This is a genomic window from Gilliamella sp. Pas-s27 (assembly GCF_009795865.1).
Lineage (GTDB): Bacteria > Pseudomonadota > Gammaproteobacteria > Enterobacterales > Orbaceae > Gilliamella.
Genome location: NZ_WTEW01000013.1, coordinates 1 through 57,671, shown reverse-complemented (window position 1 = coordinate 57,671; position 57,671 = coordinate 1). Strand labels below are relative to the sequence as shown.

The following is a 57,671-nucleotide window of genomic DNA, read 5'->3' as shown; positions in this document are numbered from 1 at the left end:
GCAATCAGACGATAAAACAGTCATAGATACTACTCAAAAAGAAGTGGCTGAAACGCGTGATCAAAACCTTAATCAGGACATTGACCAAGCTGGTGATGATGCGTCATCCATTTCGACGATACTTTACTGGTTACCATCAAAAATTCATGTTGATTCGTTAAAGTTTTATTCACAAAATAACGAGCAATTTAACGTAAAAATTGATATCACCAAACAACAAGATGTAATACAGTTGGTCATGTCAACTAATAGCCAATATGTTGCAAAACTGTCGGCTAATTTACAATTTAATACGACAGTTAATACAACTGTTAATACAACTGTTAATACAACTGTTAATACAACAGAGCCACGTATTGATATACAAAATGGACTTTTTACCACAACGGTAAACCAATTTGGTATTGAAAATGGGCAACTAATTTTACCTTTCAGTGGTTGGATTAACCGTAAACGGTTAAGTTTATCCAGTTTAGATAATGCCTCTATTAGTTTAGCTAAAGCGAATTTTTCTGATGATCTTATCTTAGCTAATTCATCTGGGAATTTAACCTTTCAAGTTGAATCGGCCATTCCATTTGACAACAATCAATTATCTGCCACAACACAGCTTGTTATTAATAAACTCAATGGTATTTATAAAACCAGCGAAATAAAATCTGCGACAGGTAATATTAATTTTGTTGTGAAGAATAATCAGTTTACTATTTCGAGTCCAGCGTTGAATATACAAGAAGTCAACATGGGGTTATCTCTTGAAAAGATCAAATTAGCTGGGGACTATTTTGCTTCAATTAATGCCCCCGATAAAGGAATCATTAGCTGGACTAAAGCCCAAGCGAGTATTTTTTCTGGTCTTATTTTTCTTGATAAAAGCAAGTTGAATTTGGCGAAATTACCTCAACAATTAAATTTAAAGATAAAACAGATACAATTAAAAGATATCTTTACTCAATATCCAGCAGAAGGGTTAGCTGGCAGTGGCGCGATCGATGGTAACTTACCGATTACATTATTGGCTAACAAGAAAAAAGGTGGCACAATCATCGAGCCGGTTATAAAAAAAGGTCAATTAACTACCACTCAAGATGGATATTTACAATTTGAAAACTCAGCGCTTAAAAGTTACGTACAAAGTAACCCAAACATGAAAATACTCGCTGATATTATTAAAAATTTTCATTATACTAAACTATCAGGAACTGTCGATTATGCCAATGACATTGCCAAACTAGGATTAAATATTCAAGGAAGCAATTTAGATGTTGAAAATGGCAAAGCAGTTAATTTAAATATCAATCTTGAAGAAAATATCACTAAATTACTTATGAGTTTACAGCTATCTGATCAAGTTAGTGAACCTATTCGTAAACGTATTGAAGCACATTTAAAAAGGAAATCTTCAAAATAAGAGGTTATTTTATGGTACGAAATGTTATGGTAATGATGGTATTAGTAGGAACGTTACTTGGATGTTCACCTACTGTCAAAGTTCAAGCACCGAGCGAACCGATTAATATCAATTTGAATGTTAAAATAGACCATGAAATTAATATTAAGGTTGATAAAGCGTTAGATAATATCATCAATAAATCAGGATTATATTAGATTGATCGGTTTGATTGTGTAACACAAAATACTCGGTATTAAAAATTTTTGTTATTCATATTTAAATTAATAAAATATGATGTACTTATTAAGGAGTTTATTATGACTGTCTCTAAAAAAGCAATAATAGCATTATTATCAACTGTTTTATCCTTTTCTGCATTTGCATTAAATCTAGAACAAGCGATGGGTTCATTAAGCCAAGCTAAAGCGCAAGGTATTGTTGGTGAACAAGCTGATGGCTATTTAGGTGTAGTAAAAAACGAAGGTAATGCTACCGAAATTGCACAGCTTATTAATCAGGCCCGTAAAGAACAGTATCAAAAAGTATCAGTCGAAAGTAATGTTCCTTTAAGTGAAGTAGAAAAAAAAGCAGGCATTAAAGCGCAAGAAAAGACCCCAACAGGGCAATATATCAAGCGACAAGGTCAATGGTTAAAAAAATAATTAACGCTTTTATTGTGTATTAATAATGTGTATGCTGTTTGTTTAAATATTTATTCATAATATTTTTTAGATTGAATAAAAATAAAAAATGGTATGAAATTTTTATCTAATTAGTTTTTACTTGTAACAGTATCGCTTATGCGATTTAAAATGGAGAAAATCAATGTGTTCGATTTTAGGTATTCTTGATATTAAATCAGATCCAGAACAACTACGAACAAAAGCATTAGAGCTATCATGCCTACAACGTCATCGTGGTCCTGATTGGTCTGGTATTTTTGCTTCTGATAAAGCTATTCTTGCTCATGAACGTTTATCAATTGTAGATGTTAATACAGGATCTCAGCCGCTTTATAATAAAGATAAAACATTAGTTTTAGCAGTAAATGGCGAAATTTATAATCATCAAGAACTCCGAAATCAGTACAAAGATCGTTATGAATTTCAAACAGGATCTGACTGTGAAGTGATTCTAGCTTTATATCAAGAAAAGGGTATAGACTGTCTTGATGAATTACAAGGTATGTTTGCATTTATCCTTTATGATATCAACAAAGGTACCTATTTTATTGGTCGTGACCATATTGGTATTATTCCAATGTATACTGGTCATGATGAAAACGGCACATTTTATGTTGCATCTGAAATGAAAGCTTTAGTCCCTGTTTGTAAAACAATTGAGGCATTCCCTCCTGGGTGTTACCTATCTAGTACTGAAGGTGAAATCAAAACCTACTACAAACGTGACTGGATGGATTATGACAACGTTAAAGATAACAAAACTGATATCAATGAGCTTCGCGTTGCGTTAGAAGAGTCAGTAAAAAGTCATTTAATGTCTGACGTGCCTTATGGCGTTTTATTATCCGGTGGCCTTGATTCTTCGGTTATTTCAGCCATTACTAAAAAATTCTCAGCGCGCCGTGTTGAAGATCATGAAAAATCAGAAGCATGGTGGCCACAGTTGCATTCGTTTGCTGTCGGTTTAAAAGGTGCACCTGATCTTAAAGCTGCACAAGCGGTCGCCGATCATCTAGGTACAGTTCATCACGAAATTAACTTTACCATTCAAGAAGGTATTGATGCAATTCGTGATGTGATTTATTTCATTGAAACTTATGATGTCACCACCATCAGGGCTTCAACACCAATGTATTTAATGGCTCGTAAGATTAAAGCGATGGGTATTAAAATGGTGCTTTCTGGTGAGGGTGCTGACGAAGTGTTTGGTGGCTACCTCTATTTCCACAAAGCCCCAAATGCCAAGGAATTCCATGAAGAAACTGTACGCAAATTAGCAGCGTTACATATGTATGATTGTGCGCGTGCAAATAAAGCGATGGCGGCATGGGGTGTGGAAGCTCGAGTTCCATTCCTTGATAAAAAATTCCTAGATGTTGCTATGCGTATTAATCCAAAAGATAAAATGTGTGGCAGCAATGGTAAAATGGAAAAGCATATTGTTCGTGAAGCATTTGAATCTTACTTACCTGCATCAGTTGTTTGGCGTCAAAAAGAGCAATTTTCTGATGGTGTGGGTTACAGTTGGATTGATACATTAAAAGAGATTGCGGAAAGTAAAATTACCGACCAACAATTAGAAAACGCCAAATTCCGCTTCCCATACAATACGCCAACTTCAAAAGAAGCCTATATGTATCGTGAAATTTTTGACGAATTATTCCCTGTCGAAAGTGCTGCACATTGTGTTCCAGGTGGTCCAACTGTTGCTTGTTCTACCGCTAAAGCAATTGAATGGGATGAATCGTTCAAAAACCTAAATGACCCATCTGGACGTGCGGCAGTAGGTGTGCATAATGATGCTTATAAAAAATAATTGGCTTATTGCCTAATAAAAAACGGGGATTAACCCCGTTTTTTATTATTAAAAATTCAGTTAGGTAAATTAATTAATGCGAAGCGCCTTTAGGTGCACCAATTGGTAAAATAGTACGTCCGTATTGTTCATTAAGTACTTCTGCCATGGCAAGATAAATAGCACTTGCGCCACAAATAATACCTTCAAAACCAGCGATATGGATAATACCATGGTTACCAGAAATATTACCAATAGCTAATAAAGCAAATAACACTGTCAAACTAGCAAAAACAAATTGTAAAGCACGATTTCCTTTTAGCGTACCAATAAACATAAAGCTAGTAAAAATACCCCATAAGGCAAGGAAAATACCAACAAAAGTCGCATCAGTTGGTGCTGTTGCCGGTGAAGTTGGTAAATACCAAATACCCACTAACGCAATCCAAAAGAAACCATAAGAGGTAAATGCTGTTGTACCAAAGGTATTGCCTTTTCTAAACTCTAGAATACCTGCAATCACTTGAGCAAGACCACCATAAAAAATACCCATTGATGCAATCGCCGTCATAACCGGGAAAAATCCTGCATTATGAATATTTAATAAAATTGTTGTCATACCAAATCCCATCAAACCAAGAGGGCCTGGATTTGCAAGTTTTGCTTGTTCCATAAAGATCCTATAAATTAATTTTGATAATGAAAAAGAGCGGCAATGATAAGTGTTGAAAAGGCTATAATCAAGATTTAAGAAAATTATTTTTTTGTTCCCCTTGATATTAACAATAACGTTCCCATTTATGTGAAAACAAAAACATTTCTTGTGGAATTTAAGGGCTTGAAAATTAATATTTAAGACCTATATATAAGAAATAAAATACAGGTTTTGAGGAGAATAGATTATGGGTAAAATTATTGGTATTGATTTAGGTACAACAAATTCATGTGTTGCTGTAATGGACAACGGTCAAGCAAAAGTATTAGAAAACGCAGAGGGTGATCGTACAACTCCTTCCATCATTGCTTACACACAAGATGGTGAAATCTTAGTTGGTCAACCAGCAAAACGTCAAGCAGTAACCAATCCACAAAATACATTATTTGCGATTAAACGTTTAATTGGACGTCGTTATGAAGACGCTGAAGTACAACGTGATGTTGGTATTATGCCGTATAAAATTGTAAAAGCAGACAACGGCGATGCATGGGTTGATGTTAAAGGACAAAAAATTGCTCCACCACAAATCTCAGCTGAAGTTTTAAAGAAAATGAAAAAAACAGCAGAGGATTACCTTGGCGAAGCAGTAACTGAAGCGGTTATTACTGTTCCTGCTTACTTTAACGATGCACAACGTCAAGCAACAAAAGATGCTGGTCGTATTGCGGGTTTAGAAGTTAAACGTATTATCAACGAACCAACAGCTGCAGCACTTGCTTATGGTTTAGATAAAGATGTGGGTAATCGCACTATTGCTGTGTATGACCTTGGTGGTGGTACATTTGATATTTCTATTATCGAAATAGATGATGTTGATGGCGAAAAAACATTTGAAGTACTCGCAACAAATGGTGATACTCACTTAGGTGGTGAAGATTTTGATTCACGCTTAATCAATTATTTAGTTGACGAATTTAAACGTGAACAAAACTTTGATTTGAAAAATGATCCACTTGCAATGCAACGCTTAAAAGAAGCAGCTGAAAAGGCGAAAATCGAATTATCATCAGCACAACAAACTGATATTAATTTACCTTATATCACTGCCGATGCTAGTGGTCCAAAACATCTTAATATTAAAGTGACTCGCGCTAAACTGGAATCTTTAGTTGAAGATTTAGTAAAACGCTCAATGGACCCAGTTAAAACTGCATTACAAGATGCTGGACTTTCTGTATCTGATATCAAAGATGTTATCTTAGTTGGTGGTCAAACTCGTATGCCAATGGTACAAAAAGCCGTTGCTGACTTCTTTGGTAAAGAACCACGTAAAGATGTAAACCCAGACGAAGCCGTTGCCGTTGGTGCAGCTGTACAAGGTGGTGTGCTCGGTGGTGATGTAAAAGATGTTTTATTACTTGATGTAACCCCATTATCATTAGGTATTGAAACCATGGGTGGCGTTATGACAGCCTTAATTGAGAAAAACACAACTATCCCGACAAAACATAGTCAAGTGTTCTCAACAGCTGAAGACAACCAATCAGCGGTAACGATCCACGTATTACAAGGTGAACGTAAACGTGCCAGTGATAACAAATCGCTAGGTCAATTCAACCTAGATGGCATTCAAGCAGCACCTCGTGGTATGCCACAAATTGAAGTGACTTTCGATATTGACGCTGATGGTATCTTACATGTATCAGCGAAAGACAAAAACACGGGTCGTGAACAAAATATTACTATTAAGGCTTCATCAGGTTTAAGTGAAGAAGAAATTCAAAAAATGGTTAATGATGCGGAAGCTAACGCTGATGCAGACCGTAAGTTTGAAGAACTAGCTCAAATTCGTAACCAAGCAGACCACCTTGTTCACTCAACTCGTAAACAAGTGACTGAAGCAGGTGATCAGTTATCAGCTGACGACAAAAAAGCCATTGAAGATGCAGTAAGTGCTTTAGAGGTTGCCGCTCGTGGTGAAGACAAAGCCGAAATTGAAGCAAAAATTAATGCGTTAATGGAAGCGTCTAAAAAATTGCTTGAATTAGCACAACAACAAGCTCAAGCAAGCCAAGGTGCGGGTCAATCTGCAGGTGGAAACACAGCAGCAGAAGATGACGTTGTTGATGCTGACTTCAAAGAAGTTGATGAAGATAAAAAATAATCATTAATTAATATGTTTTTTAATGCGTTATTTCAACAAATGTTAAACATATAACACATTAAACGGGCACGAGGTCACCTCAAGCCCGTTTAGTTGTTTATGAAAAGAGATAAAAATAAAGGTTAATTATGGCGAAGAAAGATTATTATGAGACATTAGGCGTAAGCAAAAATGCCAGTGAAAGTGAGATAAAAAAAGCCTATAAGCGCCTAGCAATGAAATATCACCCTGACAAAAATCAGGATAATAAAGCCGAAGCCGAAGCAAAATTTAAAGAAGTCAAAGAAGCTTATGAAATTCTAACTGATCCACAAAAGAAAGCGGCTTATGATCAATATGGCCACGCCGCTTTTGAACAAGGTCATGGTGCGGGTGCCGGTGGATTTGGAGGTTTTGGCGGATTTGGTGGTGGTTCTGCCTTTGATGATATATTCAGTGATTTCTTTGGCGGTGGTCGTGGTGGCCGACAATCATCATCTCGAGGTGCAGATTTACAATACAATATCACACTAACACTAGAAGAAGCCGCATCAGGTGTTGAAAAAGAAATCAAGGTCCCAACTTGGGTAACGTGTAATACTTGCCATGGTCAAGGCACAGAAAAGGCTTCTGATGTTGTAACGTGTAACACTTGCCATGGCTCTGGTGCTGTTCAAATGCGACAAGGTTTTTTTGCAGTACAACAAGAGTGCCCAACTTGTCATGGACGTGGTAAAGTTGTAAAAAATCCATGTAAAAAATGTCATGGTGAAGGAAGAGTCGAAAAAACTAAAACACTTTCTGTCACGATTCCTGCCGGTGTTGATACAGGTAACCGTATTCGACTTTCTGGTGAGGGCGAAGCTGGCTTAAATGGTGCGCCAGCAGGTGATTTATATGTACAAGTACAAGTGAAATCACATGCTATTTTTGAACGTGATGGCACGAATTTACATTGCGAAATTCCAATTAACATCGTATTGGCATCGCTTGGCGGTGAAGTGGAAGTGCCAACCTTAAATGGTAAAGTTAGCTTGACTATTCCAGCAGAAACCCAAACAGGTAAAATGTTCCGCTTAAGAGGAAAAGGTATTAAATCAGTACGAAATAGTGCCGTTGGGGATCTTTATTGCCATATTGTGGTTGAAACGCCAGTGAACTTAACCAATAAACAAAAAGAGTTACTCAAAGAGCTAGGCGAAAGTTTCAAAGCCGATAAAAATGCTAAACACAGCCCCAAGGAAAAAAGCTTTTTTGACAAAGTGAAAAAGTTTTTTGGTTAACTTGATATAGCTATAGTGCGGTTGAACAGGAAAATAAATTGTTCAACTGCATACCCGCTAAACATTAAAATTCTTCTCTCTGTCACACTAAATTAAATTCTTTTAGCTAATAAAAAATTTCTATAAAAATTGGTCAGGAAAGGTGTTGATTTTATTGAAGTTTTTGTTTTTATTAAAATCAAATAGTTCTATAAAATATAGCAAGACGCTGATATTTTACAAATCATAAAAGCCACAAATAGTCTCCCTTGATAACAAACATTTAAATAACCAATACATCATTAGTTTTATTGAACTTAAAAGTTGAATGATATTTATTATCATTTTTGACTGTGTTACTATTTTTAGCTTGATAATTATTGATCAATGGGGGTTGCATGTATTTTAATTTTAGTCGTATAAAATCTTTACTCATAGTCTTATTCTTAACAACCATGAGTATTAATTGTTTTGCTAAGGATGATATTACTTTTGCCAATTCACGCGATATTCGTGATTTAAATCCTCACCTTTATTCTGGCGAAATGTGGGCACAAAATATGATTTTTGAGTCACTTATTCATTATAATGAAGATGGTACCTTTTCACCTTGGCTGGCTGAAAGCTGGGCCATTACTAACAACGGTAAAACGTATACGTTTAAGTTAAGAAAAGATGTCACTTTTAGTGATGGTGCTAAATTTGATGCCCATAGCGCAAAGCTAAACTGGGATGCCGTGCTGTCAAATAAAGTACGCCATACTTGGCTTGAAATGGTACGCCTAATTACCGAAATCAAAGCCGTAGATGATTATACTTTACAAGTTAACCTATCAGAACCTTACTACCCATTCTTGATTGAAATTGCCGTTACAAGACCAATGCGCTTTATTTCACCAAATTCTATGATTGATGGTGAAACTAAAAATGGTGTTAAATCTTATATTGGTACAGGTCCTTATATTTTAGGCGATCATAAAAAAGATCAGTATGCTATTTTTAATGAAAACCCTAACTACTGGGGCACAAAACCACAAATTAAAAAGGTCACAATGAAAGTGATTACTGATGGTCAAAGTCGTTTGATGGCGCTTGAAAAAGGTGAAATTGATCTCATTTACGGAAAAAACGTAGTTGATGCCGATTCATTTGAACGATTTACTAAAATGGATAAGTTTCAGACATTAATGTCGAAACCAATTTCGAGCCGAATCATATTAATGAATACAACAAGACCACAACTTAAAGATGCCAATGTGCGCCGAGCCATTGAGCATATCATCAGTAAAAAAGATATTTCAGAAGGTATTTTTAATGGCAGTGAAGCGCCAGCCGATACCTTAATGGCAACCAATATTCCTTATGCTAATATCGGGTTAAAACCTTATGAGTATGATACCAACTTAGCAGCACAATTACTTGATAAAGCGGGTTGGGTTAAAGTGGATGGTGAGCATTATCGTCAAAAAGAAGGGAAACCGTTCGAAATTACTCTTTACTATGATAGCAACACAGCCTCGCAAAAAACCATTGCTCAATACATGCAAAATGAATTTGAAGAAATGGGGTTAAAAATGAATATTCACGGTGAAGAAGAGCAAGGGTATCGCGATCGTCAAAAAGCTGCTGATTTCGACATGGTTTTTGATCTTTCTTGGGGGACACCTTATGATCCGCAGTCTTTTTTATCTGCAATGAAATTGCCTGTCTGGGGTGACTATATGGCGCAACAAGGCTTAGCAGAAAAGGCTAAAATTGATGCAAGTATTAGCAAAGCACTTATTTCCACCGATGAACAAGAGCGACAAGCGCTTTATCATTATGTATTTGAAACGCTCCATAACGAAGCGGTATACATTCCTTTAACTTACGAACGTAATCGTGCAATTGCAATAAAATCATTAAAAGGCATTGAATTTGCGCCGTCACAATATGATATTCCATTTGATAAAATGCATTTTTAATTGGCTAATTTGGTTTATCAAGCAATAAAAAATCTAATGATGATACTAACTCTTATTGGTATCATCATTTATTCAATTTTCACTAGCTCCAATTTATCATTTTAATCATGATGATTTTTAAGATGTTTTTTTGTTAGAGCAATCAAATGATATTTATTATCATTTGTGTTTATGCTACTATTTTAGCTTTGATAATGATAATTAATGGATTTTGTATGCATTTTAATTTTAGCTGTATAAAACGTTTATTCATTGCTTTGCTTTTAACAACCATGAGTCTTAACTGTTTTGCTAAAGATGATATTACTTTTGCAAACTTTCGTGATATTCGTGATTTGAATCCACACCTTTATGGTGGCGAAATGTGGGCGCAAAATATGCTTTATGAGTCGCTGGTTCATTACAACGAGGATGGTACCTTTTCGCCTTGGCTGGCTGAAAGCTGGACTATTACTAACAACGGCAAAACGTATACGTTTAAGTTAAGAAAAGATGTCACTTTTAGTGATGGTGCTAAATTTGATGCCCATAGCGCAAAGCTAAACTGGGATGCCGTGCTGTCAAATAAAGTACGCCATACTTGGCTTGAAATGGTACGCCTAATTACCGAAATCAAAGCTGTAGATGATTATACTTTACAAGTTAACCTATCAGAACCTTATTACCCATTCTTGATTGAAATTGCCGTTACAAGACCAATGCGCTTTATTTCACCAAATTCTATGATTGATGGCGAAACTAAAAATGGCGTTAAATCTTATATTGGTACAGGTCCTTATATTTTAGGCGATCATAAAAAAGATCAGTATGCTATTTTTAATGAAAACCCTAACTACTGGGGCACAAAACCGCAAATTAAAAAAGTCACAATGAAAGTGATCGCTGATAACCAAAGCCGTTTGATGGCGCTTGAAAAAGGTGAAATTGATCTTATTTACGGTAAAAATATGGTCGATGCTGATTCGTATGAACGATTTGCTAAAATGGATAAGTTTCAAACATTAATGTCAAAACCTGTTTCAAGCCGAATGGTTTTGATGAATACAACAAGACCACAACTTAACGATGCCAATGTGCGCCGAGCTATTGAGCATATCATCAGTAAAAAAGATGTTTCTGAAGGTATTTTTAATGGTAGTGAAGCGCCAGCCGATACCTTAATGGCAACCAATATTCCTTATGCCAATATTGGACTAAAACCCTATCAGTACGACACAAAATTAGCAGCACAACTACTTGATAAAGCGGGTTGGGTTAAAGTGGATGGTGAGCAATATCGTCAAAAAGAAGGTAAACCGTTCGAAATCACCCTTTACTATGATAGCAACACAGCTTCGCAAAAAACCATTGCTCAATATATGCAAGATGAATTTGAACAAGTTGGTTTAAAATTGAATATTCACGGTGAAGAAGAGCAAGGGTATCGCGATCGCCAAAAAGCCGGTGATTTTGATATGGTTTTTGATATTTCGTGGGGGATGCCTTATGATCCGCAGTCTTTCTTATCTGGCATGAAGTTGCCTGTTTATGGTGATTATATTGCTCAGCAAGGCTTAGCAGAAAAGGCTAAAATTGATGCAAGTATTAGCAAAGCGCTTATTTCGACGGATGAACAAGAGCGACAAGCGCTTTATCGTTATGTACTGGAAACGCTTCATAACGAAGCGGTATACATTCCTTTAACTTATGAACGTAACCGCGCGATTGCTATTAAGTCACTAAAAGGCATTGAATTTGCGCCGTCGCAATTTGATATTCCATTCGATAAAATGCACTATTAATTTGTTGATTTTATTATTTAATAATAATGTTAAATTATATTTTCAAACGTCTAATTATGATGATACCGATTCTTATCGGTATCTCATTTATCGCATTTTTACTGATTAATTTAGCACCTTCAGATCCTGCCGAAGTTGCATTACGCCTAAACGAAATTATGCCAACGCCTGAAGCCATTGAAAGTATGCGCCAAGAGCTTGGTTTAAATGAACCTTTTTGGTATCGTTATTTTAACTGGCTGTATAACGTCTTTCATCTCGATTTTGGTCGCTCATTTACTCATCGAGACAGATTTGTTTGGGATGAGATGATCCGCAGTTTAAAACCAACACTTATTTTAGCTACATCGTCCTTTGTTTTTACCCTTATTATTAGTTTAGTTTTTGGCATACTCTGCGCCATTTTTGCTAATTCTGCGTTTGATCGGATTTTGCGTATCATTATCTTCTTAGGTACAGCGATGCCAAGCTATTGGCTTGGGTTATTATTTATTTGGTTATTTGCCAATTATCTTGATCTATTGCCAACTAATGGTTATGGTTCTTGGCAAAACTTAGTTTTACCTACAATGACATTATCGTTTGTATATATTTCTACTTACATTCGCTTTATTCGTAATAACATGATTGAAAACATGCATAATTATTTTATTTTTTATGCTCGTAGTCGTGGGTTAAAAGAACGCACAATTATTTTAAAACATGTGTTAGTCAATTCATTACAAACCACCATCACCGCATTAGGTATGACCATTCCGCAATTAATTGCGGGTTCGTTTGTTGTTGAGTATATATTTTCTTGGCCAGGGCTTGGGCGGTTGTGTATTTCTGCAATAATGAATCGAGATTACCCTGTTATTCAAGCTTATATCTTATTGATGGCTATTTTATTTGTTGTTTGTAATTTTATTGTGGATGTTTTACACCTATTACTTGATCCACGATTAAAAGAGAGTGGTAGCCTTTCATGAACCAACTTAAGCAACTGTTCAAAAATAAAATAGCATTATGCTGTTTAACGATTATTGGTGTGATTATTGTTTTAGGTATTTTAGCCCCTTATATTGCTCCATTTGATCCAAATAAAGTTCGCATTGTGCGCAAATATGCATCGGTTTCTGCTCAGCATTGGTTTGGTTGTGATCATTTAGGTCGGGATATCTTTTCTCGGTTACTTTATGGCATTCGCTCAACGCTATTTTTGTCGATATTGACCATGGCAATAACAATTGTTATTGGAACGATCATTGGGCTTATTTCAGGCTATAAAAGAGGTAAACTTGATGAATGTATTATGCGCCTTTGCGATATCATGCTTTCTTTTCCAAGTCAGGTAATGATACTAGCCATTGTCGGCGTGCTTGGGGTGGGTATTGAAAACGTAATTATTGCTAATATTGTTGTCAAATGGGCTTGGTATAGCCGAATGATTCGTAGTTCTGTAATCAAGTATAGCCGTAAAAACTATATTCTTTTCTCACGCACAATTGGTGCTCCTCATTTTTTTATTATTCGGCGCCACTTGCTACCGAATATAATGTCTGAACTTGTTGTGCTTGCTACACTCGATACAGGGTGGGTCATTTTAAACATTTCGGCACTTTCTTTTATTGGATTAGGTGTACAAGCACCCACCGCAGAATGGGGATTGATGTTAAGCGAAGCCAAAAACGTAATGATTCAGCACCCGATGCAAATGGTCTTTCCGGGGATGGCTATTTTGATTGTGGTTGCTGCATTTAATATGCTAGGGGATTGTTTGCGAGATATTTTAGATCCAAAGGAAAAAACAGCATGAGTGACACATTGCTTACAGTTAACAATCTCACCGTAACACTAGATAACTGCAAGCCACTATTAAATAATATTTCATTTCATCTAAAGCATCATCAATGTTTAGGTATTGTTGGTGAAAGTGGTAGTGGCAAAAGCTTAACATGCAAAGCGATTATGGGGTTGTTAGAACCTTATTTTTCAGTTCAAGGGCAAATCCTGTTTTCACCCCAAAAAACACGACTTAAGTTACAACAAAATGGCGATTTGTTAAAACAAAACAACGAAACATTACGTTTCATTCGTGGTAATGTGATTTCGGTCATTTTACAGCACCCAATGAGTGCTTTTGATCCGCTTTACTGTGTTGGTAAACAAGTTGTTGAAACGCTATTGGCTCATCAACCAACCACTAAAAATCAAGCCGTAACTAAAACGCTTAATATGCTAACAGATATCGGTCTTGATAATCCTAAACAAATTTATAATCGATACCCTCACCAGTTAAGTGGTGGTATGCTACAACGAATAATGATTGGTATTGCTCTGATGCTTGAACCCGAGCTAATTATTGCCGATGAACCAACAACTGCATTAGATTCAATTAGCCAATTTCATATTCTAAAAATATTTGAACAAATTAAACAACAATCCAAAACATCCATGATATTTATCTCACATGATTTAGGCGTTATTCACCATATAGCCGATCACATTTTGGTAATGAACAAAGGGACCATTGTGGAACAAGGAAGTCGAGATCATATTTTTTATCATTCTAAAAATGATTATACTCAATATTTAATTAATGCTCGTAAGCAATTATTAGCCAAATTTAATTGTGTTGTTCAACCCAATTATATGACACCTAATTCGGAGACAATCTAAATGCCACCGTTATTACAACTTGAGCATGTAAAAAAATCGTTTTTACAACCCAATCAAGGCTTACTTGGTCGCAAAAAAATATCGGTAATTAATGATGTCTCGTTTTCATTATATCAAGGTCAGTGTTTGGGGATTATTGGGGAAAGTGGCAGTGGTAAAAGTACCCTAGGTAAACTGATTTTAGGGCTTGAAAAGCCAGATAGTGGAAACATTTACTTTAATGGATTTGATACATCTCAACGCATTTGGCGAAAATCATCAATGCGGCGTGATATTAGTGCCGTATTTCAAGACTATAATGCATCAGTTAACCCTTATTTTACTACCGCTGAAATTATTGCTGAACCTATTGATATTTATGAAAAAATATCAACCAAAGAACGTCAAAAACGAATTGATGCACTGTTAGAACAAGTCGGGTTAGATCACTCTTTTTATCACCGCTTTCCTCATGAAATGAGTGGCGGTCAATTGCAACGGATTTGTATTGCACGGGCGATTGCTTGCTCACCTAAATTTATTCTATTTGACGAAGCAGTCAGTTCGTTAGATATATCAGTACAAACTCAAATTTTATCTTTACTTGCCGATTTACAAAAACAGCTAAACCTGACCACGATTTTTATCACTCATGATTTAACGACCATCACTTATTTGTGCGATAAGGTAATCTTTTTTTATCAAGGACAAATTGTTGAGCAGGTAGATAATATTTCTCAATTAAGCCAAATCAATCACCCTTATTCTAAACAACTTCTTGAATCTATTTTAGGATTTTAGATTATGACCTCATCTTCAAATTCAAACAAACAATACCATTTTAAAGACTACCTTGCGCTAGTTATCCCCTTTATTATTTCAACAATCACAACGCCATTGCTTGGCGTGGTTGATACTGCTTTAGTTGGTCACTTACCTAATCCTGCCTTTATTGCGGGTATTGCTGTGGGCACCGTGATTTTTAATACTATTTATTGGCTATTTGGCTTTTTACGAGTCAGCACCACAGGGTTTTCAGCGCAAGCATTAGATGATCCTATTTTATTAAGATCCTCGCTTATTCGTCCGCTTTTTATTGCCATTTTATTAGGTATTGTTTTTATTATTTTTCAAAGCCTAATATTTAATACCGCCATGCAACTTATAAAACCAAATGAAGAAGTAAAACACCACGCCCACACCTATTTTACTATTCTAATTTGGGGGGCACCTTTTGTTTTAATCAATTATGTTTTAGTGGGTTGGTTAATGGGCATGGCAAAAATAAAAGCGGTTTTGTTTTTGCAAGTATTAATCAATTTACTTAACATTGTTATGGCTGCCACGTTTGTTTGGGGTTTTCATTTTGATATTCAAGGTGTCGCTTTTGCTACGCTTAGTGCACAAATCATCTGTACACTATTGGGCATTTGGTTTATTTATGCCTATCTACCCAAAACCGAGCAAAAAACAGATTTCAAAGCCATATTATCTTGGCAATCTTTAAAAGGGGTAATTTTAGTTAATACCAATTTAATGATTCGAACTATCTGTTTACTTATTGTTACCAACCATTTTATCTCGATTGGCTCTCGTTTTAATACTGAAGTATTAGCCGCTAATGCGGTTTTATTTCAAATCCACTATTTAATGGCTTACTTATTTGATGGTTTTGCCAATGCATCGAGTGTTTTTAGTGGTAAAGCTAAAGGAACAAAAGACATCACGTTATACAATCAAACACTACGTTGGTCATTGCTATCATGCCTTATTTGTCCTGTTGTTTTGATAGCGATTTGGTTGGGATTTGATTCAATGATTATTCGGTTGCTCACTAATCAAACCGACATTATTAACCTATGTACTGAATATCAATACTGGCTTATTGTATTCCCTATTGTGGTTGCTGGCGGGCTTATTTATTATGGCGTATTTTCGGGAATTAGCTATACATCGTCTATTCGTGACTCAATGATTTTAGCGCTATTGCTATGGTTCATTGCACAATATCTATTTGTACCCATTTGGGGCAATCATGGGTTATGGCTCTCTTATATTTTATTTAGCGCAGGGAGAACACTCTTTTTAGTCATCTGGATTAAAAAATCCAAAAATAATATTATGTTTTAAAGTCATCTAACAAATACGCAATAGGTTTAGCTATTGCGTATGTTAATATCAAATTAAGTGTAAGTAACAAAACTTAAAGACACAAATGCCATCTATTTTTGTTTTTTATTAATAATATTTTTCGTCAAAAATTGGTCAGGAAAGGTATTGATTTTATTTAAGTTTTTTTTGGCGATTTTTCCGAAAACGCCATAAAAAAGCCAGCTTTTGCTGGGCTTTTTTATTTAAATCAACTAATTAGATTTTAGTTGTGAATGTACGAGCAATAACGTCGCGTTGTTGTTCAGCAGTTAGTGAGTTAAAACGTACTGCATATCCAGAAACACGAATAGTTAATTGTGGGTATTTTTCTGGATGTTGAACAGCGTCTTCTAAAGTTTCACGACGAAGAACGTTAACGTTTAAATGTTGACCACCTTCAACTTTAATAGTTGGTGCAACGTCTAATGGTACTTCACGATATTCGAATTGACCAAGTTCTGCAGTTGGGATAATTTGGTCTTCTTTATAAACTGATTTAGCTGCAACACAACGAGCTTCTTTAGTTGTGTCATCTAATAACCAAAAAGAGTTAAGAAGTGCAACGTTGTTTGCTTTAGTAATTTGGATACCTGTAATCATTTTAAATCCTCCTAACGGGCTTTATTGCCCTAAAATAACTAAGGTTAATATAGCACTTTAAAAATTTGATTAAAGTCAAAAAAAGCTATTGATTCGATAAGTAATACCTTTAGTTTTAATTTTTGCTTTTGTTGGGTTATTATGTCTTAAGCTAAATTAGCTTTTGCTAAGCAATATAGGCATTATCAATAAGTGGTATAAAATATGACGACAAATTTAACTTGGCATGATGTTATCGGGGGTGAAAAAGAAAAGCCCTATTTTCAACAAATAATGCAATTTGTGGCTTCAGAGCGAGCCAATGGCAAAGTTATTTATCCTCCTCAGCATGATGTTTTTAATGCGTTTCGTTTTACGCCATTTGATAATATTAAAGTGGTTATTATTGGTCAGGATCCGTATCATGGTCCTAATCAGGCTCATGGTTTATCTTTTTCTGTGTTACCGGGTGTTAAACCACCACCATCGTTATTGAATATTTATAAAGAGCTATCAACAGATATTGATGGTTTTGAGATGCCTTCTCATGGTTATTTAGCTTCTTGGGCGACTCAAGGTGTGTTGTTGTTAAATAATGTACTAACGGTTGAAGCAGGGCAAGCGCATTCTCACGCTAAAATTGGTTGGGAAACCTTTACCGATCATGTTATTGCGACAATTGATCAGTATCTTGAAGGCGTTGTTTTTTTGTTGTGGGGATCGCCTGCACAAAAAAAAGGGCAATTTATTAATCGGCAAAAACATCATGTTTTGACCTCTGTGCATCCGTCACCGTTGTCTGCACATCGGGGCTTTTTGGGTTGTAAGCACTTTTCTAAAGCAAATGATATTATTGTGCAACAAGGTAAAACACCCATTGATTGGCAACCAAAACTACCGGAAGATCATAAATGAGTGGGAATAAAAAACGTCGAACAAGTTTGCAAGAGATCGCTAATTTAATTGGGATTAGTAAAATGACGGTAAGTCGTTTTTTGCGTGATCCCAATTTGGTGTCTAAACCTCTTCAATTACAAATTTCAGCTGCGATTGATGAGCTTGGTTATATTCCTAATAAAGCACCTGATATGTTGTCTAATGCAAAAAGTAATGCCATCGGGGTTGTGTTTCCTTCTTTAACTAATCAAGTTTTTGCCGATATTTTAAAAGGTATTGAAATGGTGACTGATGCTAGCGGATATCAAACCATGATTACCCATACTGGATACAGCGCAGAAAAAGAAGAGTCCCGTTTGCGTTCGTTGCTTTCATATAATATTGATGGATTGATTTTAACCGAAAGAACACATACCCCTGCAACATTAAAAATGATCGAAATGGCTGGCGTGCCAGTGGTTGAGATTATGGACAGTGTTTCACCTTGTATTGATATGGCTGTCGGATTTGATAATTTTACTGCAACCAAGAATATGATTGATAAAATGATAGATAAAGGTCGCCGAAATATTGTCTATTTTAGTGCAAGACAAGATCAGCGTAGTCTTATTCGTCAACAAGGTTATGAAAAGGCTATGCAAGAAGCTGGATTGACACCTCGTACACTAGCCACGCGCGAAGCTTCGTCTTATGAGTTGGGGGCTCGATTTTTGCGTCAAATTTTGAAAGAGTTTCCTTGTGTTGATGGTATTTTTAGTACTAATGATGATTTGGCTTTAGGTGTGTTGCTTGAGTGTCAGCGAATGGGGATTGAGATCCCTAAGCAGATTGCGATTGTGGGGTTTCATGGGCATGAAATTGGCCAATATATGAATCCCAAATTAGCTTCTATCCATACACCAAGAATTGAGATGGGGAAAATTGCCGCAGAACTGTTATTAAAACGAATTAATGGTGAAAAAGTAGAGCAAAAAGTGATTGATTTGCAGGTTGAGTATTTAGATGGAGAAAGTATTTAAAAGGTAGGAGATAATGTTGATAATGATTTAACCTTACCATGTTTAGTGATAAGGTTATTAGTAAATTATAACCCTTTAGGGTTTTCACCGTATTGGTTACTGCCAGGTGTTGAATCCAGTAAGCAGAATACAAATATAATAATACCGCCAACGTATGGAATAAATTGTAACAAAATCCACCAACCTGATTTACTTATATCATGTAAGCGGCGTACAGTGACAGCTAAATTAGGAAGGAGTAATGCCAACGTTAAGATAGCGGTTATAGCGAAGGGACTTCCGATCATTTGATCAATGAATATTGCAATAGTAGTTAAAATAACACTGAATAAAACGAACATCCAATATTCTTTACGACGAGCTCGACCGTTAAAATTTACATAATTTTTTGTAACGCAATCAATAAACCAATTCATTCCTATATTCCTTATTTAAATTAATTACTGAAGTAAATTATTGGGATGGTTATTCTAATGAAAAAAAAACAAAAATAAAACTTATTTTTATTGTTAAATTTTTATTTTTTTAACAATATTTACATTGCCGATAAACCTGTTGATTTCAGGTTTTTATAAAGTGATAACTATGCTAGAACCACCGTTCAGTGGTTATTTATACCAACTAACAGATTATAGAAAATAACACTGAGATTCCCCCCATGAAAATAGTTGAAGTTAAACATCCCCTCGTTCGTCATAAAATTGGTTTAATGCGTGAATAAGATATTAGCACTAAAAAGACTTTTGCCAGTGAAGCTGGTAGCTTGGTGACTAGGCTAATTAACAAACTACATCCCTTTAGGGTTTTCGCCATATTGGTTAGAGCCCGGAGTTGAATCGGTACACATAAGTTTTAATAGCGTATAAGGTGTTGCAGTCCAAAAGTACCGACCCGGTTTATCAACATCATGCAAACGGCGTACTGTAACTGCGAAATGAGGAACAAATAAAGTCAACACCAAGCTCAAAGTTAAAACGAGGTTATTTTTCATCATATTATCAATAATTATCATCAAAATAATTAGAACAATATAGATCGAAGAGAATATCCAATATTCTTTACGGCAAGCGCGCCCATTAAAATTTGCATAATTTATTGTAATACAATCAATAAAACCAATTCATTCCCTATCCCTTTTTATTTAATAACTGACAACGATTCTAATGAAAATAAAACGAAAATTAAACTGATTTTTATTGTTGATATTTTTACTAATATTTACACTGTCGATAAACCTGTTGATTTCATGTTTTCATAAAGTGGGTATCTATGCTAGAATTACCGCTCAGTGGTTATTTATACCAACTAACAGATTATAGAAAATAACACTGAGGTTCCCCCCATGAAAATAGTTGAAGTTAAACATCCCCTCGTCCGTCATAAAATTGGTCTAATGCGTGAACACGATATTAGCACCAAAGACTTCCGCGATCTTGCCAGTGAAGTTGGCAGTTTATTAACGTATGAAGCCACAGCGGATCTTCCTACCGAAAAAGTCACCATAAATGGTTGGTGTGGACCTGTTGAAGTTGAACAAATTAAAGGTAAAAAAATTACGGTTGTGCCTATTTTGCGTGCGGGTTTAGGTATGATGGATGGTGTGCTTGAGCATATTCCAAGTGCGCGTATTAGTGTTGTGGGGTTTTATCGTAACGAAGAAACGCTTGAACCAGTTCCTTATTTCCAAAAACTAACCTCGGATATTGAAGAGCGAATGGCTTTAGTTGTTGATCCAATGTTAGCAACTGGTGGGTCAATGGTGGCAACCATTGATTTGCTTAAAAAAGCAGGTTGTAAAAATATTAAGGTATTAGTGTTAGTGGCTGCGCCAGAAGGTATCAAGGTATTAGAAAAAGCGCATCCTGACGTTGAACTTTATACCGCATCGATTGATGAAAGATTGAACGAAAAAGGTTATATATTGCCAGGACTTGGCGATGCAGGAGACAAAATCTTCGGCACAAAATAAAATCTCAATTTTTAGACCGGTTTATCCGGTTTTTTTATGCTTGTAAATCAAGCAAGTTAGATAACAAACTTAGTTAAGTAAGAGAGGCGAGATGTGAACAACGTCACAACAGATAAAACAAAAAATATAACATCACAGCATAAGCATTCATGGCAAGATATTTTTACCGGCGCACAGATGTTATTTGTCGCCTTTGGGGCTTTGGTATTAGTTCCCCTTTTAACAAAATTAAACCCGAATGTTGCTCTTTTTACTGCTGGTGTTGGTACGTTGTTATTTCAACTGACAACTAAAGGTAAAGTTCCTGTATTTTTAGCGTCATCATTTGCTTTTATTGCCCCTATCTCATTTGGTGTTGCTCAATGGGGCGTTCCTGCCACTTTAGGCGGTTTAGTGGCTGCGGGTTTTGTTTTTATGTTTTTTGCTTTTTTAGTAAAAATCAATGGTAGCCATATTATTGACCGTATATTACCACCAGTTGTAACTGGTCCAATTATTATGGTTATTGGTTTATCACTTGCACCTGTTGCGGTAGGAATGGCAATGGGTAAAGATATTAAGGTGCCAGTCGAAAATTATCAATTAATTATAATATCCATGAGTTCATTATTAACGACTTTAATTGTGGCAATTTGGGCAAAAGGGTTTTTAAAATTATTACCTATTATTGCGGGTATTGTAGTTGGATATACGCTCTCTTGTGTGTTTGGTATTGTCAATTTCCAGCCAATTATTGACGCACCATGGTTTAAAGTACCCGATTTCACGTTTCCTGAGTTTCATTGGCAAGCAATTTTATATATGATTCCAATTGTTATTGCACCAACCATTGAGCATGTAGGTGATATTATGGCGATTGGTTCGGTAACGGGTAAAGATTATACTCGTGATCCCGGTTTGCAACGCACATTATTAGGTGATGGATTTGCAACTTCGGTTGCCGGCCTTTTTGGTGGACCACCTTGTATTACTTATGCTGAAGTAATTGGCGCTGTAACCTTAACCCGAAATTTTAAAACTCGCGTAATGACATGGGCAGCGGTTTGGGCTATTTTAATGTCTTTTGTTGGTAAGATTGGTGCATTTTTAAGTTCAATTCCAACGGTGGTTATGGGCGGTATTATGGTGTTGCTATTTGGCTCTATTGCATCAGTAGGTATTAATATTTTAATCAAACATAAAGTCGATCTGTCTGTATCACGTAATATGTGTATTGTTTCACTAGTTTTGGTGTTTGGTATTGGTGGTATGATTTTTGACTTTGGATCATATGCATTACAAGGTATAAGCTTGTGTGGAATTTTAGCCATTGTATTAAACCTGATCTTACCTCATCAAGAAAAGTCGACTAATACTCATTAAATTCCTTATATATCGTTGGTTATTTTTATAGCCAACGATATTGATAATATCACTGTATTAACCTGTCACTTTTTGGCTTTGCCATTTGTTTAGGGTAAGTCAGTTTTCTGTATTTTTAATTGAATGGTAGTTATGCCTGTTTTAACAAATAACTGCTGTAAATTAATAATAAATCACGAAACGGTACAGACTCCTGAATATTTTTTACAAGAACATGATCTAAAAAATAATTAGTTGTTTGTTAAAACAATTTCAGGAAAGTATGTGTTTGAGTATAAAAACACACTTATCAAAAAATAAGTGTGTTTTTAGTGATAAGCGGTTTTATTTGATTGGACGCATGGTTGGGAATAAAATAACGTCACGAATCGTGTGACTATTAGTAAATAGCATCACAGTACGGTCAATACCGATCCCAAGCCCTGCCGTTGGCGGTAAGCCGTGTTCAAGTGCGGTGATGTAATCTTCATCATAGAACATCGCTTCATCATCTCCGGCATCTTTTTGTGATACTTGATCGGCAAAGCGTTGAGCTTGATCTTCGGCATCGTTAAGTTCTGAGAATCCATTGCCAATTTCACGACCACCAATAAAGAACTCGAATCGGTCTGTTACAAATGGGTTTTCGTCGTTACGGCGAGCAAGCGGTGATACTTCTGCTGGGTATTCGGTAATAAAAGTTGGTTGAATTAAGTTTGATTCAGCCACTTCTTCAAAAATTTCAGTCACAACACGACCAAGTCCCCAACCTTTTTCAATTTTAATGCCAATTGACTGTGCAATAGCACAAGCTTTATCAAAATCATCTAAGTCTGCATTATTGGTTTCTGGACGGTAATGGCAAATAGCCTCACGCATGGTCATTTTGACAAAAGGTTTACCAAAATCAAAAGTATGATCGCCATATTGCACAACCGCATCGCCTGTTACTGCAATTGCTAAACGACGGAATAATGCTTCTGTTAATACGATCAGATCTTTGTAATCAGCATAAGCCATGTACATTTCCATCATGGTAAATTCTGGGTTATGCCTTGGCGATACACCTTCGTTACGGAAGTTACGGTTGATCTCAAATACTCGCTCAAAACCACCTACGACTAAACGTTTTAAGTAAAGTTCAGGTGCAATACGCATATACATGTCTAAATCAAGCGCATTGTGATGTGTAATAAATGGTTTAGCTGATGCACCACCCGGAATTACCTGCATCATTGGCGTTTCAACTTCCATAAAGTGGTTTTCAATCATAAAGTTACGAATTTCGCTGACTACTTTTGAACGTGCTTTAAACGTTTCTCTTGATTCTTGATTGGTGATAAGATCTAAGTAACGTTGACGATAACGCATCTCTTGATCAGCAAGTCCATGAAACTTATCTGGTAATGGGCGAAGTGCTTTGGTCAGTAAACGAATTTCTTCACAGTGAATAGAAAGCTCACCTGTTTTAGTTTTAAATAGGTAACCTTTAGCACCAACAATGTCCCCTAAATCCCACTTTTTAAATTGTTCATTATAAAAACCTTCTGGTAAATCATCACGGGTAACGTAAAGTTGGATTTGCCCAGCAACATCTTGTAAAGAAACAAACGAGGCTTTACCCATAATACGACGCATCATCATACGTCCTGCCACCGTTACGGTAATTTTCTGTTCAATAAGCTCTTCGTTGGTTTTATCGCCATATTGTTGATGAAGATCGTTTGAAATCGCATCACGGCGAAAATCATTAGGAAATGCAATACCTTGTTCACGAAGCTGTGCGAGCTTTTCACGACGTACTTTTAGTTCGTTATTTAACTCTTCAATTTGGTTTTGTTGATCTTGCTGCTGTGTTGACATAGTTTTACCTTTTATTTATAACCAAGCGGTTTATAAACCTGCTTTTAAGCTTTCTTCAATAAATTGATCTAAATCGCCATCTAATACGGCTTGCGTATTACGGGTTTCGACGCCTGTGCGTAAATCTTTAATGCGTGAATCATCAAGCACATAAGATCGAATTTGACTTCCCCAACCAATGTCAGACTTGTTTTCTTCCATTTGCTGTTTTTCGGCATTCTTTTTTTGCATTTCAAGCTCATACAGTTTTGCTTTTAACTGTTTCATGGCTTGATCTTTATTGCTGTGTTGTGATCGGTTATTTTGGCACTGTGTTACAATGCCTGTTGGAACATGGGTAATACGTACTGCAGACTCGGTTTTATTAACATGTTGACCACCAGCTCCCGATGCTCGGTAAACATCAATACGAAGATCGGCTGGATTAATATCAATATCAATATCGTCATCAATTTCAGGATACACAAACACTGAAGCAAACGAAGTATGACGTCGATTACCCGAATCAAATGGACTTTTTCGTACTAAACGATGAACCCCTGTCTCGGTGCGTAACCAACCATAAGCATAATCACCCGATACTTTAATTGTTGCTGATTTGATGCCAGCAACATCGCCATCTGAAACTTCCATTACTTCGGTTGTAAAGCCTTTTGATTCAGCCCAACGTAAATACATTCTAAGTAACATTTCAGCCCAATCTTGCGCTTCTGTGCCCCCAGAACCTGATTGAATATCCAAATAACAATCTGCACTGTCGTAATTGCCTGAAAACATTCGTCGAAACTCAAGCCCTGCTAATTTTTTTTCTAATTGTTCAAGTTCGAACAGGGTTTCGTCAAAGGTGTCTTGATCTTCGGCTTCGATAGCCAGTTCAAGCAAGCCTTCTACATCATCAAGACCTTGATTTAACGAGTTGATCGTGTTGATGATTTCGTCAAGTGCAACGCGTTCTTTACCTAATGCTTGTGCTTTTTCAGGATCGGCCCAAACTTCGGCTTGTTCTAGTTCGGCATTAACTTCTTCTAGCCGTTCTTTTTTGACATCATAGTCAAAGATACCCCCGAATCACAGCAGTGCGCTCGGTAAGTTCAGCTATTTTGGTTTTTACTGGATTAACTTCAAACATATTTTTATTTGGATTTTATTGGCTTTGATTTTTTTAAGAATCGCTCATTGTAGCGGATTTAGGCATGATTTAGCAATGACCAATTTTAGGTCTGTAAGGTTAACTTATTGATAAATTAAAAAATAAAAATGACGCATAATACGTCATTTTTAATAAAAATTTATTTTTATAATAATTATTATTTAGCTTGAGCATAAAGTTCGGCAACTTTATCCCAGTTGACTACATTCCAAAAGGCACCGATGTAATCAACACGGCGATTTTGATATTTTAAGTAATAAGCGTGTTCCCAAACATCAAGCGTTAAAATTGGCGTACCAGAAACACCCGCAAATTTTTCGCCCATAATTGGAGAATCTTGATTAGCAGTAGATACAACAGCAAGTTTGCCATTTTGTAGTACTAACCAAGCCCAACCTGAACCAAAGCGAGTGGCTGCCGCTGCTGCAAATTTTTCTTTAAACGCATCAACCGAACCAAAATCCTTTTCGATTGCTGCTTTAAGTTCACCTTTAAGCTCGGTACCAACTTTTAACAGTTCCCAGAATAAGGTGTGGTTAACATGTCCACCCACATTATTTTTGATAGCGGTTAATTTGTCAGCGGGGACTTTATCTAAATTTTTTAATAATTCGCTTGGGCATAATTCTCTTAGTTCAGCAGACAATGATTCAATCGCCGCATTCGCATTATTCACATAAGTTTGGTGATGCTTGTCATGATGAAGATGCATGGTTTCTGAATCGATATAAGGTTCTAATGCATCATAAGCATAAGGTAGGGGCGGTAAAGTATAAGCCATGGTATTGTTCCTTTCTGGTATTATTAACTGCTTTATTCCAGCAGTATACGGGCTATTGAAATTACTAACAATCTATTAGATAGATAGCTAATGACTATCTATTTTATTAACTTTCATTATTTTTTAAATAGGGTATATACATCATAATGGCGTGATTTTCACTAATTAACTTTTCTTCAACGTGATTGTCAATTAAATGTGTTTTACGTTGCCATATTTTATTATGTCTGGTGTACCCTCCCCACCATTGTTGTTCAATGCGGTGATCGGTCTCAAAAACTTGATAAGTATAAGATAAAGGCGTATCAGCAAGTAATTCGCCATGTAAATATTCATCATCAAGCCAAAGATTAAGTCGATAAGTGGTATTGGTTTTGTTTAGTAATTGTAAATCCACATAGTTATACGATAAAGTTGCACCACAGGCGAACGGAATGGTACGATTAACATCAGGAAAAACATCAAAGCTATGTCGCCAACGCTCAACTATAGTCAAATCAGAATGTAATACAATCCAATAAATTAAGTTACCTAATTGGCACAAACCGCCGCCAATATCTTTACCAATTTGTCCATTATGCAGTGATAATCCTTCTAGAAATCCTCGACGTTTTGATGGGCGTCCTACTTTGTGCCAGATCGAAAACCGTTGATTCGGTTTTATGATTGAGCCATTGAGTTTTTCAATCGCTAAACGAAGATTTGTGATTTTGTTGTACTGTAAATACATATCAACGTCTTTTAATTGGCGTAACAAAACAGACCGGTGTTTTTTATGTGAATAACGGCATGTATTGTCATTAATATCAACCACACTATAGGATTTGCGCTGTCGCCACCAATCAAGTTTGCGTTTTAATATAAAGTACTCTTTGCCTAATTTTAGTCTTAAATTGCTGCGTTTTTCTGGTTTTTCAACAGCACTATTTTGCATAATATTTAATTTCCTTATCTGTAAATATCTAAAGTTTTATTTATTTAATGATGCTTGATAGTGTTGGCTTAGCTTATTAAGAAATTTGTAAAGTGTTTGATTCATTTCAGTGTAATCATGAGAACGAAGCTTATCTGGTGTATCAACAAAGCGATATTTTTCAGCTTGGCTAAGTTCTTTTTGTGAATGAGCAATAAGCGCTTTAACGATATTTGGGGTAAATTCCAAATGGCATTGAAATCCATAGACAAGTTTATCATAAGCAATGATTTGACGAGGACACCCTTCACTATAAGCGATGATTTGGGCGTTATTGGTTAAACCTGGCATATCATTGTGCCAATGTCCTACCGCTAAGGTATGATCAAAGTCAGCAAATAGAGGATGTTCTTTGCCGATTTGCGTTAATGTAATCGGGAATTTACCAATTTCTTTTTCGGGACTTTGAGTATGACTTGCACCTAATGCCTCACCAATTAATTGTGCCCCTAAACACACTCCAATAACCATTTTACCGGCATTGATTGCCGATAAAATAACGGTTTGTTCTGCCTGTGAATCAAAATAAGCACACTCTTGTTTGGTTGTTGATGGGGATTGAGGACCACCCATGATAATTAGTAAATCAATACCATTAACGCTTTTCGGCAGTGATTCGCCAAGATAAACACGAGAGTAAGTTATTGTGTGATGATGATTTATTGCCCATTGCTCATAAGCCCCCGGTGCTTCAAAATCTTCATGAATAATAAAATGGATATGCATTGGTAAATTCTCCCGTTCTATCAATATGATGATTGGATAAAATCTATATCGTTAATTTTGATAAAGTTACTAAAATAGTATGAACAAGTTATTTACAAATACAATAGTATTTTTTAGATAAATAGAATAAATAATTTTTAAGAAATAAATCGATATGTTGATAGTTTTTATGGGAAAATAAAGTAGGTTAGTTTTTTGAAAGTTGGCTCCTCCAACAGGACTTGAACCTGTGACATACGGATTAACAGTCCGCCGTTCTACCGACTGAACTATGGAGGAACCGAAATGTAGCGCGCATATTATAGATTTAATGGCGCTATGTCAATAGTTAAATTATTTGAAATGCTTTTTTGTGTAAAATTTCCTCTTTTTATTATTATTCAAGTGTTAGGATTGTCTTGAATAAATGGCGTTGTCTGAGTAATTGTTGTGGGTGTGATCCTAGTTCTTGTTGTGGAATAACCTGATTTAGATCTCGATAATAATCAACCCAATAAGACAAAATTTCATTTGTTGTTAAGTCATTAAAATTCATCGGATATAATGCAAAATAGTCATTACCTTGTTCAGTTTTAAAGGCATAAGTAATCAGTTCGCTACAATAAAAGCCATCTGCATTGGGATGAAAGCTGTGATTGTAAGGTGAACCTAAGCATTGTTTTACTCGTCTTAGTGCATTTTGAATAACAACTAAGTCATGGATTCTACCAATGATATTGTGCTTAGCTGCACAAATAAAATTAGTCAATGATTGTTCAATCACGCCATAGTTTTGTGTTGCTTCAATGACAATATTATTTCCAACGTATAAACCAACATGATTAATGCTTTTGGTTATTTCATCTATGTTTGGTACTGCTCCTGAACGGCTTACAGCACCATTAAAAGCATTATTTTTTTTAAGGCTTTGGAAGATAATATCTCCGCATTGGATATTATTGTTTTTTAGCACGATAACGCCATAGTGAAAACATTACACAAGTCGCGATAATAAATTTAAGCGCATCAACACCAACAAATGGCAGATACCCCACTTTTAAAGCGTCAATAAGCGTAATGTGTAAATAACCCATTAAATAGACAACACCAAATACAAATAACAATTGATGCGCGCAAGCGAATGCAATTAATCCTAAAATAAAGTGACGATCATAACCCTTTTCAGCTGCAAAACCTGCTAAATAGGCACTAAATACATAGCCATATAAGTAACCTGAAGAAGGTGATGCTAACGCTATAATTCCACCACTACCATTGGCAAATAGTGGTAACCCAATCGCCCCTAAAAAAAGGTATTGAATTATTGTTAATGCACCTAACTTACGACCTAAAAAAGCGCCAATTAACAAAACGGCTAATGATTGTAATGTAAAAGGCACGGGGTAAGTTGGTATGCTAATATTAGCTGCCAGTCCTAAAAGGAGCGCTGCACTGGTGGTGGTTAATAGTTTACGTTGCCAAGAAGATAAATTTACCAGGGTTGTGATAAATGTTGGATAATATGAAGTGGATTGTTGTTTCATTGCTTTCTACCTTTGATATATAAATAGTAAATCAATAATAGCGCAATGCATTTCAATGTAAACTATTTTTTGTTAAAATTGTTTACATTGAAGTTAAAATAGTTGTTATTCCCTATAAAATAAAGGATACGATAACAACGTGAATATTTAATTTAAACTAAATAAGGATTGCTGTTCCGTTCATAACCAAAACTTGACATTGGGCCGTGTCCTGGTACAAAAAGAAAGTTATCACCAAGTGGAAATAACTTATTTTTTATGGACGAAATTAAATCAGTATAGTTACCACGAGGAAAATCAGTCCTCCCTATACTGCCTTTAAATAATACATCACCAACAAAGGCTAGTGTGTCTGAATGATTAATAAAAACAATATGTCCCGGTGTATGTCCCGGACAAAAAAGTACGTCAAGTTCAATTTTACCAACTTGAATTTTATCGCCTTCCTTTAACCAGTGATTTGGTAAAAAGCTTTCAATATGAGGAAAGCCAAATTGTATACATTGTTGTGGCAAATTGGTGAATAGAAATTCATCTTCGGCACTAGATCCCATTATTCTTACATGATAATGTTTAGCCAACTCGGCTGCTGCACCAACATGATCTAAATGTCCATGGGTTAATAAAATTTGCTTAATATTAACGCCTAGCTTCTCAACTGCTTTTTTCAAGAGTTCGGGTTCGCCACCGGGATCGATAATTGCACCTTCCATCGTTTCATCACACCAAATAATGCTACAATTTTCTTGAAAAGCGGTAACGGGGATGATTTGGTATTGGAACATAGATTTATCTCCTTGTTTCTTGGTGATGAGTAGTTAGATTTTGTCCGTCTTCTTTTTTTAGTTGTGCGAAAATAAAGCTTGATAGCACTGTAACTACTCCAAGTATAACAAATGTTAATTGAAATGCGTGAAGAGTACTCGTTGAGTTGCTAATCAATCGCAGTAAAACTGCGCCAAAACCTGTACCAAAACTGATTGCTAATTGTTGATTTACTGCCATTAAACTATTGCCACTACTTGTATTATCTTTTTCTAAGTTAGCAAGAGTTATGCTATTCATGGCAGTATATTGCATGGAATTGATGCCGCCGATACAAAATAGCAATAAACTGATAAGGATAAGAGGTGTCGATAAATTTAACTGGGACATTAAAACAATCATTACACCAGCTAAAATTGTATTGGTAACGAGTACGAAGCGGTAACCTAAACGCGCTAAAATACGTGGAATAAATATTCGGGTACAAAGTGAAGCAATAGCCATTGGCACTAGCATAATACCAGCAAAGATAGCAGAGTAGCCAAATCCTATTTGTAATAATAACGGAATTAGAAAAGGTACACCTGATATTCCTAATCGGCAAACTAGATTGCCAATAATACCGATTTTGAATGTTCGAATCTTAAAGAGTGATAATGGAAATAAAGGGTTGTGTTTCTTTCTTGCATACCTGCGATAAATCAATAAAAATAGTAGGCAGATTATTGCAAGTAGTAATGGAACAGGGTATGTCTGATCTTGGCTTAAAATTTCGACACTTAACGTGGCACTTATAAAGCTAATAACAATAAAGATAAAGCCAAATAAGTCAAAAGGCATATGTTGACCTTTTAAATTAGGCATATATTTCCAACTGATTATCACACCTAAAATACCAATGGGTAAATTAATAAAAAATACCCAATGCCAACTGACCACATCAACCAAATATCCCCCCAAAACTGGCCCCAAAACAGGACCGATTAAACCTGGAATTGTGGCAGTATTTAAAGCTGCTAAAAAATCACTACGCTTAAAAGATTTTATCAATACTAAACGTGATATAGGTACCATCATCGAGCCACCAATACCTTGAATTACTCGTGATATATCTAAAAAAATTAAAGAATTGGATAAAGCGCAAAGTAGTGATCCTAACGTAAATAGTGAGACGGCCATAACAAAGATATTTCTAGTACCAAATTTATCCGATAAAAAGCCACTAACAGGAATAAATAAAGCTAAGGTTAAAGCATAACTTATCACAGCAGACTGCATGTTTAAGGGCGACTCATTAAGATCCCTTGCCATGGTAGGTAGTGCGGTATTTAATATCGAGGTGTCGAGCGATTGCATAAAAAAAGCAAATGCCGCAATCCATGGTAATATGCGATACACAAAAGGGGAAAACTGTGATTCACTATTCATTTTAATTTAGCCTAAAATAATTTAAATGCTATGGTTTGGTAAAATAATTCTGTAATGTTTATGAAGTTATTTTAGCTTTTTTTTATACTATTGATTCTGTTAAATAACGTCAAAGTGTTTGTTAAAATTGTGTTGAGTATGTGATCTGACGGCTCATTGCGTAATTGTGTTAAGATCTTAAACACCTCGGTAATGTATTCAGGACGATTTGGTTGACCTTGACGTCCACTTAATGGCATATCGGGTGCATCTGTTTCAAGTACTAGGCTTTCAAGTGGTAATTGAGCAATTGTATTGCGAGTCTTATTGGCTCTAGAATAACTAATTACACCTCCCACACCAATATAATAACCGAGTTTAATAAATTGCATTGCTTGCTGATAGCTACCTGAAAATCCATGTATCACGCCACGACAAGGTAAATTGGCTCGATGTAGTTCATGATAGATAATATCATGTGTTTTACGAGAGTGAATCAAAACAGGTAAATCAAACTGTTTAGCAAGCGATAATTGTTCCCTGAAAACTACAAGTTGTTCTTGCCAATCGATAGTTAAATTGTGTCTATCTAAGCCAATCTCACCAATGGCGACAAGTTTTTGGGGATTAGTTTTTAGTATACTTATTAATTGTTGTAGATCAGCCTGAGTATGCCGATAAATAGGATGTAAGCCTAATGCTGTATAAATTTCATCATAAGTTTCAGAAAGCTGTAAGATTGTATTAAAGTGCGAAGCTGAAACAGCGGGAATAATTAATCCTGTAATATTCGCTTGTTGAATCTGATATATCGACTCAGCAATATGCTGTGTAAACAGTGGAAAATTAAAATGGCAATGCGTATCGATAAACATTATGCCTCCTATTCTACTGCTTTTTGATGTAATAAAATTGGCAATAAAAATCGCTCAGCAGCAAATATAATTTGCTCAATGAGTTTATCGGTTAATTCAGGATAAAGACGAGTATAATAACTATCACTCTCAGCGGATTGATTAAATCCTCCTTGCCATGAATTTAAAAGCTGATTGATAGCCCTATCGCTAGCGATAATTTTACCTGTTTTTTTGTCATAAGCTGTAATTAACCAACTCCATGAACTTTTTAATGGCATTAATAATGGTTCATTGATACCTTGTAAATAGCCTTCAACTAAATTAGTTAATATAGTTAAAGCTTGATCTGCATTTAAATGTGAAAATCGCCATTCATTATCTTCTCTACCATATATACGACTTTGACTCTCAATTTTATTGGGATTTAAAATGCAATAAACCAAATGATCAATCCATAATGAAATACCATCACGAATGGAAAGCTTAGATGGCTGCCATGTTAAAATACCATCTTGTTGAATATGGGTTAACCAACCTTGTAATTGGTAATGTTGTTGATTCAGTAAAATAGTCAAATTAACTTCTTGCGTTGTCATGTCCAAGCGTTCTTGGCAGATTTTATCAGCTAATGATTGCATTGTTTCATTTTGCTCATGGTAAATAATCTGACCAAATGCACCGTCAGGTAAATCACCCGTTAGTGCTAAATGTTGATATAAATCATCTGAACGTTGAGGTTCTTTGGCAATAAGTTGATTTAAAATCTGCAAATTCAATTGGTAACGCTGTAAACTATCAAGATTAAAGTTTTCCGCATCTGGTAACGTATCATCAAGATAGTTAAGATAAAAATTAAAGCGCTTTTGTAAAAATAGTCTAATTGGATGTTGGTAAAATCGTTTTAACTCATCAAGACTGATATTATCGACACTGATAGCGGGTATTTCACTAATAAACTCCTGATTTTTCCCTTGCTGTAATGCGGCTGGTAACCATTCATCGGCATAACTCTTGGGATTTTCTAGAAAATTTAGGGGATTAAATGGTGTACGAGTGTGGTTGACCCGTAAAAAATCCAAGTTGTTAGTAATGTTATTAATCTGATTTACAGGAATATTATAATATTGTGCAATATATTCCCAAAATTCATCAACGAGTATTGAGGGATAACGTTCACTATCATCTTTTATATCTCGTCCAATATAACTGATATAGAGCTGATTTTGCGCCGATAAAATGGCTTCTAAAAAGAGATAGCGATCATCATTACGACGACTGCGATCGCCTCGCTTTGGGTGATGAGCAATAAGATCAAAATCAAGTGGTAGTGATGTTCTTGGATAATCACCATCATTCATACCCAATAAACAAACAACTTTAAATGGAATAGAGCGCATTGGCATCATAGTACAAAAGTTTATTTTACCGACTAAAAAACGATGTGCTAAATGATTCTGTTCTAAGCGAGATTGCATAGCATCATGCAAAATAGTGATAGAAATATTATCTAAATAGTTAGCCGATAAACCACTATTGATTAGTTTTTGCCATTCTTCTTCGAGCATCATTAAAATAGATTCACGTTGATGATTACTGACAAAAAAATCGTTGATCAATTCAAGACAGCAACTTTGCCATTCAATTAATGGTTTATCCTCACTTAGGATCGTGAACCATTTACTTACGACTTTAATAAACTCTGCCAATTGACCAATTAATTCCGCATCTAAACCTGTTGCACCATCATACGGCAATATTTGTTGCCAACCACCTTGTTCGCTATTCATGGTGTAGCCAAGTAATAATCGCTCAAGTCCAAATAACCAACTATGTGCGTTTTCAAGACCAAAGCGAATACCGGATTCAACAATCCATGTGCGCAACAATGTTAATTGAGATTCACTAATTGCAAATTTTTCTGAAATTGCTGGTATTTCTAATAAGTTAAACAGTTCTTCAGCCGTAAATCGACTTTGTGGGAAATTTAGAATAGTAAAAAAACCTTGAACAATCGGATCAATATTTCGGGCTTTTTGATCAGAAATAGTAAAAGGCAAATAACGCTTTCCATAAGCATTACCAAAAACAGCCCGAATATAAGGAACATATTTATCAATATCGGACACCATCACAATGCAATCGCGTAATTCTAGTGTAGGATCTTCATCAAAAACAGATAAAAGATAATCATACAGTACTTCAACTTCACGTTGTTCACTATGACAAGCATGAAACGATAGTGATTTATCTATGAGTTCAATTGGTTTTTGAACATCAGCTATTGGATAAAGTTCAAGAATATCTTGCTGAATTGCATGTAATAGACAATCTCGGTTTTGATCGACAAATACATCAATATCTTGTTTATCATTAAATTCCTGTAACAAAAACAGATTATCACGTCCAAGTTTTCCCCACGAAGTTAAAAGTGGATTAGGGATTTTGTCTGGGGTGTTTAATATATCCGACAACTGCTTTTCAACAATATCACCCCAATACCATTTACACGGATTATTAAACATTAAATGCACATCAATATGTTTTCCTAGTGCAGCAAGAAGTGAAAGGTAAATCGGCGGTAGCGAGGTAATACCAAAAATAAAAATACGATTGGGTAACGAATTTAAACGTGAGCGATCAAAGCTATCATCTGATAAAATTTCAAGCATTTGTTGATAAATATTAGCACGATGATAAGGTTGACTGATTGATAGCAACTTCCTCCACAGCTCTGCTTGCCATACTTCATCAGAATGATTGTTTAATTCAGCTACAGTTTGGTTTGCTTCCCATTTTGCTAACCAATCAGGACGATAAACTAAATATTGGTCAAATAACCGAGCGATTCGTATTGCTAATTGATACTGTTTTCTATCTTGTTTATCAATATCAAGATAATGTTTAAGTGAAGTAAATTCAGGTTGTTTAATAACTTGAGGCAACAAATAATACAAACGCCAGCTCATTGATTCAACATTATAACTATTTTCAATTGGTGCCTCGGGTAATAATGTTTGATAAAGTTGCCAAATAAACTGCGTTGGAAAAAGAAAATCAACATTAGCCACAATACCTAAATCATCTGCCAACGCAATTTGTAGCCATTGTGACATACCTTGGCTTTGTACCATAACAATATCAGGCGTAAATACGTCCTCTAATGGTTGCCTACGCATTAACTCGCTCACGAGTGATTTAAGTAGATCGACTTGATTTGAATGGTAAATGGTAAACATAGTTGTGTTAATGTTGATAAGATTTATTTAGATTATCGCTGATAGCAACCAATAAATCTAGTTAGTGTTACGTTTCAATCTAACTTTGGTAAGCTAAAATTAAAAAAGGTTACTTAGCAATGTAAGCAACCTTTTTATATATAGTAGAGCATCAAATGTAAATTATTGACCTATACGGCGTGTTAATTCTATAACACGAATTTTTGCTAAAGCTTTTGACAGTTCGGCAGAAGCTTGGGCAAATGTCATATCATCACTTAGGTGATTGATGTGTTCTTGTGCTTGTCTCACTGCTTCTTGTGCTCTTGCTTCATCTAGGTCTTCGCCACGAATCGCTGTATCTGCTAAGATGGTTACGATATTAGGTTGAACCTCTAAGATGCCACCGGATAGATAGATAAACTCTTCTTCGCCATTTGCCTTCACAATCCCAACCATTCCTGGTTTTATGGTTGTGAGTAGGGGAGTATGCCCAGGGTAAATTCCTAATTCACCTTCTCTACCTGTTACTCTGATTCGCTGAACATCACCTGAAAATAGGTGAGATTCAGCACTAACAACTTCTAATTGATAGGAAGTTAGTGCCATAATACGATCTCCATTAATATGATCTTCGTTCAATGAATCTCTTAGAGAGATTTTGCTTTCTCAATTGCTTCATCAATTGAACCAACCATATAAAATGCTTGTTCAGGGATATGATCATAATCACCGTTCATGATTCCTTTAAATGCACTAATAGTGTCTTTTAATGGTACATATTTCCCTGGTGATCCTGTAAATACTTCTGCAACAAAGAATGGTTGAGATAAGAATCGTTGAATTTTACGAGCACGCGCAACGATCAATTTATCATCTTCTGATAGCTCATCCATACCAAGAATTGCAATAATGTCTTTTAATTCTTGATAACGTTGTAGAATCGATTGAACGCCACGAGCACAATCATAATGCTCTTGCCCAACAACTAAAGGATCTAATTGGCGACTTGTTGAATCTAGTGGATCTACCGCAGGATAGATACCTAAAGAAGCAATTTGACGACTCAATACGATTGTTGCATCTAAGTGCGCAAAGGTTGTTGCTGGTGACGGGTCAGTTAAGTCATCCGCTGGTACATATACCGCTTGGATTGATGTGATTGATCCCGTTTTTGTTGAAGTAATACGTTCTTGTAATAACCCCATTTCTTCGGCTAATGTCGGTTGGTAACCTACTGCTGATGGCATACGACCTAATAGCGCGGATACTTCGGTACCTGCTAAGGTATAACGGTAAATATTATCAATAAATAATAAAACGTCTTTACCTTCGTCACGGAATTTTTCAGCCATGGTTAACCCTGTTAACGCAACACGTAAACGGTTTCCTGGTGGCTCATTCATTTGACCATAAACTAACGATACTTTATCAAGTACGTTTGATTCTTTCATTTCATGATAGAAGTCATTACCTTCACGAGTACGCTCACCTACACCAGTAAATACAGAGTAACCAGAGTGTTCGATCGCAATGTTACGGATTAGCTCCATCATGTTAACGGTTTTACCTACACCAGCACCACCGAATAGACCGACTTTACCACCTTTAGCAAATGGACAAATTAAGTCGATAACTTTAATACCTGTTTCAAGTAATTCTGTTGAGTTTGCAAGTTCTTCATAGGTTGGTGCTGCACGGTGAATCGCCCAACGTTCTTCTTCGCCAATTGGACCTGCTTTATCAACAGGATCACCAAGTACGTTCATAATACGACCTAGTGTTTTTGTACCAACCGGCACTTCGATGCCGTGACCTGTGTTTACTACGCTAAGTCCACGTCTTAAACCATCAGATGAACCCATTGCGATACAACAAACAACGCCACCACCTAATTGTTGTTGAACTTCCAGAACTAATTTCTCAGTGCCTGTTTCCACTTCTAATGCGTCATATACCTTTGGTACAGCATCTTCTGGGAACTCGACATCAACCACCGCACCGATGATCTGGACAATCTTTCCAGTAGCCATTTTTAATCCTCTACGTCTTTTTCTTAACTATAAGCCAATATTTAGCACTAACCTGAAACAGCAGCTGCACCTGATACAATATCAATTAATTCATTCGTGATAGCACCTTGACGGGCTTTGTTATACACAATTTGTAATTCATTGATTAAGTTTGCACCATTATCTGTTGCTGCTTTCATGGCCACCATTCTTGCTGCTTGTTCACTCGCTAAATTATCAACAACTGCTTGATAGACTTGTGATTCAATATAGCGACGTAAAATTACATCTAATAATGATTTAGCATCAGGCTCATAAATATAATCCCATGATGAAGCTTTAAGCTCTTTATCCTCTGATGGCGGTAATGGTAATAACTGCTGGATTGTTGGCTTTTGCGACATGGTATTAATAAATTTATTAGTAACAGTATATAATTTATCAATTTTACCGCTATCGTATGCCTCAAGCATTGTTTTTACCGGGCCAATTAAATCAGATAAAGTTGGTTCATCACCCAAGTTAGTTACTTGAGTCAAAATATTTGTTTTTACTGATGTAAAAAACGAAACACCCCGCGAACCAATTAAAGCAACATCTGCTTCAACACCCTTTTCCTGCCATGCTGACATATCAGCAATGACAGTTTTAAAAAGATTGATATTTAAACCACCACATAAACCACGATCGGTTGAAATGATAAGATAGCCAACTCGCTTTACATCTCTTTCTTCTAAATAAGGATGTTTGGCGCCTATCTGAGCTAACGCTAAATGTCCAATTACTTCACGAATCATTTCGGCATATGGTCGACTAGCAGCCATTCTATCTTGTGTTTTACGCATTTTAGAATTGGCAACCATTTCCATCGCTTTAGTGATTTTTTGCGTACTTTGGATACTGGCAATTTTTGTTCTAATCTCTTTTGCATTAGCCATTTTTTACCTCACCCTTACCATGTTTGAGTTGATTTAAAGCTTTCGAGTAACTCTTTTAGCTTAGCTTCAATCTCATCATTGTAATTACCTGTTTCGTCAATTGATTTGACAAAATCGGCGTATTGACTATGGGCATAAGCAAGTAATGCGGTTTCAAATGGTAATACTTTAGCCAGTTCAACATCTTCAAGATAACCACGCTCAGCGGCGTAAAGTACTATTGATTGTTCAGCAACTGTCATTGGTGAGTATTGCTTTTGTTTCAATAGTTCAGTGACTTTTTCACCGTGGCTTAATTGGTTTCTTGTTGCTTCATCTAAGTCTGATGCAAATTGAGAGAACGCAGCTAATTCACGATACTGTGCAAGTGCAGTACGAATACCACCTGATAATTTTTTCATTATCTTAGTTTGTGCCGCACCACCTACACGAGAAACCGAAATACCAGGGTTAACTGCAGGGCGAATACCTGAGTTAAATAAGCTAGTTTCAAGGAATATCTGACCATCGGTAATTGAAATTACGTTAGTTGGTACGAATGCTGAAACGTCACCAGCTTGAGTTTCTATGATTGGTAATGCTGTTAATGAACCTGTTTTACCTTTAATTTCGCCTTTGGTGAATTCTTCAACATAAGCTTCGTTAACGCGCGCAGCACGTTCAAGTAAACGAGAGTGAAGATAGAATACATCACCAGGATAAGCTTCACGTCCAGGTGGACGGCGGAGTAATAACGAAATTTGACGATAAGCAACGGCTTGTTTTGATAAATCATCATAAACAATTAATGCATCTTGACCGCGGTCACGGAAGTATTCACCCATTGCACAACCTGCATACGGTGCTAAATATTGTAACGCAGCCGATTCTGAAGCAGACGCAACAACCACAATCGTGTTCTTAAGTGCACCATGCTCTTCAAGTTTACGCACTACATTAGCAATAGTTGATTGTTTTTGACCAATCGCAACATAAATACATTTAACGCCTGAATTACGTTGATTGATGATAGCATCGATTGCTAATGCGGTTTTACCTGTTTGACGGTCACCGATAATAAGTTCCCGTTGACCACGGCCAATTGGAATCATTGAGTCAACCGCTTTATAACCAGTTTGTAAAGCTTGGTCAACAGATTTACGATCGATAACACCAGGGGCAACAACTTCTACTGGCGAGAAACCATCATGTTGAAGCGATCCTTTACCATCAATTGGTTCACCTAGTGTATTAATTACACGTCCTAATAAACCTTCACCAACGGGTACTTGTAAAATACGACCAGTACATTGTACTTTCATACCTTCAGACAAGTCTTCATATGGTCCCATAACTACCGCACCGACTGAGTCTCTTTCAAGGTTAAGTGCCATTGCATAGCGCCCCCCTGGTAATGCAATCATTTCGCCTTGCATTACGTCGGTTAATCCGTGGATTCGAAGAATACCATCACTTACAGATATGATAGTTCCTTCATTGTGAGCATCACTCACAATATTGAACTGAGCTATTCGCTCTTTAATTAGTTCACTTATTTCAGTTGAATTTAGCTGCATTATCAGTCCCCTTAAGACTGTAGAGCGTCATTTAAACGATTTAAACGCCCTCTGATACTACTATCAATAACCATATCGCCCGTACGAATAATAAAACCAGAAATGAGCGATTTATCTATATGACATTTTAGTTTTACTTTTCGTGATAAACGTTTTTCGACAGCGACAGAAATTTTATTAAGTTGTTCACTTGTGAGCTCATCAGCAGAAATAACATCTACATCTGCTTGAGAATCTCTATCCAAACAGTATTGTTCAAACAAAGTTAGCACTTCCGGAAGAAGTGATAATCGTTTGTTCTCAGCCATAATTTTAATAAAATTGGTACTAAACTCATCCAACACGTCTTTACAGATGTTGATGAGTAGGTTAGCCACCGAATCAGTTTTCATGTCAGATGTTAAAATACTTCGGACTTGTGGGTCTTGGCTCACTTGTGAAGTTAACACCAACATTTTATGCCATGATTCGATGCCGCTTTTTTCTACCGCGAAATCGAAAGCAGCTTTAGCATAAGGGCGAGCAATTGTAATTAAGTCAGCCATTGCTCTATTCTCCTTATAGTTCAGCTACGAGTTTATCAATGATGTCGCTATTTGCGGCTTCATTAACAGAGCGTTGAATAATTTTTTCTGCCCCAGCAATAGCAAGTGTTGCAACTTGTTGTTTGAGTTCTTCTCTTGCTCGTTTGCGTTCGGCGTCTACTTCGGCAAGTCCTTGAGCAACAATTCGCTCTTTTTCTCGCACAGCCTCTTGCTTTGCTTCCTCAAGAATAGCTGCTTTACGTTTGTTTGCTTGCTCAATAATTGTATTAGCCTCAACCTTAGCCTGTTGCATTATGTCAGATGTATTTGCTTTGGCTAATTCCAAATCTTTTTTTGCTGTTTCTGCTGAAGCAAGGCCATCTGCTATCTCTTTTTGGCGTTTTTCAATCGCACTAATAACTGGTGGCCAAACAAACTTCATACAGAACCAAACAAACAATACAAATGTAATTGCTTGGCCGAGGAGAGTTGCGTTCATATTCATGACACGATTCCTCTTAAATTTTTATTAACCTGCAACAGCAAAGATAACGTAAAGCGCAATACCTACACAGATCATTGGGATTGCATCAACTAGACCCATAACGATAAAGAATTGAGTACGTAACATAGGCATTAATTCAGGTTGACGCGCAGCACCTTCTAAAAACTTGCCACCTAATAAGCCAATACCAACTGCACCACCAATTGCAGCTAATCCCATCATAATGCCTGCGGCTACAAATAACATACTATCCATTATATACTCCAGTTTATTAACAAAAAAATATTAAAATTAATGATCTTCTGTTGCCGACGCCATAGCTAAATAGACGATCGTCAACACCATAAAAATAAAAGCTTGTAACGTAATAATTAAAATATGAAAAATGGCCCATGGTAACGATAGTACCCATTGTGACCACCAAGGCAATAATGCAGCGATAAGGATGAAGATAAGTTCACCTGCATACATATTACCGAAAAGTCGAAGCCCTAAAGAAACTGGTTTAGCTAAAAGGCTGACTAGCTCAAGCACTAAATTGATTGGTGCAAATGCCCAGTGATTAAAAGGATGTAAGGTATATTCTTTAATAAACCCTGAAATTCCTTTGTATTTAATTGAATAAATTATAATAAGTGCAAATACCCCTAAAGACATTGACATAGTAATGCTAACATCTGCCGTTGGTACTACTCTTAAGTGTGACAAGCCTAAATATTGACCTGCATAAGGTAGAAAATCAACTGGGATAAGATCCATTAAATTCATCAAAAAAACCCAAATAAATACCGTTAATGCTAACGGAGCAATGAGCTTATTTTGACCAGTAAACATGTCTTTGACTGTATTATTGACAAATTCAAAGATCATTTCGACTGCACATTGTAATTTACTTGGCACTCCGCTAGTTGCTTTTTGGGCAACACGATGAAATACCCATAGAAAAATAACACCAAGCAGAATTGAAAAGAACAACGAGTCAAGATTTAAGGTCCAAAAACCAGAACCTACTTGCAAGTTCTCAAGATGGTGCTTGATATAAGCTTGTGGTGAAGCTGGAGAGGAAACTGACATATAACCCTCTTAACCTATTCCTAAAAATAAAACATTGCTTATATTTTGTTTAAAAAAATATAAGCAATCGCTGCAACAAGAAGTTACTATTTTAAACCTAATTGCCTATATTAAGTCAACCTTTGATTAACCAAATTAAGAATTTAGACACTTTTTACTAAAATTATGTAAATATTTACAACTTCAATTATTATTTTACTTCTAATATCGTGCTATTGATGGTTCAATTAATGGGTATAAATGACGCTATTTTTAGGCTTTAACTGCTATAGCAATAGCCTCGGCCAATTTTTGCACTTCTGTTTCGTTATTTCCCTCCACCATTACGCGAATAAGCGGTTCTGTTCCTGATTTACGGATCAGTACTCGCCCATTGTTACCAAGTTGTTTTTCTGCTTGTGCTATTGCCGATTTTACCTGAATACTATTTAGTGGATCATGTTCACCTGAAAATCGAACATTAATTAATACTTGTGGTAGCATTGTCATGCCACTGCATAAATCTGCTAATGACATATCATTACGGACCATTGCCGCAAGTACTTGTAAACCGGCAACAATACCATCACCTGTTGTCGTTTTATCTAATAATAAAACATGCCCCGAATTTTCAGCACCTAGACGCCAGTTTTTTTCAACTAGTTTTTCAAGCACATAACGATCCCCAACTTTGGCCCGAACAAAAGGAATACCAAGATTTTTAAGTGCTATCTCAAGCCCCATATTGCTCATTAATGTACCGACAACACCACCTTTTAATTGACCTTGCCTTAATGCCTCACGGGCAATGATATAAATAATTAAATCACCATCAATTTTTTGACCTTTATGATCAACCATAATAATACGGTCACCATCACCGTCTAAGGCAAAACCTAAATTTGCTTTTTCGTCAATAACACGTTTAGCAAGTGCTTTAACATCTGTTGCGCCACAGTTTTCGTTGATATTAACACCATCTGGCTCACAGCCAATTTTAATTACTTGTGCACCAAGTTCTCGTAATACTTTAGGCGCGATGTGATAGGTGGCGCCATTAGCACAATCGACAACAATTTTAAGTCCAGCTAAACTTAAATCATGATCAAACGTGCTTTTACAAAATTCGATATAACGGCCTGCGGCATCGGTGATACGGCTTGCTCGTCCAAGTTGTTTGGATTCGACGCAGTCGATCTCCTTTTCAAGTTCAGCTTCGATTTCTAATTCAATGGCATCATCAAGTTTTTTTCCTTCGGTTGAAAAAAACTTAATACCATTATCATAAAAAGGATTATGTGAAGCAGAAATAACAACGCCGGCATCAGCACGAAAGGTGCGTGTTAAATACGCAATAGCAGGTGTTGGCATTGGCCCAGTAAAGGCTGCTGCAACTCCTGCCGAGGCAAAGCCTGCTTCTAGTGCTGATTCAAGCATATAACCTGAAATACGGGTATCTTTACCGATTAATACTTTTTTAACACCATCTTTAGCTAGCACACGACCTGCTGCCCAACCTAATTTGAGTGCAAAATCTGGTGTGATAGGATACTGTCCAACTTTACCCCTAATCCCATCTGTACCAAAATATTTTCGATTAGACATTCTATTCCCTCACACTAACATTTGTTATTTTTAACCACGTTGTTAAACAATAATGCTTTGTTTTAAAGCTATATAGCACTATTTTTTAAAAAACGACTTTTTGATAAACAGTATATTTTAATTTGTAAAAAAACTTCAGAAAAATACACCGGTTAATATGAAGTTATTCTCGATTATCATTGGCAAATTTTAATAATCCTTGACTCTCTTTGATAAAGCGATTGGCATAACTACCAAACCACTGAGTAACTTCATTAAAGTTCTTTATAAACTTAGTTTTGTCACGTTGTTCAATTAAATTAACCATTTCCCCAAAACATTCATAATAACGTTTGATTAATTCAATGTTATCATCAGATGCCATGATAATATCAGCATAAAGTTCAGGATCTTGCGCAAATAGGCGTCCAACCATCATCAGTTCAAGCCGATAGATAGGTGATGATAATGCAATAAGTTGCTCCAAATCTGCTTGTTCACGTTGTAAATTTACACCATATGAAAAAGAGGTAAAATGGCGTAATGCCTGAATGAATGACATACATTTATCATGCTCTTTGGCCGTAATTGCACATAGATTAGCGCCCCAGATCCGCATTTGCTCAATTAACCATTGATACTTTGCCTGTTCGCGTCCATCACAATAAACAATGATTTGTTTAGCTAAGTTTGGCACATCAGGACCAAACATTGGGTGCAAACCAACCACAGGGCCTTGATGCTTATCAAGCATTGCTTTGAGTGGTTTAGTTTTTATGGATGTAAAATCGGTCAAAATACAATCTTTGGGTAATGGTGGTAATTGTTTAATGATTTCGCAAGTTTTATTGATTGGCACGGTCACAATAACAGCAATTGCATCGGCAACAACTTCGGCTGCTTGATGCATTGTTTTTGAACCCAATGTTTTAACCTGATAGCCCGATAAAGTAAATAACCGAGCAAATAACCGACCCATTTGCCCATTACCGCCAACAATCACGACAGACCCTTGACCTGTATAGACTTTTTTAAATCCCTTGTCGTTTTCGCTAATATAAGATTCACGCATCAAACGGCGTAAAATATCTTCAATTAAAGCAGGAGAAACACCTTGCTTTTCAGCCTCTTGCCGTCTTTTAGTGAGCATATCGGCTTCACGTTTAGGATCATAAATGGGAATACCATGCTTGCTTTTTACTTCGCCAACTTCGGCAACTAACGCTAATCGCTTTGCAATTAAGGATAAAATAGATTGATCAACTTCATCGATTTTATCGCGTAAGGCAAGTAGTTCCGTAGACATATTGGGTAGTTCCTTATTATCACAAAGAGTTGCTTTTTCTGTAATAGCTTAACAGTATAACGTATTTTTGGTACGATGCGTATTTAGAACATCAAATCCAAGACAATAAATCAACATGAATGTTATCTCATTTAATATTAACAGCCTTCGTGCTCGAATTCACCAATTAGCAGCTATAATTGATAAATATCAGCCTGATGTAATTGGTTTACAAGAAACGAAAGTTCATAATGATCAGTTTCCTATTGCTGAGCTTGAACCATTTGGTTATTACCTAAACTATCATGGACAAAAAGGACATTACGGAGTTGCTTTACTAACAAAGCAAAAACCACTGTCAGTGCAATGTGGTTTTCCAACCGATGAAGATGAAGCTCAGTGCCGTTTAATTATGGTTGAATTACCTACTAGTAAAGGAAATTTAACCGTAATTAATGGTTATTTCCCGCAAGGCGAAAGTTTACATCATGAAACTAAATATCCAGCTAAACGTAAGTTTTATCAAGATCTGGTTTGCCATTTACAAAAGCACCAATTAAATAATCAATTAACTTTAATTATGGGCGATATGAACATTAGCCCAACGGATTTGGATGTTGGTATTTCAGAAGAAAACCGTAAACGCTGGCTTCGTATGGGTAAATGTTCATTTTTACCGCAAGAGCGTGAATGGATGAGCAATTTAATGTCACTTGGCTTTATAGATACTTATCGTAACGAACATCCAACAAAGCAGGAATATTCATGGTTCGATTACCGCTCAAAAGGGTTTGAAACAGATACAGGACTTAGGATTGATCTAATTTTAGCTAGCCAAAAATTACTATCACATTGCCAACAAACAGGGATTGATTATACTATTCGAGCAATGGAAAAACCCTCAGACCATGCACCTATTTGGGCTAAATTTGATTTAGTATAAATCTGTATCATCGCAATAAAGGATCATCACATGCAAAACAGCTCGGTTTTATCGGTCAAAGATCTTAATCAAATTGTTAAAGATTTACTGTCTGATGCAATTGGGCAGGTCTGGTTAGTGGGCGAAGTTTCTAACTTTTCACGCCCATCATCAGGTCATTGGTATTTTTCGTTAAAAGACGATAGTGCACAAGTACGTTGTGCGATGTTTCGCAACAGTAATTTTCGGGCTGGTTTTACGCCACAAAATGGGCAACAAGTTTTAGTTAGAGCAACAGTAACCTTATACGAAGCTCGTGGTGAATATCAACTGGTTATTGATAAAATTCAGCCCGCAGGTGCGGGGTTATTACAACAAAAATTTGAACAGTTAAAGAAACGACTTTCAGATGAAGGGGTATTTGATGCCATTTATAAAAAGCCACTCCCTGAAAATATCCGCACCGTTGGTATTATTACATCATCAACGGGGGCTGCGTTGCATGATATTTGCCAGATATTAAAACGTCGTGATCCAAGTTTGCATTTGATCATCTACCCAACGCAAGTACAAGGCATTGAAGCGGCTGAACAAATTGCTAAAATGATTCAAATTGCCAACATTCGTCAAGAATGTGATGTCTTAATTGTTGGGCGAGGTGGAGGATCGATTGAAGATTTATGGTCATTTAACGAAGAAATCGTTGCAAGGGCTATATTTGCAAGTCAACTACCGATTGTCAGTGCGGTGGGGCATGAAATTGATTTCACCATTGCTGATTTTGTTGCCGATATTAGAGCTGCAACACCATCGGCCGCTGCCGAATTAGTTAGCCAAGATAGCCTAGAGCAGGTCAAGCGCTTACAAGTTCAACAGCAGCATTTATCTATGGCGATGGATTACTACTTAATACAGAGTCGAGAAAAACTAAATAAATGGTATCATCGGTTGCAAACTCAGCACCCACAAACAAAGTTAGCAAAACAGCTAAACACGCTGCTCACTTATCGCCACACATTATACGATAATATTCAGCAATATTTGCTCAGGCAATCAAACTACTCTAATCAATTAGATAAACGGTTATCACGTGTTTCGCCACAAAATAAAATTTACCATTTTCAGCAGCTTGTTAGTCAAAAGCAGCAACAAATTATTCATTTAGTACAGCAAAAACTGACTCAATCTCAACACCAATTTGTTTTACAAACCTCCCAACTTAATAGCGTCAGCCCACTTGCGACACTTGAAAGAGGTTACTCTGTTACGACAAATCAAAATAACACAGTGGTTCGCCTTCCTGAACAAGTTGCTGTTGGTGAATTAATTATTACAAAGCTAAAAAAAGGCAGTATTGTTAGTCAAGTTACCCAAATTGATAAGTGAAAATATTATTTAAAAATGATTTATGAGTCGTTTATAACTCGTTTATTACTAAGTGTTTGTCTGATTTTTGCAATTTAGGTGAGCATTAGTATATAATCCAAGCAATAAAAAATTGCGATATTATTCAGAGAGTTTATGCATTATCCAATCGGTATTGATTTAGGTACGACAAACAGCTTAATTTGTGTTTGGCAAGATGGCAAACCAGTCCTTATCCCTAACTCAATTGGTGAAGTTATTACACCATCTGCAGTAAGTATTGATGAAGACGATTCTATTTTAGTTGGACACGCGGCGTTGTCTCGTTTAACTACACATCCTAATCGTAGCGCAGCGGCTTTTAAACGTTTTTTAGGTTCAAATAAAGTATTTGAATTAGGTGACAAAAAATTTACACCAACTGAACTTTCAGCCATGGTTTTAAAATCACTTAAAGCTGATGCCGAAGCGTTTTTAAAACAAGAAATTAATGATGTGGTTATTTCGGTTCCAGCTTATTTTAATGATGAACAACGCAAACAAACACGGTTTGCTGCTGAGTTAGCAGGATTAAATGCGGTACGTTTAATTAATGAACCAACCGCCGCAGCCATGGCATATGGATTACACGAAGAACAATCTGGCAATACATTAGTATTTGATTTAGGTGGTGGCACATTTGATGTGACTGTACTTGAATATGCCATGCCGATTATTGAAGTGCACGCTTCTGCTGGTGATAACTATTTAGGTGGTGAAGATTTTACGCATGACCTTGTTAAAGCTTGTTTGAGTGAATGGAATCTTAAAAAGCAAGATATTCCGACCGATGATTATGCTCGCTTATTAGATTTAGCCGAACAACTAAAATGTAAATTAAACGGTGAACAGTCACACACCTTAACTTGGGTTTGGCAGGATAAGCAGTGGCAATTTTCTTTAAACGAAAATCGAGCTAAAACGCTATGGTTACCATTACTTAATCGCTTACGAGCACCAATTGAACAAGCATTAAATGATGCACGCTTAAAACCTAATCAGCTTGAACATATTGTCTTAGTGGGTGGCTCATCACAATTGGGTGTGGTACGTGAGCTGGTGACCAAATTATTTGGCAAATTACCGTATCGCCATATCAATCCGACAACGATCGTGGCACAAGGTGCTGCAGTTCAAGCGGCGTGTCGATTGCGAAATGCCGATGTTGAAGAAGTTATTTTAACTGATGTGTGCCCTTATACGCTCGGGATTGAAAGTTGTTCAAATAATGTCAGTGGGTTATTTTCACCCATTATTGAACGTAATACCATTGTACCGACATCAAAAGTAAAAACATTTTACACAACACACCCTCAGCAAAAAGTGATATGTATTTCGGTTTACCAAGGCGAAAACCCTCGCGTTGAAAACAACGTTTTAATTGATGAGTTTGAAGTGCCCCTAACGCCGATGGAAAGAACACAAGGAATTGATGTTCGCTTTAGTTATGATCTAAATGGCTTATTAGAAGTCGATGTGGTTTTGGTTGAAACCGGTAAGCAACATGGCAAAGTGATTGATCATAGCCCAATAGGCTTAACAGACAAACAAAAACAAGACAGTCATGAGCGCTTGAAAGCACTTAAAATTCATCCTCGTGATGAAATGCCAAATCGTACTTTATTGGCAAGGTTAGAACGTGCATGGGCACAATCACTGGGTGATGAACGACTATTAATTGGGTCATATATCGAAGTTTTTATGGAAGCATTAAATAGACAAAATCCTGAAGAAATTAACGAAATTCGTTGTGAAATTGAAGCTAATTTACAAGATCTGAATCGATAACCAATAAAATTTTAAAAATATAAAAAGTCCTCTTTTTTAGAAATAAAAAGAGGACTTTATTTTGTTTACTTTTCCTTTTCTTTGGTTGCTTTTTCTACTGGCGGTCCAAAACGGTTAGTGTATTTGATGCCAGAAATCCAAAATGGCGCAAAAAATAAGAGATAAGCCAATATTTCGCCCACAAAACCCATGAGCGGTTCCCCTTTATAGATATCATTAAAACGTCGTTTTAAAGCAAAAACCATATTGGTCACAGCAATGGAATAACAAATCATAGAAAAAGTAGGACTATTCAATTCAAAATTGTTGTTAAGTACGTTCATCAAGCCTAACACGATGAAGCTACAACATAATTGTATAATAAAACCTTTTATATTGGTTCGCCCTTTCCAACGCCAAAACTGCCACCATTTATTTTTAGGTAATGACTGTGATTCCAGTTTTTGTCCATTTTCATTATTTTTTGCTATAAGTAATGATGCACAAAGCCGTAAGACTAAATCATTGTCACTACTGTTTTTAAACCTGTCTAATGTTTCAAGTTCATCGTCATCACATATACCGTAATAGCTAGACAAACAACGTTCAGCAAGGTTTGTTATTTTTGTTAATTGTTTAGGATAACTGTTTTTTTGGCGATCAAAAGATGGTGTAATCCAATTCTTTTGTAGAGCTTTGGCTATTTTAATTAACTCTTTATTATCACCAGTAATATTTTGTAACATTGTATCTAATTTATTTTTTTGCTCAGGTTTATTTAGTACAATTATGTACAACAGCATTAAATAAATTGGATCTCTATTTGCCAGTTTTTGTGTCCATATTTGCTCTATTTTTTGCTCAATATCGTCAAAATCAATGTAGTTAGGTGAATCAATATACCATTCAATAGAATCTGGGTAATTAATTAAAACACAATTAATTAGTTCACTATCATTATTTATCAGGTTATATAGCTCTGTTTCATTTTGCCAGTTGCCATGCTTAAATATCTCTATTAATGGTTTAAACGGGTTATCTTCCTCGATAATAAAAGTATTGTTTTCTTGTTGAAGAAATTTTGCCATTTCTAATGGAACCCAATTAATGGCGACAATTAATAAATAACGACGATACCATTGCCAATAAGCTTCTTTATTATTAGCGATAACCGAAAGTTCTGGGGATTTTGGTAATTGATAATAATCATTGAATTTTAAAAATATAGACCAATCAAACATTTCCATATTTGAATAATGAATGCTTTGATATAAATGTGACTTAGCAATATCAGGAATATCGTTAAACCTATCTAACCATAAACGGCCATATAAAACTTGCTTGCCATCTTTATCGGGATCGAATTGGGGCGGAATTTTGGCTTTTTCATTGTTATCAAATAACCATGCCTTAAATTCTTGCACGGGTGAAAGCTTTGTAAGCCATGCAAGATGTTGCCTTGCTTGGCGTTGCAAATGTTGCAAAATAAATTGTTCAAATGGATCATCGCTTTGATCGTCTAAAATTTCTTGTAATAATATTTCATTACCGTGACGTAACATAATGGCATGTCGATATAAACGATATAATCGATTATTGCCGTCATCAAGTAACAATGTTGATAAGACTTGTTTGTAATTCCAGTTTGTATCCAAAGCCCAATTAACAAAATCGATAATTTCTTTTGGATACTCGTCAATATTCTCTAATGCGGCTAATCGTGCTGTTGTGGTTGCCGTTATTTGCGGGATAGTATGTAAATAATTTTCTGTTTTATCGACAGCGACACAATAACTATTGTTCAGCGCCATAACTAATAATGGGAAGTAATTTTTTTCAAAATAAACACACCACCCCGCTATACAGCTTTCTGCTTTTTGTTGATAATGACCTGAATAATACAACTCTAACCAAGCTTGTAAGGCATTTTGTTTGTCTTCGAGCAAAGTATATTGGATAGCGGCAATATATTTCCATTCGATAATAATACTTTCGTCTTCATCGCCTTCATCAATACATTTTAAAGCATAATCCAAAATAGATTGATTTTTTAGGTTCGCACTACTATACCAATGAGAAAACTCAAGCATAAATTTCTTATCATCAGGAAGATAAATAACTGTATCTTGAGCTAAAAATGCACAAACATTTTCCGAACTACGTTCCCAAAATAACCATTTGGCATAAAATATATAATCGATAGTTACATTTTGTAGTGTTTTATTGGTTGTTGGCAAGCATGTGTAATCAAATAAATCACCGCGATCAATGTTATTTAAATAATTATCATATTTTTCATATTCATCAGTGAATTGTGTCATGAGTTGCTGACGCCAGCGTAAATTATCGGCTAAAATTTTGACACATGACTCAGATATATCTGTTGTTTTGTAACTTAATTCTAATAGTCGCCATTTTACCGAATCGATAACTGTCATCGGATAGTCATAGAATGAACCGATAAATTTTTGCCATTCATCAATGTTATAGCATCGCATTGGATCGGTTAACAGGGCTTGATAAGCCTCGCAAATTTCATTTGCTTTGATTTGTTCTTCTGTTAGTTGTGGCGCTGCTTGTTCTGAATTCTGTGTCATTTCATCAACAGCTGTTTCGGGCGATTTAGCATAATTCATTGCCGATTCATAAGCTTCACGCAGTGCTTTAAAGCCATCGGGATCCGTTTCAGGATGATATAACGGTAACTTTACACGATATGCTTGACGAATAACCGCGGTGTCTGTTGTTTTTTCGATGCCTAATAATTGCCAAAAATTTGTACTCATGACCAATCATACTCCGCTAGTGATTCTGGTTTTTCTAGTTCGACGATTTCTGTATACCAAGGTAGGCGATTACAAGGTGAATCCTTGTCGTTAGTTAATATTTTCATGGTATATGTTTGTGATGATCGGGTTAATTCGCAGCGTAATGCTTCAAGATCTTCTTTATTGTTGAGATTTTCCCAATATTGAAACCCAATCGACCAACCAGCAAAATAGTGATGCCAAGAACTATAAAAATATTGAGAACGCTCGGCAATTTTTGAAAAAATCCACAGAGCTTCTTCTTCAGTAATATATTTATTGGTTGTACCATTGCGTAGCAAATATCCCATACGGGCATAATCCCAACTACGAATACCACCGTAGCCGCATACACAAAAAGTTTGTTCAACGAACGTCATTAATATTTTTTGATAATCATCTTGTGCTTGATAATAATCACGCCATTGTGATTCAGACACTCTAGAATACATTGCATAATATCGCGATAATGGTGGTGCATGCCCATCATCAACCATATCAAACACACAGTTTAGTAATTTTTGTCGAGAATCTATTCCCCAATCATCCTCCATATCAACAAATGTTCTGTCGGGGAAAAAAAATGGTGACGTATAACTTGCACCATATCTCTTATTTAAAGCGACCATTGGCGCAGATAAACCATATAGCCAATCGATACAATCTTGATTCATATTTCAATTCCAATCATCTGATTTATTTTACTTCTTGACAAAAGATAGCAGATTTTTATTAAAATAAAAATCGAAATTCAAGTAAAAATTATGATGATGTTAAGTCTAATGAAATGCTAAACCCATGCTACATACTGGCATAAATTATAAAATTATTTTGCAAATCAACCTCTACAAGGCATAATAAAGCCAAATATATTGGGATTTGATTATTACAGGATAATAAATCATAAGGAGCTATAATGAAAAAGATCGTCATAATGGCAATGTTAATCTCTTGTACATTAATGTTGCAAGGCTGCGTTGCTGCCGTTATAGGGATTGGTGCAGGGGCTACGGCCAAAGTTGCTACGGATCCTCGTACTGCGGGTACCCAAGTTGATGATACAACACTTAGTTCACGCATGAGTATGAAAATTAAAAACAATGGGCCGTTCTTTATTGGATCGCGCATTATTATGAGCACTTATAATGGCAATATTCTTTTAACTGGGCAAGCAAATAATGAACAAATCGAAAAAGCCGAAAGTCTAGCTTATCAAGTTGAAGGAGTAAAAAAAGTCTATAACCAAATTCGTATTGGTGAACCGGTTGGAGCAGGAACTATTACCAATGATGCTTGGATAACTACTCAAGTTAAATCTCAACTGATTTTGAATTCGCAAACCAAAGCACGCAACATTAAAGTTGTTACTGAAAATAGCGAAGTATTTTTAATTGGTATTGTCTCATCACAAGAAGGTAAAACAGCGGCAGAGCTGGCAAGTAAAGTTCGAGGTGTGAAGAAAGTTGTCACCCTATTTACTGATATTAACAATTAACCAATAACAAAAAATAGACTATAAATAGGAGGCTAATTAGCCTCCTATTTATAGGACCGACTCAATGCGCTCAATCAATTTTTCCAGCCCTTGCAAACGAGATTGGCTCAGTTCGTCAGTAATTTTTAATTCATGCAAAACCGATTGGAAATCAATGGCAGCTATTTGCTGTGCTGTTTTGTGATTAGCAATACTGATTAACACAGCCAATAACCCTTTCACAATTCGCCCTTCGCTATCGCCGCTAAAAACATAGGTATTATCAGCCTGTTTTTGATAAGTCAGCCAAACGCGATTTTCACAGCCATTCACTTGGTTTTCTATTGTTTTTTGGGATTGAGGAAAATCAGGCAATTGCTTTGCTAACATCACAAGCTGCCGGTAACGATCTTGCCAAGAATGTTGCTGTGAAAATAATTCGATTAAAGCTTGCTGTGATAGCATAATATTGACCTATTTATGGTTGATTATTGTGTAACAAATATTCAAAATCAGATACCGATTAGTATAACATTACACCAATATTTCAATCGTACTTTGTAGCACTGAAATAAATTTATCCACATCTTGCTGATTATTATATGGCATCAATGAAACACGCACTGCACCGTGGCAACCTAATTTATTCATCAAAGGCTGAGCACAAAGTTCGCCAGTACGAATAGCAATATTTTGTTCACTTAACAAAATAGCAATATCATTATGATGAATATTATTAATATTAAAAGTGATTATCGGGCTATCATCCTCACTATAAAATTGAATATCGGCAAATTGGCTTAGTTGCGATTTTGCATAATAAGCTAGCTGTTTTGTATAGTTTTCTGCTTGTCTATTATCCCAACTTTTTAACCACTCAAGTACCGCATTAAAACCAACAATACCGGCAATATTAGGTGTGCCGGCTTCAAATTTATAAGGAAGATCTTCTTGAATAAAATCATCAAACGAAGCGCTTTTTAGCATTTTACCGCCGCCATGCCAAACTGACATCTGCTCAAGTAATGCCTTTTTACCATATAAAACACCAAGCCCCGTTGGACCGTACAACTTATGGGTAGAAAAGGCATAAAAATCGATATCTAACTGGTTAACATGAATTGCATGATGAACAACACCTTGCGCACCATCCACCACCAAAACGGCATCATATTGATGAACAATATAACTAATTGCAGCCAAATCAGGACAAAACCCCGTCACGTTCGACATTTGGGTAATTGCAACAATTTTAGTCTTCGCTGACATTAACGACGACAACGCATTAACATCCGATGACCACTTAACGACTTTAGCGCCAGTTTGCTCAGCCACAATCAACCAGGGTAACAAATTGCTATGATGCTCTAATTCACTCACAATAATTTCATCATCTGGTTGCAATAATGGGCGAGCATAGCTCTGGGCAATTAAGTTAATTGACTCGGTTGCCCCCCGAGTCCAAATAATTTCAGCGCTGCTTTTAGCATTGATAAAATCGGCAACATTTTTCCTTGTCTTATCAATTGTGGAAGTGACTTGCAATGCATCTTGGTGCAAACTACGTTTTGCTGTAGCCGTATTTTGAGCATAATACACCCGTGTTGCATCGACCAAGGCATGTGGTTTAAGTGCCGTTGCTGCCGAATCAAGATATACGCTATCATGATTGAGCGCAGGAAAATTTTCTCGAAACTGTTCAGGCAGAAAATGCTTATTGGGTAAGTTCAAGTCCGGCAATCCCATTCCAGTAACCATTACAGTCTCGTTTATGTTCAATTGTCAGTGGATTTAACCCATCTTCGTTAGCTTTGAACTGCTTTACAACATCAAGCGTTTCAACACCAAGAGGTGAAATACGAACAATATCGACTAATCCTTTCATCTCTTTAAGATTATTGCCTAAATTGTAACAATAACCGCTTTGGGTCTGAATACCGTTTAACACAAACACCTTTTGCTGTTCTTGCGAAAACACCTCACGCCCAACAGGATACTTAATACAACAAGTTTCACACTTATCTTTAGGTTTATCTTCCGATCTTGCCGTAAAACAGCGAGCTGAATAAGCCAAAGGTAAATAACCATAACTGAACACTTCGACTTCAAAATTTCGTGCAATATTCAAACTTTCAAACTGTTTAAGCACATTACTCAACCAATCGCGCGACAGCTCAACCGGCATACACCAACGCACCATGCCTTGTTTTTGTAATAACTTTAATGTTAAAGCGTTATAACAGTTAATGGCAGGACCTGCAACAAACGGCAACTTATGTTCTTGCGCAATATTAATTGCCGCCAAATCATTGGCCTCGACTAAAAAATCGCCATTATTTACTAATTGTCGCAACTCATTAAGTTCTGAGGGCGCCTCAAGTAAAGCCAGTGTTGACAGCACGACTTGCTTGCCAGATTTAGCAATCTCTTTTGCCAGCTCAAGCCAATTGGCGACTTTCATTTCACGGCGCTTAGTACAAACCGTCTCGCCCATATAAATAATATCCGCTTGACTCTCTTTAGCGGCATAATAAAAAGCTTCTGTTTCAGTTTTAGGCCAATAATAAAGCACTGGTCCTAATGCGTATTTCATGGTTTTGCTCACTATATTTATGTTAGATCTTTTTCAATGATTTACGTTGATGCTGTTAGCACATTACCTATTGCTAACTCACCTTATTGCCATTTACGGTGATAAGCGCCTAATGTTGTTTGTGTGCCTTCTGACACCGAACCAAGCGTATCCATCCAACGTTGTTCGGCTTGGAACGATTGCGGATTGGCTTTATAGCGATCGATGGCTTGTCGCCACACTTTAGTGACTTGCTCAACATAAGCAGGACTACGCTGACGGCCTTCTATTTTGACCGATGCAATATTTGCGGCAAACAGTTCAGGCAATAGCTCAATGGTATTTAAACTTGTTGGTTCTTCAATAGGGTGATAAAGCTCCTGACCAACAAAATAGCGTCCTTTACATAGCGTTGGGTAACCTGCATTTTCGCCTTTTTTATGGCAATCAATTAACACATTATTCAGTCTTGATTCCAGTCCTTTTTCGGTCTCTTCCCAACGAACAAATTTGGCAGGCGAACATGCGCCAACGGTATTAGGGGATTCGCCAGTCAAATAGGATGACAAATAGCATCGCCCCTCGGCCATAATACACAAGCTACCAAAAGCAAACACCTCGAGCGGAACCGGTGACACTTGTGACAACTGTTTAACTTGATGCATTGAAAGCACACGCGGCAAAACAATACGATGGACTTGAAAGTTATTATGATAAAACTTAATCGACTCCTCATTGGTCGATGACGCCTGCACAGAAACATGACGCTCAAGATGGGGGTACTTTTCAGCCGCATAATCAAGCATAGCAAGATCAGCAATAATTAACGCATCAGCACCAATATTGGCTGCAGTATCAACTGCATATTGCCAACGTTCAAAATTATCGGGGTGGGCAAAGGTATTAATGGCAATATGTAGCTTTTTGCCACGTTTATGCACATAATCCGATGCCTCAATCAAACGCTTCTCATTAAAATTCAAACCAGCAAAATGACGGGCATTGGTATCGTCTTTCAAACCAATATAAACAGCATCAGCACCATTATCAATGGCGACTTTTAGTGATGGTAAAGATCCTGCTGGACAAAGAAGTTCCATAATTATTCCTAACTTAAATTTGGTCTTTTATACGCTGTGTATTATGCAATAATTCTGAGTTTAATGCGAATGGAAAGCGGTTGTTATGTTTAAAAAATGGATAGTGTACTCTAACCACCGTCAAAAATATGACATGAATAATTTAACTTTTTATAAATGGAGGAAAAAATACGGTGGGGTATTTACAAATCCATCATCGCCACGGGAGGAATAAACCACGCCTTGCCGTCAGTTGATAGATTGGATAGTTTCGGTGTATTCGCATTGCTTTGTTCTGTGCTGGTTGTTTGAGCTTGCGCTTGTGCTTGTGCCACTCGTTGCCACCACAGTGAGGGTTTAATGCGTTGCGCTTTTTCTAGTTGCCAGTTTGTTTTGACATGTTCATGCGCTTCGTCTACTTTTTTCATCGCAATATCACGCTGATAAAGCTCGGTGATTCTCCACTCATCTAATCCCGCTGCAATCAGCGTTTTTTGTTGTTGTTTCTCTTCTTCAAATAAGTCATCAACTTCGTTCCATTTGCTTAGTGCCTCATCGGCATACCATATTGTAAATATCCCAAACTTAGTACACAACTCACGTAGAAAATTAAGCTGCTTGTTTTAGTGTTTTATACTCAATTGGTGTCATGTT

General features: G+C 36.3%; 53 protein-coding genes and 1 tRNA gene (1 of these 54 running past the window's edge). 21 read left to right on the top strand and 33 right to left on the bottom strand.

Features of this window, described 5'->3' with window-relative positions:
- The 4 genes from GQ589_RS06540 to asnB form a co-directional block, all read left to right on the top strand.
- Positions 1-1,411 carry the 3' portion of a YdbH domain-containing protein gene (locus GQ589_RS06540; protein ID WP_160425237.1) on the top strand. It extends 263 nt beyond the left edge of the window, so 1,411 of the gene's 1,674 nt are visible here — the last part of the coding sequence; its start codon lies beyond the left edge, outside the window; it ends in the stop codon at positions 1,409-1,411.
- Between the two features lie 11 nt (positions 1,412-1,422).
- On the top strand, positions 1,423-1,608 hold the full coding sequence (locus GQ589_RS06535) for a YnbE family lipoprotein (protein WP_160401154.1): 186 nt from the start codon (positions 1,423-1,425) through the stop codon (positions 1,606-1,608).
- A gap of 102 nt (positions 1,609-1,710) precedes the next feature.
- A complete protein-coding gene (locus tag GQ589_RS06530) occupies positions 1,711-2,055 on the top strand; it encodes a YdbL family protein (protein WP_160412595.1) in 345 nt (114 codons plus the stop codon).
- A gap of 163 nt (positions 2,056-2,218) precedes the next feature.
- Positions 2,219-3,892: an asparagine synthase B gene (gene asnB / locus GQ589_RS06525; protein WP_160401152.1), complete on the top strand. Its 1,674-nt coding sequence runs from the start codon at positions 2,219-2,221 to the stop codon at positions 3,890-3,892.
- A gap of 73 nt (positions 3,893-3,965) precedes the next feature.
- Here the strand turns inward: asnB and satP are convergent, their stop codons facing one another.
- Complete coding sequence (gene satP / locus GQ589_RS06520) at positions 3,966-4,544, bottom strand: acetate uptake transporter (RefSeq protein ID WP_160425235.1); 579 nt, start codon at positions 4,542-4,544, stop codon at positions 3,966-3,968.
- A gap of 229 nt (positions 4,545-4,773) precedes the next feature.
- Between satP and dnaK the strand changes: the two genes are divergently transcribed.
- The 9 genes from dnaK to GQ589_RS06475 all read left to right on the top strand — a co-directional run bounded on the left by dnaK (position 4,774) and on the right by GQ589_RS06475 (position 16,449).
- Positions 4,774-6,693, top strand: a complete 1,920-nt coding sequence (gene dnaK / locus GQ589_RS06515; RefSeq protein ID WP_160412597.1) for a molecular chaperone DnaK — start codon at positions 4,774-4,776, stop codon at positions 6,691-6,693.
- A gap of 128 nt (positions 6,694-6,821) precedes the next feature.
- Positions 6,822-7,955, top strand: coding sequence for a molecular chaperone DnaJ (gene dnaJ, locus GQ589_RS06510; protein WP_160412600.1), 1,134 nt, complete (start codon positions 6,822-6,824; stop codon positions 7,953-7,955).
- 377 nt (positions 7,956-8,332) lie between these two features.
- Entirely contained in the window at positions 8,333-9,898 is a 1,566-nt protein-coding gene (gene nikA, locus GQ589_RS06505) for a nickel ABC transporter substrate-binding protein (protein ID WP_160425233.1), read from the top strand.
- A gap of 215 nt (positions 9,899-10,113) precedes the next feature.
- Entirely contained in the window at positions 10,114-11,679 is a 1,566-nt protein-coding gene (gene nikA, locus GQ589_RS06500) for a nickel ABC transporter substrate-binding protein (RefSeq protein ID WP_202112562.1), read from the top strand.
- Between the two features lie 26 nt (positions 11,680-11,705).
- Positions 11,706-12,650: a nickel/cobalt ABC transporter permease gene (gene opp1B / locus GQ589_RS06495; protein ID WP_160401140.1), complete on the top strand. Its 945-nt coding sequence runs from the start codon at positions 11,706-11,708 to the stop codon at positions 12,648-12,650.
- Positions 12,647-13,477 (top strand): nickel/cobalt ABC transporter permease, encoded by an 831-nt coding sequence (gene opp1C, locus GQ589_RS06490; protein ID WP_160401139.1) that lies wholly within the window; start codon positions 12,647-12,649, stop codon positions 13,475-13,477. The genes opp1B and opp1C overlap by 4 nt, the downstream gene beginning before the upstream one ends.
- The gene (locus GQ589_RS06485) at positions 13,474-14,340 is read left to right on the top strand and encodes an ABC transporter ATP-binding protein (protein ID WP_160401138.1); all 867 of its coding nucleotides are present in this window, start codon (positions 13,474-13,476) and stop codon (positions 14,338-14,340) included. The genes opp1C and GQ589_RS06485 overlap by 4 nt, the downstream gene beginning before the upstream one ends.
- The gene (locus tag GQ589_RS06480; protein ID WP_160401137.1) at positions 14,341-15,120 is read left to right on the top strand and encodes an ABC transporter ATP-binding protein; all 780 of its coding nucleotides are present in this window, start codon (positions 14,341-14,343) and stop codon (positions 15,118-15,120) included. It begins immediately after the preceding gene.
- 3 nt (positions 15,121-15,123) lie between these two features.
- Positions 15,124-16,449 carry an MATE family efflux transporter gene (locus tag GQ589_RS06475; RefSeq protein ID WP_160425231.1) on the top strand — a complete coding sequence of 442 codons (1,326 nt, stop codon included), beginning with the start codon at positions 15,124-15,126 and terminating at the stop codon, positions 16,447-16,449.
- A gap of 237 nt (positions 16,450-16,686) precedes the next feature.
- On the opposite strand, the gene grcA is transcribed toward GQ589_RS06475, so the two are convergent.
- A complete protein-coding gene (gene grcA, locus GQ589_RS06470) occupies positions 16,687-17,070 on the bottom strand; it encodes an autonomous glycyl radical cofactor GrcA (RefSeq protein WP_160425229.1) in 384 nt (127 codons plus the stop codon).
- A gap of 204 nt (positions 17,071-17,274) precedes the next feature.
- Between grcA and ung the strand changes: the two genes are divergently transcribed.
- Entirely contained in the window at positions 17,275-17,964 is a 690-nt protein-coding gene (gene ung / locus GQ589_RS06465) for a uracil-DNA glycosylase (protein ID WP_160425227.1), read from the top strand.
- Positions 17,961-18,965: a gluconate operon transcriptional repressor GntR gene (gene gntR / locus GQ589_RS06460; protein ID WP_160425225.1), complete on the top strand. Its 1,005-nt coding sequence runs from the start codon at positions 17,961-17,963 to the stop codon at positions 18,963-18,965. Before ung ends, gntR begins: the two co-directional genes overlap by 4 nt.
- A gap of 65 nt (positions 18,966-19,030) precedes the next feature.
- Here gntR and GQ589_RS06455 read toward each other — a convergent pair whose 3' ends face one another.
- Together GQ589_RS06455 and GQ589_RS06450 are read right to left on the bottom strand one after the other, a co-directional pair.
- Positions 19,031-19,381: a DUF805 domain-containing protein gene (locus tag GQ589_RS06455; RefSeq protein ID WP_160425223.1), complete on the bottom strand. Its 351-nt coding sequence runs from the start codon at positions 19,379-19,381 to the stop codon at positions 19,031-19,033.
- A gap of 371 nt (positions 19,382-19,752) precedes the next feature.
- On the bottom strand, positions 19,753-20,061 hold the full coding sequence (locus GQ589_RS06450) for a DUF805 domain-containing protein (protein WP_370519422.1): 309 nt from the start codon (positions 20,059-20,061) through the stop codon (positions 19,753-19,755).
- A 246-nt stretch (positions 20,062-20,307) separates the two neighbouring features.
- Here GQ589_RS06450 and upp point away from each other — a divergent pair, with 246 nt between their 5' ends.
- Both upp and GQ589_RS06440 read left to right on the top strand, forming a co-directional pair.
- A complete protein-coding gene (gene upp, locus GQ589_RS06445; protein WP_160401131.1) occupies positions 20,308-20,934 on the top strand; it encodes a uracil phosphoribosyltransferase in 627 nt (208 codons plus the stop codon).
- Between the two features lie 93 nt (positions 20,935-21,027).
- Positions 21,028-22,296 carry a uracil-xanthine permease family protein gene (locus tag GQ589_RS06440; protein ID WP_202113769.1) on the top strand — a complete coding sequence of 423 codons (1,269 nt, stop codon included), beginning with the start codon at positions 21,028-21,030 and terminating at the stop codon, positions 22,294-22,296.
- A gap of 324 nt (positions 22,297-22,620) precedes the next feature.
- Here GQ589_RS06440 and lysS read toward each other — a convergent pair whose 3' ends face one another.
- The 22 genes from lysS to tyrA form a co-directional block, all read right to left on the bottom strand.
- Positions 22,621-24,138: a lysine--tRNA ligase gene (gene lysS, locus GQ589_RS06435; protein WP_160401130.1), complete on the bottom strand. Its 1,518-nt coding sequence runs from the start codon at positions 24,136-24,138 to the stop codon at positions 22,621-22,623.
- Between the two features lie 30 nt (positions 24,139-24,168).
- A protein-coding gene (gene prfB, locus GQ589_RS06430; protein ID WP_160401129.1) for a peptide chain release factor 2 occupies positions 24,169-25,267 on the bottom strand; the annotation gives its coding sequence in 2 pieces (ribosomal slippage) (positions 24,169-25,191 and positions 25,193-25,267; 1,098 coding nt in all).
- A 178-nt stretch (positions 25,268-25,445) separates the two neighbouring features.
- Positions 25,446-26,069: a Fe-Mn family superoxide dismutase gene (locus tag GQ589_RS06425; RefSeq protein ID WP_160425221.1), complete on the bottom strand. Its 624-nt coding sequence runs from the start codon at positions 26,067-26,069 to the stop codon at positions 25,446-25,448.
- A 106-nt stretch (positions 26,070-26,175) separates the two neighbouring features.
- Positions 26,176-27,003, bottom strand: a complete 828-nt coding sequence (locus GQ589_RS06420) for a VanW family protein (protein WP_160401127.1) — start codon at positions 27,001-27,003, stop codon at positions 26,176-26,178.
- Positions 27,004-27,039: 36 nt separating this feature from the next.
- Positions 27,040-27,768, bottom strand: a complete 729-nt coding sequence (locus tag GQ589_RS06415) for a type 1 glutamine amidotransferase (RefSeq protein WP_160425219.1) — start codon at positions 27,766-27,768, stop codon at positions 27,040-27,042.
- A gap of 203 nt (positions 27,769-27,971) precedes the next feature.
- Positions 27,972-28,047 (bottom strand) — tRNA-Asn (locus tag GQ589_RS06410).
- A 97-nt stretch (positions 28,048-28,144) separates the two neighbouring features.
- On the bottom strand, positions 28,145-28,720 hold the full coding sequence (locus tag GQ589_RS06405) for a YiiX/YebB-like N1pC/P60 family cysteine hydrolase (RefSeq protein WP_160401125.1): 576 nt from the start codon (positions 28,718-28,720) through the stop codon (positions 28,145-28,147).
- The gene (locus GQ589_RS06400) at positions 28,704-29,291 is read right to left on the bottom strand and encodes a biotin transporter BioY (RefSeq protein WP_160412665.1); all 588 of its coding nucleotides are present in this window, start codon (positions 29,289-29,291) and stop codon (positions 28,704-28,706) included. The genes GQ589_RS06405 and GQ589_RS06400 overlap by 17 nt, the downstream gene beginning before the upstream one ends.
- 152 nt (positions 29,292-29,443) lie before the next feature.
- Positions 29,444-30,076, bottom strand: a complete 633-nt coding sequence (locus GQ589_RS06395) for an MBL fold metallo-hydrolase (RefSeq protein WP_160401123.1) — start codon at positions 30,074-30,076, stop codon at positions 29,444-29,446.
- A gap of 4 nt (positions 30,077-30,080) precedes the next feature.
- Positions 30,081-31,484 (bottom strand): DHA2 family efflux MFS transporter permease subunit, encoded by a 1,404-nt coding sequence (locus GQ589_RS06390; protein WP_160425216.1) that lies wholly within the window; start codon positions 31,482-31,484, stop codon positions 30,081-30,083.
- A 71-nt stretch (positions 31,485-31,555) separates the two neighbouring features.
- Complete coding sequence (locus GQ589_RS06385; protein WP_160425214.1) at positions 31,556-32,338, bottom strand: TatD family hydrolase; 783 nt, start codon at positions 32,336-32,338, stop codon at positions 31,556-31,558.
- Between the two features lie 8 nt (positions 32,339-32,346).
- Complete coding sequence (gene recC, locus GQ589_RS06380; RefSeq protein WP_160425212.1) at positions 32,347-35,556, bottom strand: exodeoxyribonuclease V subunit gamma; 3,210 nt, start codon at positions 35,554-35,556, stop codon at positions 32,347-32,349.
- Between the two features lie 162 nt (positions 35,557-35,718).
- The gene (locus GQ589_RS06375; RefSeq protein WP_160401119.1) at positions 35,719-36,144 is read right to left on the bottom strand and encodes a F0F1 ATP synthase subunit epsilon; all 426 of its coding nucleotides are present in this window, start codon (positions 36,142-36,144) and stop codon (positions 35,719-35,721) included.
- A 41-nt stretch (positions 36,145-36,185) separates the two neighbouring features.
- Positions 36,186-37,568, bottom strand: a complete 1,383-nt coding sequence (gene atpD, locus GQ589_RS06370) for a F0F1 ATP synthase subunit beta (protein WP_160401118.1) — start codon at positions 37,566-37,568, stop codon at positions 36,186-36,188.
- Positions 37,569-37,615: 47 nt separating this feature from the next.
- Positions 37,616-38,485: a F0F1 ATP synthase subunit gamma gene (gene atpG, locus GQ589_RS06365; RefSeq protein WP_160425210.1), complete on the bottom strand. Its 870-nt coding sequence runs from the start codon at positions 38,483-38,485 to the stop codon at positions 37,616-37,618.
- A gap of 14 nt (positions 38,486-38,499) precedes the next feature.
- Positions 38,500-40,041 (bottom strand): F0F1 ATP synthase subunit alpha, encoded by a 1,542-nt coding sequence (atpA, locus tag GQ589_RS06360; RefSeq protein ID WP_160401116.1) that lies wholly within the window; start codon positions 40,039-40,041, stop codon positions 38,500-38,502.
- An 11-nt stretch (positions 40,042-40,052) separates the two neighbouring features.
- The gene (gene atpH, locus GQ589_RS06355; protein WP_160425208.1) at positions 40,053-40,586 is read right to left on the bottom strand and encodes a F0F1 ATP synthase subunit delta; all 534 of its coding nucleotides are present in this window, start codon (positions 40,584-40,586) and stop codon (positions 40,053-40,055) included.
- A gap of 13 nt (positions 40,587-40,599) precedes the next feature.
- Complete coding sequence (atpF, locus tag GQ589_RS06350; RefSeq protein WP_160425206.1) at positions 40,600-41,070, bottom strand: F0F1 ATP synthase subunit B; 471 nt, start codon at positions 41,068-41,070, stop codon at positions 40,600-40,602.
- Between the two features lie 24 nt (positions 41,071-41,094).
- Entirely contained in the window at positions 41,095-41,325 is a 231-nt protein-coding gene (atpE, locus tag GQ589_RS06345; RefSeq protein WP_034901511.1) for a F0F1 ATP synthase subunit C, read from the bottom strand.
- Positions 41,326-41,361: 36 nt separating this feature from the next.
- Complete coding sequence (gene atpB / locus GQ589_RS06340) at positions 41,362-42,144, bottom strand: F0F1 ATP synthase subunit A (protein ID WP_160401113.1); 783 nt, start codon at positions 42,142-42,144, stop codon at positions 41,362-41,364.
- Positions 42,145-42,396: 252 nt separating this feature from the next.
- Entirely contained in the window at positions 42,397-43,728 is a 1,332-nt protein-coding gene (glmM, locus tag GQ589_RS06335; protein WP_160401112.1) for a phosphoglucosamine mutase, read from the bottom strand.
- A gap of 163 nt (positions 43,729-43,891) precedes the next feature.
- Positions 43,892-45,013, bottom strand: coding sequence for a bifunctional chorismate mutase/prephenate dehydrogenase (gene tyrA, locus GQ589_RS06330; protein ID WP_160401111.1), 1,122 nt, complete (start codon positions 45,011-45,013; stop codon positions 43,892-43,894).
- Positions 45,014-45,128: 115 nt separating this feature from the next.
- On the opposite strand from tyrA, the gene xthA reads away from it, so the two are divergent.
- The 3 genes from xthA to GQ589_RS06315 all read left to right on the top strand — a co-directional run bounded on the left by xthA (position 45,129) and on the right by GQ589_RS06315 (position 49,106).
- Positions 45,129-45,935, top strand: a complete 807-nt coding sequence (gene xthA, locus GQ589_RS06325; protein ID WP_160425203.1) for an exodeoxyribonuclease III — start codon at positions 45,129-45,131, stop codon at positions 45,933-45,935.
- Positions 45,936-45,965: 30 nt separating this feature from the next.
- Positions 45,966-47,300 carry an exodeoxyribonuclease VII large subunit gene (gene xseA, locus GQ589_RS06320; protein WP_160425201.1) on the top strand — a complete coding sequence of 445 codons (1,335 nt, stop codon included), beginning with the start codon at positions 45,966-45,968 and terminating at the stop codon, positions 47,298-47,300.
- Between the two features lie 135 nt (positions 47,301-47,435).
- On the top strand, positions 47,436-49,106 hold the full coding sequence (locus GQ589_RS06315) for a molecular chaperone HscC (protein WP_160401108.1): 1,671 nt from the start codon (positions 47,436-47,438) through the stop codon (positions 49,104-49,106).
- Between the two features lie 65 nt (positions 49,107-49,171).
- On the opposite strand, the gene GQ589_RS06310 is transcribed toward GQ589_RS06315, so the two are convergent.
- Complete coding sequence (locus GQ589_RS06310; RefSeq protein ID WP_160425199.1) at positions 49,172-51,871, bottom strand: J domain-containing protein; 2,700 nt, start codon at positions 51,869-51,871, stop codon at positions 49,172-49,174.
- Positions 51,868-52,566: a DUF1266 domain-containing protein gene (locus tag GQ589_RS06305; protein ID WP_160412690.1), complete on the bottom strand. Its 699-nt coding sequence runs from the start codon at positions 52,564-52,566 to the stop codon at positions 51,868-51,870. The genes GQ589_RS06310 and GQ589_RS06305 overlap by 4 nt, the downstream gene beginning before the upstream one ends.
- Before the next feature lie 242 nt (positions 52,567-52,808).
- Here GQ589_RS06305 and dolP point away from each other — a divergent pair, with 242 nt between their 5' ends.
- Positions 52,809-53,387: a division/outer membrane stress-associated lipid-binding lipoprotein gene (gene dolP, locus GQ589_RS06300; protein ID WP_160425197.1), complete on the top strand. Its 579-nt coding sequence runs from the start codon at positions 52,809-52,811 to the stop codon at positions 53,385-53,387.
- Positions 53,388-53,435: 48 nt separating this feature from the next.
- Here the strand turns inward: dolP and csdE are convergent, their stop codons facing one another.
- From csdE to GQ589_RS06275, 5 genes are all read right to left on the bottom strand, one after another.
- Positions 53,436-53,831: a cysteine desulfurase sulfur acceptor subunit CsdE gene (gene csdE, locus GQ589_RS06295; RefSeq protein ID WP_160401104.1), complete on the bottom strand. Its 396-nt coding sequence runs from the start codon at positions 53,829-53,831 to the stop codon at positions 53,436-53,438.
- A gap of 69 nt (positions 53,832-53,900) precedes the next feature.
- Positions 53,901-55,124, bottom strand: a complete 1,224-nt coding sequence (gene csdA / locus GQ589_RS06290) for a cysteine desulfurase CsdA (RefSeq protein WP_237399194.1) — start codon at positions 55,122-55,124, stop codon at positions 53,901-53,903.
- Positions 55,081-55,959, bottom strand: coding sequence for a U32 family peptidase (locus GQ589_RS06285; RefSeq protein WP_160401103.1), 879 nt, complete (start codon positions 55,957-55,959; stop codon positions 55,081-55,083). The genes csdA and GQ589_RS06285 overlap by 44 nt, the downstream gene beginning before the upstream one ends.
- 83 nt (positions 55,960-56,042) lie before the next feature.
- Entirely contained in the window at positions 56,043-57,038 is a 996-nt protein-coding gene (locus tag GQ589_RS06280; protein WP_160401102.1) for a peptidase U32 family protein, read from the bottom strand.
- Positions 57,039-57,220: 182 nt separating this feature from the next.
- The gene (locus tag GQ589_RS06275) at positions 57,221-57,613 is read right to left on the bottom strand and encodes a hypothetical protein (RefSeq protein WP_160425195.1); all 393 of its coding nucleotides are present in this window, start codon (positions 57,611-57,613) and stop codon (positions 57,221-57,223) included.
- Positions 57,614-57,671 lie beyond the last annotated feature (58 nt).

Coding starts and splice junctions, on each gene's coding strand:
- asnB (WP_160401152.1), top strand. CDS start 2,219: ATGTGTTCGATTTTAGGTATTCTTGATATTAAATCAGATCCAGAACAA.
- GQ589_RS06420 (WP_160401127.1), bottom strand. CDS start 27,003: ATGCAAAATAGTGCTGTTGAAAAACCAGAAAAACGCAGCAATTTAAGA.
- GQ589_RS06390 (WP_160425216.1), bottom strand. CDS start 31,484: ATGAATAGTGAATCACAGTTTTCCCCTTTTGTGTATCGCATATTACCA.
- nikA (WP_160425233.1), top strand. CDS start 8,333: ATGTATTTTAATTTTAGTCGTATAAAATCTTTACTCATAGTCTTATTC.
- GQ589_RS06480 (WP_160401137.1), top strand. CDS start 14,341: ATGCCACCGTTATTACAACTTGAGCATGTAAAAAAATCGTTTTTACAA.
- dnaJ (WP_160412600.1), top strand. CDS start 6,822: ATGGCGAAGAAAGATTATTATGAGACATTAGGCGTAAGCAAAAATGCC.
- opp1C (WP_160401139.1), top strand. CDS start 12,647: ATGAACCAACTTAAGCAACTGTTCAAAAATAAAATAGCATTATGCTGT.
- dolP (WP_160425197.1), top strand. CDS start 52,809: ATGAAAAAGATCGTCATAATGGCAATGTTAATCTCTTGTACATTAATG.
- glmM (WP_160401112.1), bottom strand. CDS start 43,728: ATGTCTAATCGAAAATATTTTGGTACAGATGGGATTAGGGGTAAAGTT.
- GQ589_RS06280 (WP_160401102.1), bottom strand. CDS start 57,038: ATGGAACTTCTTTGTCCAGCAGGATCTTTACCATCACTAAAAGTCGCC.
- xthA (WP_160425203.1), top strand. CDS start 45,129: ATGAATGTTATCTCATTTAATATTAACAGCCTTCGTGCTCGAATTCAC.
- atpF (WP_160425206.1), bottom strand. CDS start 41,070: ATGAATATGAACGCAACTCTCCTCGGCCAAGCAATTACATTTGTATTG.
- csdE (WP_160401104.1), bottom strand. CDS start 53,831: ATGCTATCACAGCAAGCTTTAATCGAATTATTTTCACAGCAACATTCT.
- atpB (WP_160401113.1), bottom strand. CDS start 42,144: ATGTCAGTTTCCTCTCCAGCTTCACCACAAGCTTATATCAAGCACCAT.
- GQ589_RS06395 (WP_160401123.1), bottom strand. CDS start 30,076: ATGTTCCAATACCAAATCATCCCCGTTACCGCTTTTCAAGAAAATTGT.
- GQ589_RS06475 (WP_160425231.1), top strand. CDS start 15,124: ATGACCTCATCTTCAAATTCAAACAAACAATACCATTTTAAAGACTAC.
- dnaK (WP_160412597.1), top strand. CDS start 4,774: ATGGGTAAAATTATTGGTATTGATTTAGGTACAACAAATTCATGTGTT.
- atpH (WP_160425208.1), bottom strand. CDS start 40,586: ATGGCTGACTTAATTACAATTGCTCGCCCTTATGCTAAAGCTGCTTTC.
- atpD (WP_160401118.1), bottom strand. CDS start 37,568: ATGGCTACTGGAAAGATTGTCCAGATCATCGGTGCGGTGGTTGATGTC.
- GQ589_RS06485 (WP_160401138.1), top strand. CDS start 13,474: ATGAGTGACACATTGCTTACAGTTAACAATCTCACCGTAACACTAGAT.
- lysS (WP_160401130.1), bottom strand. CDS start 24,138: ATGTCAACACAGCAGCAAGATCAACAAAACCAAATTGAAGAGTTAAAT.
- opp1B (WP_160401140.1), top strand. CDS start 11,706: ATGTTAAATTATATTTTCAAACGTCTAATTATGATGATACCGATTCTT.
- recC (WP_160425212.1), bottom strand. CDS start 35,556: ATGTTTACCATTTACCATTCAAATCAAGTCGATCTACTTAAATCACTC.
- tyrA (WP_160401111.1), bottom strand. CDS start 45,013: ATGTCTACGGAACTACTTGCCTTACGCGATAAAATCGATGAAGTTGAT.
- GQ589_RS06455 (WP_160425223.1), bottom strand. CDS start 19,381: ATGAATTGGTTTATTGATTGCGTTACAAAAAATTATGTAAATTTTAAC.
- GQ589_RS06285 (WP_160401103.1), bottom strand. CDS start 55,959: ATGAAATACGCATTAGGACCAGTGCTTTATTATTGGCCTAAAACTGAA.
- GQ589_RS06305 (WP_160412690.1), bottom strand. CDS start 52,566: ATGAATCAAGATTGTATCGATTGGCTATATGGTTTATCTGCGCCAATG.
- GQ589_RS06375 (WP_160401119.1), bottom strand. CDS start 36,144: ATGGCACTAACTTCCTATCAATTAGAAGTTGTTAGTGCTGAATCTCAC.
- ung (WP_160425227.1), top strand. CDS start 17,275: ATGACGACAAATTTAACTTGGCATGATGTTATCGGGGGTGAAAAAGAA.
- atpE (WP_034901511.1), bottom strand. CDS start 41,325: ATGGATAGTATGTTATTTGTAGCCGCAGGCATTATGATGGGATTAGCT.
- atpG (WP_160425210.1), bottom strand. CDS start 38,485: ATGGCTAATGCAAAAGAGATTAGAACAAAAATTGCCAGTATCCAAAGT.
- xseA (WP_160425201.1), top strand. CDS start 45,966: ATGCAAAACAGCTCGGTTTTATCGGTCAAAGATCTTAATCAAATTGTT.
- grcA (WP_160425229.1), bottom strand. CDS start 17,070: ATGATTACAGGTATCCAAATTACTAAAGCAAACAACGTTGCACTTCTT.
- gntR (WP_160425225.1), top strand. CDS start 17,961: ATGAGTGGGAATAAAAAACGTCGAACAAGTTTGCAAGAGATCGCTAAT.
- upp (WP_160401131.1), top strand. CDS start 20,308: ATGAAAATAGTTGAAGTTAAACATCCCCTCGTCCGTCATAAAATTGGT.
- satP (WP_160425235.1), bottom strand. CDS start 4,544: ATGGAACAAGCAAAACTTGCAAATCCAGGCCCTCTTGGTTTGATGGGA.
- GQ589_RS06425 (WP_160425221.1), bottom strand. CDS start 26,069: ATGGCTTATACTTTACCGCCCCTACCTTATGCTTATGATGCATTAGAA.
- csdA (WP_237399194.1), bottom strand. CDS start 55,124: ATGGTTACTGGAATGGGATTGCCGGACTTGAACTTACCCAATAAGCAT.
- atpA (WP_160401116.1), bottom strand. CDS start 40,041: ATGCAGCTAAATTCAACTGAAATAAGTGAACTAATTAAAGAGCGAATA.
- GQ589_RS06310 (WP_160425199.1), bottom strand. CDS start 51,871: ATGAGTACAAATTTTTGGCAATTATTAGGCATCGAAAAAACAACAGAC.
- GQ589_RS06535 (WP_160401154.1), top strand. CDS start 1,423: ATGGTACGAAATGTTATGGTAATGATGGTATTAGTAGGAACGTTACTT.
- GQ589_RS06400 (WP_160412665.1), bottom strand. CDS start 29,291: ATGAAACAACAATCCACTTCATATTATCCAACATTTATCACAACCCTG.
- nikA (WP_202112562.1), top strand. CDS start 10,114: ATGCATTTTAATTTTAGCTGTATAAAACGTTTATTCATTGCTTTGCTT.
- GQ589_RS06415 (WP_160425219.1), bottom strand. CDS start 27,768: ATGCATATCCATTTTATTATTCATGAAGATTTTGAAGCACCGGGGGCT.
- GQ589_RS06530 (WP_160412595.1), top strand. CDS start 1,711: ATGACTGTCTCTAAAAAAGCAATAATAGCATTATTATCAACTGTTTTA.
- GQ589_RS06315 (WP_160401108.1), top strand. CDS start 47,436: ATGCATTATCCAATCGGTATTGATTTAGGTACGACAAACAGCTTAATT.
- GQ589_RS06385 (WP_160425214.1), bottom strand. CDS start 32,338: ATGTTTATCGATACGCATTGCCATTTTAATTTTCCACTGTTTACACAG.